At 36.0% G+C, this 57,671-nt stretch carries 55 protein-coding genes (1 of these 55 running past the window's edge); 27 read left to right on the top strand and 28 right to left on the bottom strand.

The window, feature by feature from the left end; translation table 11 throughout:
• The 7 genes from FJ213_03040 to FJ213_03010 form a co-directional block, all read left to right on the top strand.
• On the top strand, positions 1-20 hold the end of the coding sequence (locus FJ213_03040; GenBank protein ID MBM4175137.1) for a hypothetical protein. The gene continues 235 nt to the left of window position 1, outside the view; the window shows 20 of its 255 coding nt (coding positions 236-255); its start codon lies beyond the left edge, outside the window; the stop codon is at positions 18-20.
• A gap of 97 nt (positions 21-117) precedes the next feature.
• On the top strand, positions 118-858 hold the full coding sequence (locus tag FJ213_03035; GenBank protein ID MBM4175136.1) for a glycosyltransferase family 2 protein: 741 nt from the start codon (positions 118-120) through the stop codon (positions 856-858).
• Between the two features lie 8 nt (positions 859-866).
• Complete coding sequence (locus tag FJ213_03030; protein MBM4175135.1) at positions 867-2,642, top strand: tetratricopeptide repeat protein; 1,776 nt, start codon at positions 867-869, stop codon at positions 2,640-2,642.
• 180 nt (positions 2,643-2,822) lie between these two features.
• Entirely contained in the window at positions 2,823-4,850 is a 2,028-nt protein-coding gene (locus FJ213_03025) for a S9 family peptidase (protein ID MBM4175134.1), read from the top strand.
• 196 nt (positions 4,851-5,046) lie between these two features.
• Positions 5,047-5,334 carry a four helix bundle protein gene (locus tag FJ213_03020; protein ID MBM4175133.1) on the top strand — a complete coding sequence of 96 codons (288 nt, stop codon included), beginning with the start codon at positions 5,047-5,049 and terminating at the stop codon, positions 5,332-5,334.
• 50 nt (positions 5,335-5,384) lie between these two features.
• Entirely contained in the window at positions 5,385-5,774 is a 390-nt protein-coding gene (locus FJ213_03015; protein MBM4175132.1) for a DUF1232 domain-containing protein, read from the top strand.
• Positions 5,775-5,878: 104 nt separating this feature from the next.
• Positions 5,879-7,219 (top strand): M20/M25/M40 family metallo-hydrolase, encoded by a 1,341-nt coding sequence (locus FJ213_03010; protein MBM4175131.1) that lies wholly within the window; start codon positions 5,879-5,881, stop codon positions 7,217-7,219.
• Between the two features lie 73 nt (positions 7,220-7,292).
• Here the strand turns inward: FJ213_03010 and FJ213_03005 are convergent, their stop codons facing one another.
• From FJ213_03005 to FJ213_02950, 12 genes are all read right to left on the bottom strand, one after another.
• Positions 7,293-9,653, bottom strand: coding sequence for a glycyl radical protein (locus tag FJ213_03005; protein MBM4175130.1), 2,361 nt, complete (start codon positions 9,651-9,653; stop codon positions 7,293-7,295).
• A 4-nt stretch (positions 9,654-9,657) separates the two neighbouring features.
• Positions 9,658-10,569, bottom strand: coding sequence for a glycyl-radical enzyme activating protein (locus FJ213_03000; GenBank protein MBM4175129.1), 912 nt, complete (start codon positions 10,567-10,569; stop codon positions 9,658-9,660).
• A gap of 98 nt (positions 10,570-10,667) precedes the next feature.
• Positions 10,668-11,651 carry a site-specific DNA-methyltransferase gene (locus FJ213_02995; GenBank protein ID MBM4175128.1) on the bottom strand — a complete coding sequence of 328 codons (984 nt, stop codon included), beginning with the start codon at positions 11,649-11,651 and terminating at the stop codon, positions 10,668-10,670.
• Positions 11,648-12,328, bottom strand: coding sequence for a hypothetical protein (locus FJ213_02990; GenBank protein ID MBM4175127.1), 681 nt, complete (start codon positions 12,326-12,328; stop codon positions 11,648-11,650). The genes FJ213_02995 and FJ213_02990 overlap by 4 nt, the downstream gene beginning before the upstream one ends.
• A gap of 402 nt (positions 12,329-12,730) precedes the next feature.
• Complete coding sequence (locus FJ213_02985) at positions 12,731-14,377, bottom strand: ammonia-forming cytochrome c nitrite reductase subunit c552 (GenBank protein ID MBM4175126.1); 1,647 nt, start codon at positions 14,375-14,377, stop codon at positions 12,731-12,733.
• A gap of 130 nt (positions 14,378-14,507) precedes the next feature.
• On the bottom strand, positions 14,508-15,059 hold the full coding sequence (locus tag FJ213_02980; GenBank protein ID MBM4175125.1) for a hypothetical protein: 552 nt from the start codon (positions 15,057-15,059) through the stop codon (positions 14,508-14,510).
• Positions 15,046-16,593 carry a hypothetical protein gene (locus tag FJ213_02975; GenBank protein MBM4175124.1) on the bottom strand — a complete coding sequence of 516 codons (1,548 nt, stop codon included), beginning with the start codon at positions 16,591-16,593 and terminating at the stop codon, positions 15,046-15,048. Before FJ213_02975 ends, FJ213_02980 begins: the two co-directional genes overlap by 14 nt.
• Before the next feature lie 155 nt (positions 16,594-16,748).
• Positions 16,749-17,204: a hypothetical protein gene (locus FJ213_02970; protein ID MBM4175123.1), complete on the bottom strand. Its 456-nt coding sequence runs from the start codon at positions 17,202-17,204 to the stop codon at positions 16,749-16,751.
• A 2-nt stretch (positions 17,205-17,206) separates the two neighbouring features.
• Entirely contained in the window at positions 17,207-17,605 is a 399-nt protein-coding gene (locus tag FJ213_02965) for a hypothetical protein (protein MBM4175122.1), read from the bottom strand.
• On the bottom strand, positions 17,584-17,838 hold the full coding sequence (locus FJ213_02960; protein MBM4175121.1) for a hypothetical protein: 255 nt from the start codon (positions 17,836-17,838) through the stop codon (positions 17,584-17,586). The genes FJ213_02965 and FJ213_02960 overlap by 22 nt, the downstream gene beginning before the upstream one ends.
• A gap of 153 nt (positions 17,839-17,991) precedes the next feature.
• Positions 17,992-18,843 carry a hypothetical protein gene (locus tag FJ213_02955; protein MBM4175120.1) on the bottom strand — a complete coding sequence of 284 codons (852 nt, stop codon included), beginning with the start codon at positions 18,841-18,843 and terminating at the stop codon, positions 17,992-17,994.
• Between the two features lie 52 nt (positions 18,844-18,895).
• Positions 18,896-19,420 carry a hypothetical protein gene (locus FJ213_02950; protein ID MBM4175119.1) on the bottom strand — a complete coding sequence of 175 codons (525 nt, stop codon included), beginning with the start codon at positions 19,418-19,420 and terminating at the stop codon, positions 18,896-18,898.
• A 202-nt stretch (positions 19,421-19,622) separates the two neighbouring features.
• Between FJ213_02950 and FJ213_02945 the strand changes: the two genes are divergently transcribed.
• The 9 genes from FJ213_02945 (at position 19,623) to panB (ending at position 28,904) form a co-directional block, all read left to right on the top strand.
• Complete coding sequence (locus FJ213_02945) at positions 19,623-20,462, top strand: isoprenyl transferase (GenBank protein MBM4175118.1); 840 nt, start codon at positions 19,623-19,625, stop codon at positions 20,460-20,462.
• Positions 20,431-22,929 (top strand): outer membrane protein assembly factor BamA, encoded by a 2,499-nt coding sequence (gene bamA, locus FJ213_02940; protein MBM4175117.1) that lies wholly within the window; start codon positions 20,431-20,433, stop codon positions 22,927-22,929. The genes FJ213_02945 and bamA overlap by 32 nt, the downstream gene beginning before the upstream one ends.
• Positions 22,930-23,056: 127 nt before the next feature.
• The gene (locus FJ213_02935; protein ID MBM4175116.1) at positions 23,057-23,557 is read left to right on the top strand and encodes an OmpH family outer membrane protein; all 501 of its coding nucleotides are present in this window, start codon (positions 23,057-23,059) and stop codon (positions 23,555-23,557) included.
• A gap of 18 nt (positions 23,558-23,575) precedes the next feature.
• On the top strand, positions 23,576-24,082 hold the full coding sequence (locus FJ213_02930) for an OmpH family outer membrane protein (GenBank protein ID MBM4175115.1): 507 nt from the start codon (positions 23,576-23,578) through the stop codon (positions 24,080-24,082).
• Between the two features lie 6 nt (positions 24,083-24,088).
• Positions 24,089-25,144 (top strand): UDP-3-O-(3-hydroxymyristoyl)glucosamine N-acyltransferase, encoded by a 1,056-nt coding sequence (gene lpxD, locus FJ213_02925; GenBank protein MBM4175114.1) that lies wholly within the window; start codon positions 24,089-24,091, stop codon positions 25,142-25,144.
• A gap of 13 nt (positions 25,145-25,157) precedes the next feature.
• The gene (locus tag FJ213_02920) at positions 25,158-26,564 is read left to right on the top strand and encodes a bifunctional UDP-3-O-[3-hydroxymyristoyl] N-acetylglucosamine deacetylase/3-hydroxyacyl-ACP dehydratase (protein MBM4175113.1); all 1,407 of its coding nucleotides are present in this window, start codon (positions 25,158-25,160) and stop codon (positions 26,562-26,564) included.
• Positions 26,565-26,569: 5 nt separating this feature from the next.
• Positions 26,570-27,343 carry an acyl-ACP--UDP-N-acetylglucosamine O-acyltransferase gene (gene lpxA / locus FJ213_02915; protein ID MBM4175112.1) on the top strand — a complete coding sequence of 258 codons (774 nt, stop codon included), beginning with the start codon at positions 26,570-26,572 and terminating at the stop codon, positions 27,341-27,343.
• Complete coding sequence (locus FJ213_02910) at positions 27,340-28,092, top strand: hypothetical protein (protein MBM4175111.1); 753 nt, start codon at positions 27,340-27,342, stop codon at positions 28,090-28,092. Before lpxA ends, FJ213_02910 begins: the two co-directional genes overlap by 4 nt.
• Positions 28,089-28,904 carry a 3-methyl-2-oxobutanoate hydroxymethyltransferase gene (gene panB, locus FJ213_02905; GenBank protein MBM4175110.1) on the top strand — a complete coding sequence of 272 codons (816 nt, stop codon included), beginning with the start codon at positions 28,089-28,091 and terminating at the stop codon, positions 28,902-28,904. The genes FJ213_02910 and panB overlap by 4 nt, the downstream gene beginning before the upstream one ends.
• A 15-nt stretch (positions 28,905-28,919) precedes the next feature.
• On the opposite strand, the gene lptB is transcribed toward panB, so the two are convergent.
• The 16 genes from lptB to mnmE form a co-directional block, all read right to left on the bottom strand.
• Positions 28,920-29,660 carry an LPS export ABC transporter ATP-binding protein gene (gene lptB, locus FJ213_02900; protein MBM4175109.1) on the bottom strand — a complete coding sequence of 247 codons (741 nt, stop codon included), beginning with the start codon at positions 29,658-29,660 and terminating at the stop codon, positions 28,920-28,922.
• A 78-nt stretch (positions 29,661-29,738) separates the two neighbouring features.
• Positions 29,739-30,107: a four helix bundle protein gene (locus FJ213_02895; protein MBM4175108.1), complete on the bottom strand. Its 369-nt coding sequence runs from the start codon at positions 30,105-30,107 to the stop codon at positions 29,739-29,741.
• Between the two features lie 6 nt (positions 30,108-30,113).
• Positions 30,114-31,508, bottom strand: coding sequence for a hypothetical protein (locus FJ213_02890; GenBank protein MBM4175107.1), 1,395 nt, complete (start codon positions 31,506-31,508; stop codon positions 30,114-30,116).
• Between the two features lie 57 nt (positions 31,509-31,565).
• Positions 31,566-32,213 carry an LPS export ABC transporter periplasmic protein LptC gene (gene lptC, locus FJ213_02885; protein ID MBM4175106.1) on the bottom strand — a complete coding sequence of 216 codons (648 nt, stop codon included), beginning with the start codon at positions 32,211-32,213 and terminating at the stop codon, positions 31,566-31,568.
• Between the two features lie 61 nt (positions 32,214-32,274).
• A complete protein-coding gene (locus FJ213_02880; GenBank protein ID MBM4175105.1) occupies positions 32,275-33,252 on the bottom strand; it encodes a KpsF/GutQ family sugar-phosphate isomerase in 978 nt (325 codons plus the stop codon).
• A gap of 36 nt (positions 33,253-33,288) precedes the next feature.
• Positions 33,289-33,798 (bottom strand): HAD-IIIA family hydrolase, encoded by a 510-nt coding sequence (locus FJ213_02875; GenBank protein MBM4175104.1) that lies wholly within the window; start codon positions 33,796-33,798, stop codon positions 33,289-33,291.
• Positions 33,795-34,613: a 3-deoxy-8-phosphooctulonate synthase gene (locus FJ213_02870; GenBank protein ID MBM4175103.1), complete on the bottom strand. Its 819-nt coding sequence runs from the start codon at positions 34,611-34,613 to the stop codon at positions 33,795-33,797. Before FJ213_02870 ends, FJ213_02875 begins: the two co-directional genes overlap by 4 nt.
• A 33-nt stretch (positions 34,614-34,646) precedes the next feature.
• Entirely contained in the window at positions 34,647-35,666 is a 1,020-nt protein-coding gene (gene ruvB / locus FJ213_02865) for a Holliday junction branch migration DNA helicase RuvB (GenBank protein MBM4175102.1), read from the bottom strand.
• Between the two features lie 7 nt (positions 35,667-35,673).
• Positions 35,674-36,075, bottom strand: a complete 402-nt coding sequence (locus FJ213_02860; protein ID MBM4175101.1) for a HEPN domain-containing protein — start codon at positions 36,073-36,075, stop codon at positions 35,674-35,676.
• Positions 36,068-36,409 (bottom strand): nucleotidyltransferase domain-containing protein, encoded by a 342-nt coding sequence (locus FJ213_02855; GenBank protein ID MBM4175100.1) that lies wholly within the window; start codon positions 36,407-36,409, stop codon positions 36,068-36,070. Before FJ213_02855 ends, FJ213_02860 begins: the two co-directional genes overlap by 8 nt.
• 73 nt (positions 36,410-36,482) lie before the next feature.
• Positions 36,483-38,126 (bottom strand): N-acetylmuramoyl-L-alanine amidase, encoded by a 1,644-nt coding sequence (locus FJ213_02850; protein ID MBM4175099.1) that lies wholly within the window; start codon positions 38,124-38,126, stop codon positions 36,483-36,485.
• A 38-nt stretch (positions 38,127-38,164) separates the two neighbouring features.
• Positions 38,165-41,437 (bottom strand): transcription-repair coupling factor, encoded by a 3,273-nt coding sequence (gene mfd / locus FJ213_02845; protein MBM4175098.1) that lies wholly within the window; start codon positions 41,435-41,437, stop codon positions 38,165-38,167.
• A 3-nt stretch (positions 41,438-41,440) separates the two neighbouring features.
• Positions 41,441-42,364, bottom strand: a complete 924-nt coding sequence (gene murQ, locus FJ213_02840; GenBank protein MBM4175097.1) for an N-acetylmuramic acid 6-phosphate etherase — start codon at positions 42,362-42,364, stop codon at positions 41,441-41,443.
• A complete protein-coding gene (rsmG, locus tag FJ213_02835) occupies positions 42,361-43,041 on the bottom strand; it encodes a 16S rRNA (guanine(527)-N(7))-methyltransferase RsmG (GenBank protein ID MBM4175096.1) in 681 nt (226 codons plus the stop codon). Before rsmG ends, murQ begins: the two co-directional genes overlap by 4 nt.
• Positions 43,038-44,894: a tRNA uridine-5-carboxymethylaminomethyl(34) synthesis enzyme MnmG gene (gene mnmG, locus FJ213_02830; protein MBM4175095.1), complete on the bottom strand. Its 1,857-nt coding sequence runs from the start codon at positions 44,892-44,894 to the stop codon at positions 43,038-43,040. Before mnmG ends, rsmG begins: the two co-directional genes overlap by 4 nt.
• A 28-nt stretch (positions 44,895-44,922) precedes the next feature.
• The gene (gene mnmE / locus FJ213_02825) at positions 44,923-46,272 is read right to left on the bottom strand and encodes a tRNA uridine-5-carboxymethylaminomethyl(34) synthesis GTPase MnmE (GenBank protein ID MBM4175094.1); all 1,350 of its coding nucleotides are present in this window, start codon (positions 46,270-46,272) and stop codon (positions 44,923-44,925) included.
• A 148-nt stretch (positions 46,273-46,420) separates the two neighbouring features.
• Here mnmE and FJ213_02820 point away from each other — a divergent pair, with 148 nt between their 5' ends.
• The 11 genes from FJ213_02820 (at position 46,421) to FJ213_02770 (ending at position 57,454) form a co-directional block, all read left to right on the top strand.
• On the top strand, positions 46,421-47,014 hold the full coding sequence (locus tag FJ213_02820; GenBank protein ID MBM4175093.1) for a DUF3109 family protein: 594 nt from the start codon (positions 46,421-46,423) through the stop codon (positions 47,012-47,014).
• Entirely contained in the window at positions 47,008-48,453 is a 1,446-nt protein-coding gene (gene rpoN / locus FJ213_02815; protein ID MBM4175092.1) for an RNA polymerase factor sigma-54, read from the top strand. The genes FJ213_02820 and rpoN overlap by 7 nt, the downstream gene beginning before the upstream one ends.
• A complete protein-coding gene (locus tag FJ213_02810; GenBank protein MBM4175091.1) occupies positions 48,450-50,930 on the top strand; it encodes a hypothetical protein in 2,481 nt (826 codons plus the stop codon). Before rpoN ends, FJ213_02810 begins: the two co-directional genes overlap by 4 nt.
• 7 nt (positions 50,931-50,937) lie before the next feature.
• The gene (hslV, locus tag FJ213_02805) at positions 50,938-51,474 is read left to right on the top strand and encodes an ATP-dependent protease subunit HslV (protein MBM4175090.1); all 537 of its coding nucleotides are present in this window, start codon (positions 50,938-50,940) and stop codon (positions 51,472-51,474) included.
• An 8-nt stretch (positions 51,475-51,482) separates the two neighbouring features.
• Positions 51,483-52,868: an ATP-dependent protease ATPase subunit HslU gene (gene hslU, locus FJ213_02800; protein ID MBM4175089.1), complete on the top strand. Its 1,386-nt coding sequence runs from the start codon at positions 51,483-51,485 to the stop codon at positions 52,866-52,868.
• A gap of 49 nt (positions 52,869-52,917) precedes the next feature.
• Positions 52,918-53,307: a HEPN domain-containing protein gene (locus tag FJ213_02795; GenBank protein ID MBM4175088.1), complete on the top strand. Its 390-nt coding sequence runs from the start codon at positions 52,918-52,920 to the stop codon at positions 53,305-53,307.
• Positions 53,283-53,600 carry a nucleotidyltransferase domain-containing protein gene (locus tag FJ213_02790; protein MBM4175087.1) on the top strand — a complete coding sequence of 106 codons (318 nt, stop codon included), beginning with the start codon at positions 53,283-53,285 and terminating at the stop codon, positions 53,598-53,600. Before FJ213_02795 ends, FJ213_02790 begins: the two co-directional genes overlap by 25 nt.
• 103 nt (positions 53,601-53,703) lie before the next feature.
• The gene (locus tag FJ213_02785) at positions 53,704-54,120 is read left to right on the top strand and encodes a hypothetical protein (GenBank protein MBM4175086.1); all 417 of its coding nucleotides are present in this window, start codon (positions 53,704-53,706) and stop codon (positions 54,118-54,120) included.
• 130 nt (positions 54,121-54,250) lie between these two features.
• Positions 54,251-56,272: a hypothetical protein gene (locus FJ213_02780; GenBank protein ID MBM4175085.1), complete on the top strand. Its 2,022-nt coding sequence runs from the start codon at positions 54,251-54,253 to the stop codon at positions 56,270-56,272.
• A 24-nt stretch (positions 56,273-56,296) separates the two neighbouring features.
• A complete protein-coding gene (locus tag FJ213_02775; protein MBM4175084.1) occupies positions 56,297-56,827 on the top strand; it encodes an LOG family protein in 531 nt (176 codons plus the stop codon).
• A 9-nt stretch (positions 56,828-56,836) separates the two neighbouring features.
• On the top strand, positions 56,837-57,454 hold the full coding sequence (locus FJ213_02770) for an NUDIX hydrolase (GenBank protein ID MBM4175083.1): 618 nt from the start codon (positions 56,837-56,839) through the stop codon (positions 57,452-57,454).
• Positions 57,455-57,671: the final 217 nt, after the last annotated feature.

Here is a 57,671-nt window from a genome sequence, read left to right as displayed (position 1 = left end):
AGAAGTTTGTTTATAAATAATTCGCGTAATTAGTATGTGGTTTTTTAGACACAAATTATTACAAATTACACGAAAATTAAAAACATGGTAGTTTGAAATGAATAAATTCATTCAAAGATGACAACTCGACAACCGAAAGCAATTATTATTTTTCCCGCATACTTTGCCGAAAAAACCCTTGAACAGACAGTAAACGATATTCCGCGAGAATATATCGATGAAATGATTCTCGTTGACGATGGAAGCAGTGATAGGACCGTTGAAGTAGCCAATCGTTTGGGTTTGATAGTTCACTCGCATGAAAAAAATATCGGCTACGGCGGAACGCAGAAAACTTGTTATCGACTTGCATTGGAACATGGTGCCGATATTATAATCATGCTTCATCCCGATTATCAATACGATCCAAAACTTGTAAAATACTTTATCGAATTTATCCGCGACGGTTATTTCGATGTAATGCTAGGTTCGAGAATTAGAACCCGGCGCGAAGCACTCGAAGGTGGAATGCCTTTATACAAATACATCGGAAATAGAATTTTAACTTTTATTGAAAATTTAGTCTCTGGACAAAACCTCTCCGAATGGCATACAGGTATGCGTGCTTACAAACGTGAAGTGCTAGAAACTATTAACTTTAATAAAAACTCCAATGGATTTGTCTTCGATTCACAAGTTTTATTTCAGATTGTTGAAAATAATTTTAGAATTGGAGAGATACCTGTGCCTGTCCGCTATTTCAAAAACTCATCGAGTATTGATTTTTTTGAAAGCGTTAAATATGGAATCGGTACTTTATTCGAAGCACTTAGTTATCTCATAAGAAACTTCATAAGGCAAATCAAAAAATTTCTTTAGTGATTTAAGTGAACGATTTTTTTCGAAAAATAATTAAGCTTAAATTTTTTCCGTACGTTTTTCTATCAGCATTAATCTTCGGCTTGTATGGACAAACTTTATTCTTCGACTTTTCATCATTCGATGATTACGATTTAATAGTTAAGAAATATTATTTCATAAGCAATCCGCAAAATATTCCGCAGGCATTTCGTCAGGAAGTTTTTATGAGCTCCCATGGTGTATTTTTCAGACCAATTCTAACGCTGACTTTTATGGTCGATGCATTTATCGGAAAATTAAATCCTTTTCAATATCATTTGAGTAATGTTTTGTTTCATGTAATTGCTGTTCTGCTCTTATTTATTTTGTTAATTCAGTTGAAACTTTCGCGCACTGCGGCTTTCATCTCTTCAATGGTTTTCGCGGTTCATCCTATATTGACTCAAGCAGTCGCTTGGATACCGGGCAGAAACGATTCTTTACTTTTTATTTTTATTATGTCGAGTTTTTATTTCATTTTAAGATTACGAAATTCGGAAGTGCCGATATCCATTAAGCGATTACTATTCTATTTCTTTCACCTTTTCTTTTTCTTCCTTGCATTACTTACGAAGGAAACCGCCTTAATCTTTCCTGTGATGCTGGTTTTTTACCTTGTTATAGTTGAACGAAGCAACGCTTTCAATAAAAATAATTTTCTAATGTACTTTTGTTGGGGAGTTCTCATTTTGATTTGGTATGTGATGCGTATGAATGCTATTGCCGCAGATTCAGATATTATTTCAAGACCGGATAGAAATTTTTTTACCAACTCAATCGGATTTCTATCATATCTCGGAAAAGTTTTTTCCCCTATTAATCTTTCGGTTATTCCTATTCCCGAGTCAATTAATATATTCTATGTAATTCCAGGAATTGTTTTAATGCTTGCAATCTTTTTGATTAACGGAATTAGAGATTTGAGGAATGTACTTTTCGGTTTACTTTGGTACATAATTTTTCTTCTGCCCACGTTCGTTAATGTGACGGGTTTCTCAAACTACTTAGAGCATCGAACATACGTACCAATCTTTGGAATTATTATAGCCGTTAGTGAATCAAAAATCTTGCTGAATTTAAAATCGAATCTAAGAGAGTTTATTTTTTCTGTCGTCATTGTAATTTTTATTATAATCACTTTTAAGCATAGTAGAGTATTTTCAAGCAGCGAGTTATTATGGAGCTCGGCTGCTAAGGACTCACCAAATTCTTTTTTTGTCAGAAAAGGATTAGGAAACGCTTTCCATAGATTAGGAATGTATCAAGCAGCAGAAATCGAATATTTAAAAGCCGTTGAACTCGAGCCAAAATCATCTGAGACAATTAATAATCTTGGACTCAATTATAAAAAAATGGGAGTGCTCGATAAAGCGGAAGATTATTTCAAACGAGCGATAAAAATAAATCCTATTTATTCTGAACCTCGCAATAATCTAGGAATTGTTTATTCTGAATTAAATAAAGTTAAAGATGCAGAAAAAGAATTCTTAGAAGCAATAAAAATAAAACCCGACTATTTTGAAGCTTATAACAATCTCGGCACATTATATGCGAGAAACGATCAATTAACGTCGGCGAAATATCATTTTGAAAAAGCTCTTGAGATAAATCCACGTTTTGCAGAGGCACATTATAATCTCATGATTTATCACTACTCTCAAAAAAATTACGAACTATCAATTTATCATTGCGACAAAGCAATTGAGAATGGTTTTAAGATCGACGAATTAATCTTGGACACGCTCGAACCGTATCGAAAGTAATTTCCAAAGTGATAAAATATAATTCTGCAATAGAACCTGTAGGAAACAGAGATAGATTTATCGTTATTTATTAATTTATACAATATCAGGAATTTAGACATTACATTTTCAAAACAATTGCATCTAATAGGGGTTAGCTTTAATTTGAAAAAAAATTAATAAAAAATCTTTGAGCTTATTATGAAAAAAATAATTGTTTTAATTCTAGTTATACCTTCAATTCTATCAGCTCAATCCAAACGAGCAATGACTATTGATGACTTGTGGAAAATGGGAAGAGTTTCGCAGACAGTTCTTTCGCCAAACGACGAGTACGCGGCTTTTGTTATCACTTCTTACAGCATGGAAGAAAATAAAGGCAACAGCGATCTTTGGCTGTTAAAGATTCAAAACGGTGAACTGCTACAGCTAACCGATTGGAAAGGTTCAGAAAACTCGCCTGCTTGGTTTCCTGACTCCAAGACATTAGCATTTGTTTCATCCAAAGATGGAAGTTCTCAGATTTATTCCTTTCCAGTAGATAACACAAGCGAGTTAAAACAATTAACATTTTTATCAACAGGTGCCGCCTCGCCTGTGATTTCGAAAGATGGAAAACAAATTTTATTTATTTCAGAAGTTTATCCCGATTGTGAAACAGATGAATGCAATAAGACTAAGGATGAGGGCAAGGCTGAGAGTAAAGTAAAAGCACGAGTTATTAATGATTTAATGTTTCGGCATTGGAACTCCTGGCGCGACGAAAAACGAAGTCACTTATTTTTATTGGAATTGGATTCCTTAAAATATATCGATCTAACTCTCGGCAGTAAAAATGACTGCCCACCAATTGCACTTGGTGGTAAAACCGATTACGCATTCTCTCCAAATGGGAAGGAAATTTGTTTTGTTACTAATACTGAACACGTGCTTGCAACAAGCACAAATAACGACTTATGGTTAACTTATTTTGACGGCAAGGCAAAAAGGCAGTTAACAAGCAACAAAGGAAATGACAATCAACCAGTCTATTCGCCAGATGGAAAATATATTGCTTACCGTCAAATGGCACGAGCTGGGTTTGAAGCAGATAAACAAACTCTCATGCTTTACAGTAGAGAAGCCGGAAAAATTATCAACTTAACCGAATTACTTGATCGAAGCGTTGATGAAGTCGTTTGGCATCCAAACGGCGAAGAGATAATTTTTACCGCTGATAACATCGGACGAAAAGCTATTTATAAAATCAATATTAGATCAAAAATTTACGAGATCATTTATGATAAGCATTGGAGTACCGATATCAACATTTCAAGCGACGGTAAATTTTTAGTATTTAACCAAAACTCTGTTCAGAGGCCAAATGATATTTGGAAATTTGACTTACAAACCAGGAAGACAACTCAGCTTACGAGAATTAACGATGAAATTCTCTCACAGCTTGAAATGATACCGCTTGAAGAATTTTGGAGCAAAGGTGCGAACAATACTCAAATACACAGCTTAATGGTTAAACCGCCATTCTTTGATCCTAATAAAAAATATCCGATGGTATTTTTAGTTCATGGCGGACCACAGGGAGCTTGGGAAGATTTATGGCACTATAGATGGAATCCGCAACTTTACGCTTCACCCGGTTATGTTGTTGTGATGACAAATCCTCGCGGCAGCACCGGCTACGGGCAAAAATTTACAGATGAGATCAGCGGCGATTGGGGAGGAAAAGTCTACACTGATCTGATGAACGCATACGATTACGCTGTAAAAAACTTCTCCTTCATCGATGCAAAGAAAACGGTTGCGTCCGGTGCGTCGTATGGTGGATACATGATGAACTGGATGGCAACAAAAACAAATCGATTCAAAGCAATCGTTTCGCATGCAGGTGTTTTCAATCTTGAAAGCATGTACGGATCAACAGAAGAACTTTGGTTCCCCGAATGGGAATTCAAAGGAACACCGTGGAAAAACCGAAAACATTATCAAAAGTATTCGCCGCATCAGTTTGTTGACAAAATTACAACACCAATACTTGTAACACACGGTGCTTACGATTTTCGAGTTCCCGAATCACAGGCTTTTGAATTATTCACCTCGCTGCAGAGACTTGGAGTCCCGTCAAAGTTTGTTTACTTCCCGGACGAAACTCACTTCGTCGCGAAGCCGCAAAACTTCAAGCTTTGGATGACGGAAATCTTCAATTGGTTTGATAAGTGGTTAAATAAATAAGTGAAAAGTCAAAGTTCAAAAGTCAAAGGTAAAATTATAAAGTTTAATTATTTGGTATATGTTCGTGAATAAGTATGCCAGATAAGAGTTATAAAGATAATTTAAAGACAAGATGTTATAATTTTTCAATTAGTGTGATTAAAACGCTGGATAAAATTGAAGTTAAAAGAATTCATAATTCAATCATTGACCAGTTATTCGTTCGTCAACATCTATTGGTGCGAATATCGTCGAGGCTAAATCCGCCAGCTCTCGAAAGGATTTCATTAAATATTATGAAATCGCCCTCAAATCCGCTAACGAGACGAAATACTGGCTTTGTATTTTAAGAGATGGATTAAATATCGAAAAGATAATGATTGAACCTTTGTTAAAAGAAGCCGAAGAAATATTAAAAATTATTGCCGCAAGTTTATTAACTTTAAAAGGAAAAAATGATAAGCCTAATACTAACAAATATTACATTTTGAATTTTGACTTGTAGTTTTGACTTTTGATTTTTGACATTTGATTTATTCAATCAAAGGAGGAATAATGAACTCTTTGCCGAAAGAACTGTTAATAACGGAAGAAGATGAAAAGAATTTCGAGAAGAACGTTGAGTATATAGAAGAAAAGTTTTCGGATAAAGTCGAAAAAACTAAAAAACGAATTTCCTTCGCGGAAGATGTAGTAGCTCTATATAGATACATGAAGGATGATTCGGTAAATTGGTACAGGAAACTCATTATCGTTGCGGCTCTCGTTTATTTCATATCCCCCATTGACACAATTCCGGACTTCGTGCCGTTGGTTGGTTATTTAGACGATCTTGGTGTAATAATGGCTGCAATCAAATATATCGGAACGGAAATCAAACCATACTATAGAGCATCCGCACCATTAAAAAATACGGAATCGGAAAACGACGAACTTCTTTTTTAATAAACTAATCTTCATTAAATAATCTTTTAAACTCTGGAGGGATTTTGAAAGTTAAAGATTACTTGCCTATTAATTTAATTGCCTTTATCGCTTTTGGTTTTGTGATGATTAACTCCGCATTCTCACAAAACTTGAACTCTCTGTATCTGGAAACTTCAGAAAAAATTGTAAGGAGAGCTTTAGTCGACCAAATCGGATATCAAATGCTTGGGGAGCTGTGCGAAATTGGACCGCGCCTAAGCGGCTCGGATCAATCCATAAAAGCAATTCATTGGGCAAAGAAAAAAATGGAATATCTGGGTTTCGATAAAGTCTGGCTTCAACCTGCAATGGTTCCGAAGTGGATTAGAGGAGATTTTGAATCTGCCCGAATCGTTAACTCAAAAACATTAAACGGACGAGCATTGGAAATCGCAGCTTTCGGAGGAAGCGTCGGTACAGATAGAGACGGAATCACAGCGGAAGTTGTCTCGGTTAACAACTTTGACGAATTAAATTCAATCGGCAACTCAATCAAAGGTAAGATTGTTTTCTTTAACCGCGCCTTAGATCTCGGTGAGACAAACACTTTCTCCGGGTACGGGAATGCAGTAAATCAGAGAACACAAGGTGCAATTGAAGCCGCGAAGTATGGCGCCGCAGCAGTTCTTGTCCGCTCTGTAACAACTAAACACGACAAAGTTCCTCATGTTGGTGTAATGTATTATGTGGACTCGCTTCCCAAAATTCCTTCTGCTGCAATTGGTTATCAGGATGCGGATTTTTTATACGAAGCCATTAGAAAGGAACCTTCTTTAAAAATCAATGTGCGGCTTTCGTGTAAAACTTTTCCCGACGTGCAATCTTACAATGTTATAGGTGAATTAATCGGAACCGAAAAACCAAATGAAGTAATAGTCGTCGGCGGTCATTTTGATTCTTGGGATAAAGGATGCGGAGCACATGATGATGGTGCAGGATGTATCCAATCGATGGAAGTTTTGGATCTCTTCAATCGGTTAAATATCAAGCCAAAACGCACAGTTCGATGTGTGTTTTTTATTAATGAAGAGAATGGCGTCCGCGGTGCAATTGGATATGCTAATTATGCAGATACATCAAAAGAAATTCACTATGCAGCTATTGAATCAGACCGAGGTGCATTTACGCCAAGAGGTTTTTATGTGGATGCAGATTCTGCCGTAATTCAGAAAATAGAAAGCTGGCTTCCATATCTGCAAAAAGCTCGCATTGAATGGGTAAGAAAGGGTGGAAGCGGAGTAGATATTTCTTTTATAAAAAATATTAAAGCAAAAATCGGTTATGTTCCTGATGATCAACGTTACATGGACGTGCACCACTCGGCGAACGACACATTCGACACAGTTCATCCGAGAGAATTAGAGCTCGGCTCTGCCGCAATGGCAATTCTAACATTTTTGCTGAGTGAAGAAGGGATTGAGTAATGGTAAATGGTAGATGGCAAAATGGAAGAGGGTTGAATCTAAATTGAATATTCAGAAAATTTCGTAAGAATATTTAATAATCCTGATGCTCAGTACGAGTAATTATTTCATCTTGCAATGCTTCGCTTAGATCACAGAAATAATCGCTGTAGCCAGCAACTCGCACAATCAGATTGCGATACAATTCGGGATGAGCTTTTGCTTCGAGAAGTGTCTCTTTATCAACAACATTGAATTGAATGTGATGCCCGCCTAATTTAAAATATGTTCTGATTAACGCAACGAATTTGTTAATTCCGTTTTCTTTCTCGAGTAATTGCGGAGTTAATTTTTGATTAAGCAAAGTCCCGCCGGTTCTACAATGATCCATCTTTGAAACAGATTTTAATACAGCAGTTGGCCCGTGTCTATCTGCACCTTGTGCCGGTGAAACACCTTCTGAAAGTGGCTGGAATGCGAATCGTCCATCCGGTGTTGCTCCAATCACCGAACCAAAATAGACATGGACAGTAGTTGGTAAAAGATTGATGTGATACGTTCCACCTCTAAAATTTTTTCTTCCGTCGATTGCATTGAAATAAGATTCGAATACTTGTTTCATTATATCATCTGCAAAATCATTATCATTTCCATAACGAGGAGTTTTATTCAATAGTAATTGTCTGGTCCGTTCATTCCCCTCAAAATTCTCTTTCAGAATTTGCATTATTTGTTTCATCTGTAAATTATTGTTTTCAAAGACATGATATTTTATCGCGCTTAATGAATCGGTGATTGTCCCAAGTCCAACTCCTTGAATATAGGATGTATTATAACGCGCTCCTCCGCTGTGATAATCTTTTCCGTTAGCAATGCAATCGTCAATCAGAAGTGAAAGGAACGGAGCTGGCATCTTTTCGGCATAGAGCTGTTCGATTACGGAATTTCCCTTGATCTTAACGTTTATGAAATGATTTAATTGCCTATCAAAGGCATAGTAAAGCTCATCAAATGAATTGAATGATTCTGCTTCTCCAGTTTTTATTCCGACTTGTTTTCCTGTTCGCGGATCAATTCCATCATTCAATGTAATTTCAAGAACTTTGGGTAAATTAAAATATCCGGTGAGATTGTAATTTTCTTTTCCAAAAGCTCCAACTTCAACACAGCCGCTTGAACCTCCGCAGCGTGCATCGATTAAAGTTTTACCCTGCCGAACTAATTCTTCTATAATTAAATCTGAATTAAACACTGACGGCTGACCAAATCCGGTTTTTATGATTTCCGCTGCATGCTTTACAAATTCATTTGGATTTTTCTTACTTACTTGAATTGAAGAGCTTGGCTGAATCAATCTCATTTTTTCAATCACATCGAGCAATAAGTAAGTAAGCTCATTCACTCCATCGGAGCCATCTTCTAAATGACCCCCAAGATTTATTTGAGCAAAGTCTGTGTATGTGCCGCTTTCTTCCGCCGTAACTCCAACTTTTGGAGGTGCGGGTTGATTATTAAACTTAATCCAAAAACATTGTAAAAGTTCTTCCGCTTTTTCTTTTGTCAAACTTCCTTCTTCAATTTCTTTTTTATAGAAAGGATAAAGGTGATGATCGATGTGACCGGGACAGAATGCATCCCATGTATTAAGTTCTGTAGTAACTCCAAGGTGTACGAACCAATAATATTGAATTGCTTCCCAAAAGTTTTGAGGCGAATTGGCTGGAACGCGCTTACAGACTTTAGCAATTTTTTCTAGTTCCGATTTTCTTGCTGGATCAATTTCTTTTTTGGATAAACTCAAAGCCTCTTCAGAATGACGCAATGCAAATGTAATGAGCGCATTGGAGCAAATCGACATCGCTTTCAGTTCTTGCTCTTTGTTGTGCGATTTAGGATCGTTGGAGTAGTCCAGCTTTTCTAAACTTTTTTGTATATCATTCTTGAAATCTAAAAATCCTTTTTTATAGATTTTATCGTCAAGTACCGTATGCCCCGGAGCTCGCTGTTCCATAAATTCAGTAAATATTCCGGCTTCGTAAGAGTCTTTCCATTCGAGTGTCATTTCACTAAAAATAAAATCCCGCATGGATTTGTCGTGCCAAAAGGGAATTATTTTTTCTTCATAAATTTTCCTTGAATCCTCGGAAACTGCAAACGGAATTTTTTTTCGATTGTTTAATATTTTTAAATCATGAAGTGAATGGCAGCAAAGTTCAGGATAAGTCGGAGTTGCTTTTGGAACCGGACCTTTTTCTCCAACAATCAATTCTCCATCACCAATATAAATTGGTTTGTTCTCCATTAAATGTTTGAATACAAGTGCGCGCTTAATTGGTTCAGACATTTTTTCGAAATTACTTTTATAGACTTCTGTAACCAGTTCTGCTCTATTAGTTGAAATGAATGGTTTTGCATCAAGACTTTGCTTACGAAGTTTTCTAACTCTTTCGCTGATCATTCTATCCTCCAACCTTTACGTTTAATCCATGTTCGTAAAAGATTTTTTCAACACTGATTATTTTATCTTTTAAGTGCTCTTTCACATTTCGCAAATCATTATTTATATTCAGGCTCTTGTATTTCTCCGCCGCTATTCTATGATAGGGGAGTATATCAATTCCGTTTGAATTTGGGAGTTTCAACATAAAATCGATCATTTCCCGAATACTTTTTTCATCATCATTGAAAAAAGGAATAAGAGGAATTCGGATTGTTACTTTTTTCTCAAGATTTAATAATTTTTTGAGATTGCTGAGAATTAATTTATTTGAAACTCCAGTAAAATGTTTATGCTTTTTATCGTCTATAATTTTTACATCGTAAAGAAAAAGATCGATATATTTGCTTACTTCCTCCAGAGCTTCCCATTTAGCGAATCCACAGGTATCAAGTGCTGTATGTATTTCTCTTTCTTTGCATGCTCGCGCAATCTCAACTAAAAAATCTTTTTGAAGCAGCGGTTCGCCTCCAGAAAATGTTACGCCGCCATTTGATTCTTCATAAAACGGAATATCTTTTTCTATTTCAGTCATCACTTCTTCGACTGTAACTTCTTTTCCAATTATCTCTCGTGCATCTGAAAAACAAAACTCTGTACAAGTTCCACAAACAATGCATTCTTTCGGATTTGTAACTACAAGATTGTCGTTCATTCTAACTGCGTCTTGTGTGCATTCTTCTACACATGCACCGCAGCGTATGCATCTTCCTTCACGATACATTACTTCAAAAACCGGTGACTGCCCTTCCGGATTATGACACCATGCACATATAAGCGGACATCCTTTGAAAAAAACAGTTGTACGAATTCCCGGTCCGTCATGAATTGAATATTTTCTTATGTCAAAAATAAATGCAGTCTTCAATTTTATTAGACTCTTTTAATAAAATGTCGAAATAAAAGCGAGGAAAAGCAAGCTTATTGTGAAAAAAAAGGATGAATTAATTAAACCAGATTCTTTTGCCGATTCTAAACGGCTTTAACAAACCTTAATGATTCCTGCTGTAATGTTTTCTCTTTTTGTACTTTAAGTGGTGGGGGCATCTTAATTTTTGATTTCAGTTGAATTGGAGTATGATCAATCTCTTCAGGTTTTGATGGTATTAAAAAATACTCTTTTAAGTAATCCCAATCTATATTTCGCAGAGTAATTACTTCATCAAGGTAAAAACTAACCCATCTATTACCAAGTTTTGAATTAGCTTCTTCTTGCTTTAGTTTCTTCTGAGTAATCTCAACGTAATATTCGTCTATCTCGAAACCAATAAACTTTCTTCCAAGTCGTTTTGCTGCAATCGCTGTAGTCCCAGTTCCGCTAAAAGGATCAAGTACAAGATCGGATTCATCTGTTGTCATCAATAGAATCCTCTCAAGTAAATGCACTGGTAGTTGACACGGATGTTCGTCTCTATATTTATTATGTTTTATTCTATGAATATCAACCCATACATCTGATACTAAAGGTCCGAATGGGTGCAAACCCGATTTTTTCCCGCCATAATCTTTTGATAAATAATTTGTTTTTCTATCTCTTTTATGCGGGCATCTTATTTCATAAAACTTTAAAAGAGACGAGTTCTTTGCATAAAAGAGAATACCATAATGATTTGGTTGTAATGTTTTACCCATAGGTGCAGTCGGAGCGTCCCAAGAAACCCAGTGTTTGAAGTCAGCTTTCTTATTAAGAAATGTCGCAAAGTAAGTAAGCCATTTAGGAATGTTATGAAGCATAATTGAACCTGTCGGCTTGGTAACTCTGACCATCTCGCCGATCCATCTTTCACACCACTCGAGATATTCGTGAAACTTCAAGCTGTCCTTGTAGTTGTTATAATCTTTCTTCAGGTTAAAAGGCGGATCAGCAAAAGTCAAATCGAAAGTATTATCTGGAATCTCTTTAATTAATTCCAAGCAATCGCCCTGAATAATTCTATCAACAAATTGTTCTATCATATCCTTTTGAATTCTTTCCTAAGGTAGTAGTCAAATCTTTTTAGCTCTGACTTATGAAAAGTGAAAACATCATCATATGCGGAAACCATTCTCATCAAATCCCCTTTTCGAACATACCACCCAATCCCATCAACAAATCCAATGAACTTTGCTTTTGGATAATACTTTTTAATTAGTTTATTGATGTTAGTTTCAGTTTTTGATTTATCGCCCTGTCCAGAGGAAGTAGTCACCAAAAACGAACATTCAATTATTAGCTTTGGTTTTGTCTTATTCGGTAGTATAAAATCCATCGTTCTTTTTACCACTTTTTCTTTTCTAAGAAGTTCTGCAAGATCACCTTTTTCAAAGGGGACTTGTGAGTCTTCTATCAATTGCTGAATCAAGAATTCAGGATTGTTACCACTCTTACCTGAATATGAACCTTTCTCTTTGTATCTAACTAACGTGTCAATAATTGCAGGAACTTCGAACTTTAATTTTGAAATACTTAATTTCTTCAGTTCGAATAATGGCAATGTATTAATTAAGAATGGCACCGTCGATCCTTCAAAGAATAAATTAACCAGTCCTTTTCGAAAATGTTCATTTTCATTAATGAGATTCAAGATTTTTGCATCACCCCACTCTGATATTTCTACTTCTTCTTCATTTGAGCACCATTTATCCTTGTTCATTAGATTAGATAAAATTTTATCATGAGTAACCCTAATGACAGTAATGAGACGTTTTAGATTTTCATTTGAAAAGCCTGTTAGTGCTAATAATGCTCGCAAACCATTCTCGCGATTTAATAGAAGAGAATCAAATAACTCTTTTCTTAAACCCTTCGTTTCAATTTCATTCCTAAGAAATAGAAGTGATTCTGTTAAAGAGTTAATATGGCTTTCATACTTCTCTTGAAACTTTACGTTGTAGAAATAGAAAGTATTTTTTTCGATTACCGTACTAAATTTTGTATCGACTGAGACTTTCACATCTCAAATTTAGTAAATATTAATGTAAAATATTGCCCAAACCTATTTATGGTATTTACCAGAGATTCCACCATTTATATGATGGAATCTCCAAAAAAATATTTACTTTTTCAATTCGGTAATTGCTTTCTCAAGGAATTTTACTCCATCTTGAGAATGAGTTATCGATTGAGTTAGTGACTCTCTTGCTAAGTCAGGATTGTGGAATCCATCTGAATTTTCCGCTGTCCACCACTCCCAAAGTGTGTGTGCATCATCATGAAACTTGCGTGATTCTTTTAAGACTTCTTCGTTAACACCGAGATCTTTTGCACGTGTATACGTATCGATATATTGTGCAAGCCAGAATTCAGCTTTTTTCATTTTCCCGCGGATATAGTTTTGAATTGCATCGATTTGATATTCAGCTTCTTTTTCTGTCCAAGTCTTGTGGCAGCTTATACAAGTTTCTTTTGTCATGTATCTTGCGCTTTTTTGTCCATGCCAAGTGTAAGACTTATTTCCTTTCTTAACTTGAGGCATATGACAATGTTTGCATTCAACTCCAGCCCGTTCGTGCTTGCTCATCCAAAATGTTTCGGTTTCGGGATGCTGAAGTTTCGAAAGAGAGGCGCCGGTAACAGCATGCTTGAAATCTTTAAAAGCAAACACTTCCATTTTTTTGTTATAGTCCAATACGTTAACCCATTGGAAAATATTTGTCCTGGGATCGGCTTTTGAAATAGCTTCGCCAGTAACCGGGTTGTGCCCAGGATTGCAATTATACTCAACATGGCACTGTGCACACATTAAATTTGAGTCTGCTTTGTTAAGTATTCCAATAGCACGAAAATCTCTGAACATAATTTTTTTCATTGTAATCTGTTTGCTCTTCTCTTTATCATAAGGGTAGGTCCCTTCACCTCTGTCAACAACAGCTTCAATGAGAGCATCACGAACGACACGTGGATTCGTTCCATGCGGATCGTGACAGTGAATGCACCCTACAGGATTTTGCAAGTCGCGTGCAAACTCAACTACTTTAGATGTTCTCGACCACTTCGCATCAGGTGATGGCTCGCCTTTATACTTCCATTTGAGAATGTGATCGGTTGTTTTACAGCTTAAGCAGGTTGGATTTGCTGCGGTTGCAGTTTGCGGAAGAAAAACTTTTTGTTCGCTTGTAGTTGGTTCTTTATCAACAATTAAATCCCAAACTTTACCTGTTTTAGTTATGTACTGCCAATCTTTTAATTGAAACCTTCCGCCGTAGGCACGGTCGACTATGTAATGATCAACCATCATGAATGCATGACTGCGCGGTTCGGCGTGTTCTTTTGTAAATCCATGCGGCATCATGAGTTTATCGAAGGTTGGAGATCGGCTAGTAGTTGTTGACTTTTCAACTCTCGCTTTTGATTCAAGATTGACATGGAAGAATGATTCAAATTGATCTTTGTGACACTTTCCGCAAGTTGAAAGCTCAAGATTCGTAACGGGCTTATTACTTGGATCGTCAAGATGTTTTGAAACATCTGAATGGCATGTTGAACAGCTTAGCTTTGCGTGCTTTCCGTTTGTATGAAGCTCTTCAACTTCCGAGTGACAGGTGAAACATGTTTCTTTGTCAATCTTTTGATCACTTGCAAGATTTACAAATTCGGTTGAAGAGTTCGTTTGCTCTGCTGAATCCATTCCGATGAAAGTGAATCCAGCCACAAACAAAAAGAGCAAAAGAATTGAATAAAACGATTTTATTTTTTTGTTCATGACTTCCTCATATTGTTTGGACAAATATAATAAATATTATAATCAGACAAAATACTCTTGTTAATTAATGCATGAATTGGAGGGCGAATAGTAAAATTCTCATTTTTAAATTAATTTTCGCGATGAAAGATTAATCAGTTTTATTAATTTGCTTAGGCTTAAGTGCGTGTAAATCGATGTTTTTGGGAATTCCTCCAGGAAACCTTGAATACCTTTTAACCGCTTCAAACCAATCATCATCAGGGTTTTCTTCAGCAAATCTTCCGCTGTGAGAAGCGATTGCAGAGTTAATAATTCCACTTACAAGCCAAACCGGCATAGAAATAATTAGGAACCATCCATGCGTAACCGAAGCTACACAACCACCGAGAGTCCACCAAGTCAATGAGCTTGTTTCTCTTTTATATAGGTCAATGATCGCTTCTTTAATATCTTCAATTGCAATTTTCGAAAGCCCATTTTCATTCAATAGCAAAACAGTCTTTTGTTCATATCCGATGAACTCACCGCCTAAAAAGTAATAGTCATCTGTATCATCAAGTCTTAGAGTAATCCACGCACCGTAAACGTCTTCAGAAATATTTTCAGGTTCTGGAAGCCAATTATCCGGAGCTTTAACTGACATACAATTAGATATAACGAACATTAAAATAAATACGAGAATAATTTTACTTGTTTTCATATTTACTCTCCCAAAAGATTTTATCCATTGTTGGTTCTATCTTTTTATATTCCGGTGCGAGCTTTTTAAAATGATTTCGTGAATCAAAAAAGAACGCAAACAAATTTTCTTGACTTTCTTCCTTCAGCCAGGCATCTCTCATCCATTCGTAATAATAACCTTTCGATTCAACAAAATATTCGTAGTTAGAATAATCTTCAGGAAGTTGAAAAAATAAAGAATATGAATCGCCAGGAAATGTCACTAAATATTTCGAAGAGTCGTGAAGCCGCTGCAATGCACTCTCATCACATACTTCATCTTTTGAAACTTCGATCGGGAAAATTCGCTGTGGTTCAACTTTGTTAATGACTTGTCCAATTGCTGCGTAATCGATCCGCCACATTCCGCGTGTCATTCTAATTTGAATTTTCAATGGGAGTGAATAAGAATCAATTAGTGAAGCTAATTCAAGATTTCTTGCAATCGGACCGTTTTCACTTATCGATCCGCATTTTTTCCATTTTTGGTTTTCGTCAAGAATATATATTTCCAAATCACCCAAAAGTGAATATGACTTCGAGGTAAAATCTTTAATATTAGAATTGTTAGTTTCAAGTTTCGCGAGCCAATCTCCGTATTTCGAGCCCATATAAGCAAGACTTTGATAGATCAAATAAGTCGTTAATAAAGTTTGCCTGTATCCTAAAACCAATCCGAGCTTGCCATCTGGAATTTGATCAAATGTTAATTCAAGCGTTTCTTTAACAGCAAGATCGGATGAATCGGTTTCAGAATAATATTCTAAATCATTAAAACTTTTAATCCTTTCCAAGCAATCACCATTATCTGAATCACAAATTTTTGGCGGCTGAAGATTCGCCACTTCATAAAATTCATTTGAGTGAGTATGAAAAACTTCGCTGTCGTGATGCCTTCTTGCTGCTAAGATGTTTAAGTATTTTATCGAATGTGTTTCGAGAGCTTCATTTGTAACTTTTATCTCTAAATTTCGATTCTGAGGTTTTAAAGAATGGAGAGCATCGATATCTTCTTCCTCTAATACTCTCGCAATGCTCGATGAGAATCCTTCAGCTTGCAAGGACATATCTTTTCCATCCCAAGCATAAATGGTAGGACAAGACCCAAAACATGCTTTCGGATTTGTTAAGCAATAAACTGTAAGCGCCCCAGAAACAAGTGTTAATCCTCCGAATGCCTCCGTCATAAGCGAAGGATCAAGAACATTCGTCTCTATTAATAAAATTTCATTATAAGGGATTTGTAAATATCCTTCGTCCTGTATTTCTCGGTTGTGATCATACAAAATCCCGGTTCCGGTTATTGTTTTATTTTGTTCGTCTACAATCCATTTTTGGAGAACATAAACTCCGCCATCTGCCTTATGGATTTTGATAAATTCGGATTGATGATCTATGCTCGCCGATTTTTTAACTTCACTAACTTCTCTAGTTAGATTGTAACTCTGACAGCTGAACAAAAAAATCGCTGTCGGCAGTAATAACGCAACAAGAAAAAGTGATCTAATTCTCATGCAACGCCTCCCAAAATTAATTTCTATTAAATTCTACAATGACATGTTACTTCTTGCCACAAGCTTAAGAATAAAACTTGTAATTTTCATCTGCTTTAATGAAATAACAGAACACCAATTTTAGGGCTAAGTAAAGTGCTGGCGATCCTAACGTTTTACACTTTTTGAGAAAGCTTCAACTTAACGTATTCACCTATAAGAATTGATGTTGGATAAAACAGCTCTTCTTCAGTTTTTGCGTGAAGCTTCAGTTTCTCGGCAAAGTTAGCGCACTCCATTTTATTCTCTTTCTTTGCAACCTCGATTAGTTTGTCGAGTGCGGCTACGATTGTTTTATGCTCCTCAAGCATTGTTGGAAGCTCAGATTTTAATTTTTCCGTCATCTCAAGAACTTCCTTCATCTCCGACGTGATTTTTCCGCTTGCTAAATCTTGCAGAAGACCGAGTGGAGGAAGTGCATACGCTTCTTCATTAACAAAGTGAGGATGAAGTATCTTCGCTACATATTTTGCGGCTTCACCGATTTCACCGCCGACCTTCGTTGCGGCAACAAGCATCTCATGAAGTTCATCGTGTTCGATTTTCATCGGTTGAGGAATTTCGAATTTCATTTTTAGTTCCTTTCAAAAATATTTTTATGATGTTCATGACTTTCACTTTCTTGTGAATGTTCTTCAGGTGATTTGATTATAGAAGTAAAAATCCCTTCGACATAATGAATGAAAGTTACGTAGTGTTTAACGAATTCTCTTCCAGCTTCAATATCACTCTCTTTTCCGAAGGATCCTTCGGAATATTTTTTTGTATGGAGGACATGTTTGAATCTCTTCATTAGTTCTTCTTTCGAGAGTGAATTGATCTTATTGATTAATTCTGCTATTGAACCTTTTTCGACTGACAAATCCGCTTCAGCGATTCCCGGCTCAGGAGTTAATCCTGCCGGTTTTAATCCGGTGTAAGGAGCACCTTCACCCGCACGATGAATGCGAACTAACGTTTCGAAGAAATACATGTCTGCAAACTCTTTTGCTTCAGGGCTAAGTTTCCGGACTTTGAGAGTTTTTTCGAATGCCTTTTTAATTCTTCGGCAAGACGTGATGAGAATTTCCCTACAGGATTTGTTTCTTGAGTAAAGATCACATCGGGATCAAGCATTTTAATTTGTTCAAGCAGAGTATGAAATCTACGCTCTCTTCTTTCGTCTGTTTCATATTCTCCGTACGAAAAAGTGCCATTGTAATCCAATCCCGACCAGACGATAATAGTGAGGAATTTTAGTTACTACCTTGTCCAAATAAAACATTTATTGATATGAATACGATTAGAATAAAAGGATTTCTTTTTTTCACTACGAATTCTCCATTAAGTAATTTTAACTCGTTAATAGATTCAATAAAATTAAAAATTATACGCAAATCCTATCCACGGCAGAAATGGGAACGATCCTTCTCCAATAATTTCTGATTGGGTAAAGAAACCAAAATCCGCTGCAAGATTTTCTCCAAAGAATCGAATGCCGAAAGAGATAACAGCTCCATCTACTTCTGGAAACACCCAATTTTCGCTTAAGAGTTTTACATTATTCGATAATTGATATTCAAGTCCGATCATTGCAAATGGTTTTTCAGTGAAATTGCCCTCAGCATATCCAAATCCAAGCCCGGCCGAAAAAGAGAATGGATAATCGCCGTACGTACCGACACCATATACAATCGATGCCGAAACATCTTTAAGCGCCATCCAAAGCAGCCCTGAACTTAATGAAAATTTATCCTCATTAATGATTCTTAATTTTGGCGCAAAATATTTTAACTGATACTCAATTGGAATGCCGGGTAATAAAGTCATTCCCCCGCTGAGCGTAATATAATCAGTTACTCCATATGCGATAAATGGAAGGAATATTTCATATACAGAAAAATATCCCTTACCTTGCCGGAGGGTTCTTGCCGTCGGAGCAAAGAACAAGCGTGTTTTGTTCGGATCGCTTCTTATATATTCTCCCTTATAAAGCATTGCTTGAATTGTTTTTCTTTCGGCGATAAGATTTTTATTTATCTTCATCTCAACTCCGGCAGTTGATAGCACAATTATTTGGTCGGAATCTTCTGATAGAATCGTACCTTCAATTTCAGCTCCGTTTGTGAGTGTGAAGCGGGTAATTGTGGTAGTATCTGTATGAGCTGATGCAGCGACAACCATTACTGTAGAAACTACAATAAGTGCTATTGAGACAAAATTCGACTTCATTTGAATAATTCCTTTCACTTAATATGAATTTGCTTATCTTAAAATACTATGTTTATATAACTTTATGAACTCTTTTAGCATTTGACTCGCTCGAATAATTGCCCCAAGTTGTAAATATCATAACAGTGCACGACATCATAATCCAGTGGAAAACAATTGCTTCAATCTGAAATGACCGCTTGGCAAAAACAAAATCTGCGATCACAAAGAAAAATAATCCAAGTAGAATTTGTGGAATTAAATATCTCAGATTATAAAACGGAATTAAAGTTAACTCGGTAAACCTTATATCACCGTTCTTAACAATTTCAAGATCAACTTTATCGCCTATGTTCAGTCCATCTAAAATAAATTCGAGGTCTTCCTGCGTATCTATTTTATATTCATTAACCGATAAAACTTTTTCTCCATTAAAAACGTCTACATCGAATCGTGCTGAATAAACTTTCTCTATGATCAAACTATTCGGATAAAAAACCATTGGCCGCCCAGCTTTCTGCCAAACATGATAGAAGCCTACAAGACAGATTACTAGGATTAATGCGTCGGCAAGAAATGTTACGCCCTTTTTGCTCATTTTCTTTTTGTGTTCCTCCTGAAGCGAATATAATTATTATTTGGACAAAATAATTTGAAACTTTTTTGGTAGAAATGAACTACAATAAGTGTTTAAAATTCAAGATTTTACGGAAATTGCTCTGCTTGTTTTTTTTACACTAATGGATTAAATTGACTTGCTTTTTTAACAAATTTCAAGGAAAAAATTGCTTAAAGCTTCGATAAGAGCTAAAACTAACGACTTCCCTAAGCCAAAAAGAGAGGATTCTCTTCGTCAAGAAGAGATTAAAGCGCGCGGGAATATTCCCAAACATATAGCAATTATTATGGACGGAAATGGAAGATGGGCAAAATCCCGAAATCTTCCTCGTGTTGAGGGACATCGTCGTGGAGTTGCATCAGTAAGAGATATCGTTGAAGCTTCTGCACAACTTGGCGTTGAGCATTTAACCCTTTTTGCTTTCTCTACTGAAAATTGGAAGCGTCCAAAAGAGGAAGTATCAACCCTAATGCGGCTGTTATTGAAAAGTCTACGTGATGAAACTGACGAACTTCATAAAAATAATATCAAACTCCAAATGATAGGCGATTTTGACACTTTACCTCCTGAAATTGGCAAAGAGCTTTTGGAAGCAAGCAAAAAAACGATAAATAATACTCGCATGACCTTGAATCTTGCATTAAGCTACAGCGGAAGATGGGATATTTTACGAGCTGTTAAAAATATTGCCACACTTATTTCAGAAAAAAAATTATCTCCTGAAGGAATTGACGAACATTTATTTAGCAGTCAATTAACCACGGCAGATATTCCCGATCCAGATTTACTTATCAGAACAAGCGGTGAAATGAGAATCAGTAATTTTCTTCTGTGGGAAATTGCTTACTCAGAAATTTTTATTGCAGATGTTTTTTGGCCCGAATTTAGAAGAAAACATCTTTACCAGGCAATTGATAATTATCAAAACAGAGAGAGACGATTCGGCTTAGTCAGCGAACAGATAAAAACTAACGGAACAATAAAGCGTGATCAAAAAAAGAAATCTCAAGCAGTTGCATAGAATTACATTATTATTCTTAATTTTAATTTCTGCATGTTCATCCTATGCACAGGTAGCTAAAACATCTTATAGAATATTGGGCGTTGATGTAAGCGGTAATGTCACTGCGGATAAATCTGTCATCATTGCCGCAAGCGGTTTAAGAGTTGATGACGAAATAGATATTCCTGGTGATGCAACAATTAATGCGATAAAACGGATAATGGGACTAAATATTTTTGGCCATGTTGAAATCGTTAAAGAGAGACAAGTTGGCTCAGGCATTTTTATATTGATAAAAGTTGAAGAGTTCCCGCGAATAGAAACCTACGTCATAACTGGGAATGATGATATAAACGAAAGTGACCTGAATAAGAAAATCAGCTTAGTAAGGGGACAGATAGTTAAACCGCAGGAAATCAGTAAAATAAAGCGGACTATTCTCAAGACTTATGAAGACGAGGGCTATCTCAACGCAGTTGTTATTCCGAAGATCCTGAAATTTAAATCTGCGGATACTTCAGGAAATATTGTTTATGTAAACTGGTATAATCCCGATGATTTAAGCGAAGAGCACACAACTGAAATCAAACTCGACGATAAGCTTCAAGCGGAATCGCTTAGAAGAATTCATAATCGAGTTCTTCTAAAAGTTGAAATTGAAGAGGGACCCGAAGTTGTCGTTCGTAAAATTCGTTTCTTTGGAAATGAATATTTTGATGACGGCGACCTGAAAAGTGAACTTGACGAAACTTCAGAGAAAAAATGGTGGAAGTTCTGGTCGAGCGCAAACTTCAATCGGCAAAAATTCGACAAGGATAAAGAGCTTCTTGTAAAGTTTTATAAGAAAAAGGGATTCAGAGATGCGGTTGTCCTAAGAGATTCAATTTCTCTCGACGAAAAAAAGAAAGATATGACAATCGATATCTATCTGCACGAAGGCCCGCTGTATAAAATCAGAAATGTTACATGGGTTGGAAATACAATTTATAACAGCGAAGTTTTGAATCGTCGACTTGATTTTCAAACCGGCGATGTGTTTGATTACGAAAAATTTGAAAGAAACTTGCGTCAGAATGAGACTCAATCCGATGTTTCTTCACTCTATTTTGATAACGGATATCTTGGCTTCAGCTTAAGAACCGATGAGGTAAAAGTCGGCGAAGATTCAATCGACCTTGTTATAAAGCTTTCAGAAAAAAATCAATTCAAGATCGGTTATGTTGATATCAAAGGTAATGACAAAACGATGGATAAAGTTGTCCGAAGAGAACTTTTCACTAGACCTGGCGATTTCTTTAACAGAGCTTTATTGATAAGAAGCTTACAGCAGCTCGCAAATCTTCAGTATTTCAACGTCGAAAAGTTATATCAAGAGGGGGTTGATTACTTCCCTTCTTCAGACAGCACTGTGGACATAACGTATAAGGTCGAAGAAAAATCGAGCGATTATTTGAATGCATCTGTCGGCTATAGCGGCAGTTTTGGTTTCAGCGGAGCAGTTGGAATTACATTAACGAATTTTTCAATCACAAATCCGTTTACGATTGGCGGCGGGCAAGTTCTCAATTTTAATTGGCAGTTTGGTTTGGGAAATTTCTATAGAACTTTCTCCACTGGTTTTACAGAGCCGTGGTTCATGGATACTCCAACATTAGTCGGCTTTGATGTTTTCGACACGAGACAGATTTATATTTACGATCTGCGTCAATTCGGTGGAAGTATGCGCCTCGGCAGGCGGCTTACTTGGCCAGATGATTATTTTCAAGTACAAGGAAGTTTGCGTTATCAAATGAATGACGTGCGAAGCGGCGGCGGATTTTATAGAGAAGGGAAAACAAAACAATTTACTCTCGGCGCAACTATTTCCCGCCGTGATCTGGACAATCCAATATTTCCATCAATGGGAAGCAATGTAACCTTAAATGCTGATCTTTCAGGCGGTCCGTTTTTACCAGGCGATGTCGATTATCTTAAAGTCGACTTAGATCTTGAATGGTACAGAAGATTGTTTAATTCAAATAAATTGACTTTACACTTCGCATCATCATTTGGAATGATTTACGAAATCATCGATGGAACACCTATTCAGCCGTTTGAATATTACTTCATGGGTGGTAATGGTTTGGTTATTGCAACTGAACCATTGCGCGGCTATGACGACCGATCAATCGGACCAAAAAATTCCAAAGGACAAATTATCGGCGGAAAAATTTCTGCAAGGAACACTCTGGAATTAAGGTTTGCTGTAACTCTAAATCCAATGCCCTTATATCTTCTCGCTTTTGCAGAAGCAGGAAATGTTTGGCGTAATATGAAAGATGTCAGTCTGTTTGATTTGAGACGTGCAGTTGGCGTTGGTGCAAGAATTTTAATTAATCCAATCGGTTTAATTGGATTTGACCTTGGCTATGGTTTTGATAGAAAAGCTGTCTCAGGACAAGATCCAGCTTGGATATTCCATTTCCAATTTGGAAGAGGATTTTAAATAAATAACGTCGCACAATTTTAGTGCTGAACTAATTTCTATTTTTTATTATTGTTGGTTAGTTTTTATTCATGTATGTAAAAGTGCGGCCAGTATAAAATAAATTTACTATGAGGTAAACGTGAAAATCAAAAATGTATTCTATGTTCTAATTTTATTTTTCTCAGCAAATGTTTTTGCTCAAGTGCAGGTTAAAGTTGGTATAGTTGATTCTGAAGTTATCCTTGCACAGCTTCCTGATTATAAAACTGCACAAGACAAATTAAATGAAATTATTAAGGGATGGCAGGCAGTTCTCGATAGCTTAACTACAGACTTTCAGATGCGTCTTGAAAGCTACCGCAAACAAGAATCTATGATGACAGAAGACAACAAGCTAAAAGCTCAGCAAGATCTCATCAAAATGGAACAGGATATTCGTGATTATCGTCAAAAACGTGATATCGTAACAAAACAAGAAGAACTTCTTGCACCAATTAAAAAGAAAATTATCAACATGATTGAGAAAGTCGCAAAGGAAGAAAAAATTACTTTGGTTTTGGATAAAGCCGGCGACGTGGTTGTGCTTTTCTCTGATCCAAGTTTTGATATTACATTTAAAGTTTTAGACAGACTAAAAAGAGGATAAAACTCAAACGAGGCAGCTATGAAAAAAATAATCGTAATTGCAGCATTAATTTGTTTCGGCTCTATTGGATTTGGCCAAACTAAGGTCGGATTCGTTAATTCCGAAGCGATAATGAAAGAACTTCCCGAAGCTCAAGATGCACAGCAAAAACTTGATAATCTCGTCCGCGATTGGCAGGCTGAGCTCAAAAAGATCGAGGACGATTGGAAGAAAAAGTACGTTGAATACGAGAGAAATAAACTCATCATGAGTGATCAAACGAGATCCGACAAAGAAAAAGAATTGATAGAGCTTGAAAACAAAATTTCGCAGTTCCGGGAACAGAAATTTGGTCAGAATGGGGAACTCTTTCAAAAACAAGAAGAATTCATGAAACCGATACAGAATAAAATCTTTAATGCTATTAAAATTGTTGCTGAGGAAGAAGAATATGATTTTATTTTCGATAAAAGCGGCGAGATCCTTCTTCTTTATACAAATGAGAAACACGATTTAACCAATTTAGTATTAGAGGTGATCAAATAATTTTTAATGCACTTAACGGTTAAAGAAATAGCTGCTTTTGTTGAAGGCAAGATTGTCGGAATTGAAGATAAACTTATTTCTAATGTCGCCAAAATTGAAGAAGCCAAATCCGATGATCTTTCTTTCCTGTATCAGGATAAGTTTGAAAAATATCTAAATGAAAATTCTTCTTTCACTTTATTGGTGAAAAAAGATTTCACAAAATCGTTTCCGAATTTAACTCTCATCAAGGTAGGCGATCCTTATCTTGCCTTTATTAAAATAATTGAAAAATATTTTGTCCCACAAGTCGAGCTGCCTCCTCTTTTTGATTTGCAAAAAAATCAACCTGTGAATTTTTCCTGCGGTAAAAATTTCCGTTGCGGCAGTAATGTATTTATAGGCAAGCATTGTAAAATCGGAAATGATGTTACTATCTTTTCGAATGTAACGATTCTAGACAATGCGGAAGTTGGAGATGATTCAATTATCTATCCAAACGTCACGATACGGGAGAGATGTAAAATTGGGAAACGAAATATTCTCCATCCGGGCGTTGTCATCGGCGGCGATGGATTCGGTTATTATAAGAATCCAGATAAAAGTTATAGAAAAATTCCGCAGATCGGAATAGTTGTCTTAGAAGATGACGTCGAGATAGGATCAAATACAGCAATCGATCGAGCAACTGTCGGTGAAACAAGAATCAAGCGGGGAACTAAATTAGATAATCTTGTTCAGGTCGGGCATAACGTAGTTCTTGGAGAAGACTGTGCTGTCTCGGGGCAAACGGGTTTTGCAGGCAGCACGAAAGTCGGCAATAGATTAATTGCCGGTGGGCAAGTCGGCTTCGCAGATCATCTTAACATTGAAGATGATGTAATAGCAATGGCACAATCGGGAATTGCGAACGATCTAAAAAAAGGAAAAGCATATTTTGGCTCTCCAGCAATAGAAGCTCGCGAATCAATGAAACTCAATGCGATAATCAAAAACCTTCCTGCATTAAGAATTCAAGTCATGGAACTTCAAAAAAAAGTTGATGAGCTTACAAAGAAATTAGATGAGCAGACGGGTAAATAAAGAAAGGTGATCGATGGTAGAACAGCAATGTACAATTAAAAAATCGGTGTCGTTATCAGGTGTAGGAATTCATACTGGAACCGAATGCACAATGACATTCAACCCCGCGCCTGAAAATTATGGAATTCGATTTATTCGAGTTGATCTGGGCGGCTCCCCCGAAATTCCTGCAATCGTTGATAATGTGGTTGATATTTCAAGAGGTACGACACTTGCGATCGGCGAAGCAAAAGTCCATACTGTTGAACACGTTCTCTCTGCGGTTTATGGATTGAAGATTGACAATATCAGAATCGAATTAGACGGCATCGAGCCGCCTATAGGAGATGGCAGCTCGCGAATGTATGTCGATTCCCTGCTTGAAGCCGGCATCGAGAAACAAAATTCTCCAAAAGATTATTTAGTAATTGATCAAACCGTTATGTATCAAGACGAGCAAAGAGGTGTTGATATTGTTGCACTTCCATTGGACGACTTTCGAGTTTCGGTGATGATTGATTATCACAATCCGGCACTTGGCAGCCAGCATTCAAGCTTATTCAGTCTAGAAAAAGAATTCATTGAAGAATATTCAGCATCGAGAACATTTTGCTTTCTAAGTGAAGTCGAGCAGCTTGTTAATCAAAATTTGATTCAAGGGGGAGATATCGACAACGCAATTGTAATCGTTGACAAAGAAATGGAACAGAAAGAGCTTGATAGCTTGCTGCAAAACTTAAAGTTAAGCAAGAATGTTATCCTCGGCGATAATGGAATTCTTAACAACGAAAAACTTAGATTCAAAAACGAACCTGCTCGTCATAAAGTACTGGATTTAATTGGCGATTTAGCTTTAATCGGCGCTCCATTAAAAGCTCAGATATTAGCCGCTAGACCAGGGCACAAAGCAAACGTAGAATTCGCCCGTCAGATAAGAAAACTTTATCAGCAGAAAAAACTCGAGAAGAAATACCAATTCGTTAAGAAAGAAGGGGTTATCTTTGATGCGAATGCTATTCTGCGAATTCTTCCCCATCGATATCCTTTTGTTATGGTTGATAAAATTGTTGAATTGAAAATGGGTGAAAGAGTTGTTGGTGTAAAATCGGTTACAATCAATGAACAGTTTTTTACGGGACATTTTCCAGGCCAAATGGTAATGCCTGGAATTTTAATCCTTGAAGCGCTCGCACAATCTGGTGGAATTCTTCTTCTTAATTCTATAGATGATTTTGAGAATAACCTCGTTTACTTTATGGCAATTAACAATGCAAAGTTTAGAAAGCCCGTTGTTCCCGGTGATCAATTAATTCTTGAAGTCGACTTGGTTAATCAACGAAGCAAAACATTCATGATGAAAGGAAGGGCTTTAGTTGATGGTAATGTCGTTGCCGAAGCGGACTTCATGGCAGCGGTAGTTCCCAAAGAACAGAAAAAATAAAATTTATGTCAAAGATCCATCCAACTTCCATTGTAAGTACAAAAGCTGAGATTGCGGACGACGTTGAAATCGGTCCATTTTGTGTTATCGATGAAGATGTAAAAATTGGAACTGGCACAATACTCTTAAGCCACATTACTATTTACAAACATGCTCGTATTGGTAATAACAACAAAATTTTTCCAGGTAGTGTAATTGCCGCTGTTCCTCAAGATTTAAAATTTAAAGACGAGTTCACAGAAGTATTTATCGGCGATAATAATACAATTCGTGAATGTGTTACTATAAGCCGCGCAACAAGTGCAACAAAGAAAACGATAATTGGAGGCGGATGCCTCTTGATGGCTTACGCACACGTTGCTCACGATTGTATTGTAGAAGACAATTGCATAATCGCTAACGGAACACAATTAGCTGGTCATGTTCATGCAGAAGAGTTTGTGATAATTGGCGGCTTAGTCGGTATTCATCAATTTACTCGTATCGGCAAGCACAGCATGATTGGTGCATGCTCAAAAATTGTTAAAGATGTTCTGCCCTTCGCTCTTTATTCAGGAAATCCCCTTTCATATGAAGGATTGAACAAAATTGGATTACGAAGAAGAGGATTTTCCGAAGAATCAATCGCCGAATTAAAAAAAGCCTTTGGTTTTATTCACAATCCGGCATACAACACAACACAAGCCGTGAATAAAATAAATGCTGATGTTAGTTTAACAAAAGAAGTTGAACACCTGCTTAATTTCATCAAGAACAGCAGGCGCGGTGTTACAAAGTGAAAATCTGGAATTTTGAGAACACTTTTGAGAACGACGGCAAATTCAACATGAATAGAGACGTTGAACTTTGCCAAGCTGTAAGTACAACTGGCGTTCCAACACTTCGACTTTATAGATGGAAGCCCTTCACTATCTCACTCGGATACAATCAAAAAGAAAATGTATTGAATTTAGAGAGATGCAATTCGGATGATATCGGGATAGTTAAGCGTCCAACCGGAGGCAGAGCAATTTTGCATGCTGAAGAATTGACCTATTCAGTAACGATGAGAATAAACGAGAAAAACTCTGCCCAAATTTACAATGAGATTAGTGAAGCTCTAATATTCGGATTAAGATTGTATGACAAAAAACTCGAGAGTGTCGAACTGGAGAAAAATCAAATTGATTTTACTTCTTTCTATAAATCTCATAGTTCAATCCCTTGTTTTTCAAGTTCTGCTAAGTATGAAATAAAACTTGAAGATAAAAAACTTGTTGGGAGCGCTCGGAGAGTATTTGGAAATACAATTCTTCAGCACGGTTCGATCCTTTGCGGTGATTACCACAAAAAACTTGTAGACTATTTAATTCTTTCAGAATCAAACTTGAGTGAATTAAAGAATGATCTCGATTCAAAGACAATCAGCATTGGAGAAATTACTGAAAATGATGTCGATTATTCAAGGCTGGCTTCATGCATAAAATTTGGGTTTCAAAAGAAGTTCAGCATCGCATATTCAAACGAAATAGAAATGATAGAAGTATGAGCAGCACAAGTGAAATTCGCAGAGTAACAACCCGACGTATCATTGAATTGAAAAAGGCAAAAGAAAAAGTCGCGGCTTTGACAGCTTACGATTTTTTAATCGCCCGCCTCTGCGATAGAGCAGGAATTGATATGATCTTAGTGGGTGATTCGGTTGGAAATGTTTTTCAAGGACACGAAACAACTCTTCCTGTAACTCTCGACGATATGATCTATCACACAAAAGCAGTGCAGCATGGTGTAAAACGTGCAATGATAGTTGTCGATATGCCGTTCATGAGCTATCAAACCAATCCAGATGAAGCTTTCAGAAATGCCGGGAGAATAATGAAAGAAACCGACGCCGGTGCCGTTAAGCTTGAAGGTGGGGCAATTATCGCAGAGACGGTTGCAAAACTAACCGCAAACGGAATTCCAGTATTGGCTCACATCGGATTAACCCCGCAATCTATCCATCGTTTCGGTGGTTATCAGCCAAGAGGAAGAGACACAGAAGAAGCCGCACAATTAGTGAAAGACGCAAAAATACTTGAAGACGCCGGCGCTTTCGCAATTGTTATTGAAAAAATCCCAGCTCTGCTTGCAAAAAAAATTACTCAATCAGTAAACGTACCGACAATTGGAATCGGTGCTGGCAGATATGTGGATGGGCAAATTCTTGTTGTGTACGATATGCTTGGACTTCTCGAAGAATTTAACCCCCGTTTTGTAAGACGATATTTAAATCTTTCTCAAACAATCTGCGATGCTTTCGCAAAATATGTTGAAGACACAAAATCAGGCGCATTTCCGAACGAGAAGGAAAGTTATTAGTTAATTGAATTAAATCTATTCATACCTATCCAGCTTAAACTTTTCGCCCAAATAAAGTTTTCGAACGAGTTCATCGTTAGCAAGAAAATCCGAACTCCCGCTTCTGAAAATTTCCCCTTCAATAAGAATGTATGCACGATCGACGATTGATAGCGTTTCGTGAACGTTGTGGTCGGTGATTAACACTCCGATTCCGCGGTTTTTTAGATTTGCTACAAGCTGCATAATATCTTCGACTGCGATTGGATCAATGCCGGCGAAAGGTTCATCAAGCAAAATAAATTTCGGCTCGGTTGCAAGTGCACGTGCAATTTCAGTTCTTCTTCTCTCTCCGCCGGATAGTTGAAAACCTTTCGTCTTACGGATATGCGTAAGTCCAAGATCCTCTATTAATCTATCTCTTCGTTCTTTTCTCTCGGCGGAACTTAATTTCATGAACTCAAGCACTGCCATTATATTATCTTCAACCGAAAGCCTTCTAAAAACAGAAGCTTCTTGGGGCAAATATCCGATTCCAAGGCGGGCACGTTTGTACATTGGAAGCTGGGTGATTTCAAGATCGTTAAAGAAAACTTTTCCGCCGTTTGGCTTGATCATTCCAACAACCATATAAAATGTTGTAGTTTTTCCTGCACCATTCGGTCCAAGCAAGCCAACGATTTCACCCTGAGTTACATCCAAAGAAGCGTTTTGAACAACAGTTCTTTTTCTGTAGCGTTTTATTAAGTTTTCTCCGCGAAGTATATCTTTATGCATAAGTAATTTTTTTAAGGCTTAGACTTAGATTAAGGCTGAGACTAAGGCTAAGACTAAGTATTTGTTTTGAATTGACAATTAAATATTAGAATCAAGTGTTTTCATGATTGAATTAAGTTCTTTAATAATTTCTTTCGACATTTTAATTAAACTTTCACACACTTTTTTATCTGATATATAATCTAATTCTTTTGATACCAAAGCTTGACTTATAAGTTCGTAGCAACTTCCTCGGGAAATTTTATAAAATCTATTTTTATCTTTCGGTTCATATCGTCCGTAACCTTCGGCAATATTATGGGCAATTGAATTCGCTGCTCTCCGCATATCCGAAACAATCCCAAATTTCTCATCAGACGGAAAATCTTTCGTAATCCTATAAATTTCAATTATTAAATCAAAAGCTGACTGCCAAACATGCATTTTCCTAAAATCATCATTTTCCATTCTTAATCACTTAGCCTCAGCCTTAGTCTTAGCCTTAATGTTAATCAGTTTTCGCTCACGCAAAATCATTTCCTTAGTCGGTCTGTCGTCAAGCCAAAAAAATCCTGCGAGTTGAAATTCTTTTTCTTTGTTCAATATTTTTTCTTCTGGGTAATATTCCCCTTCGGGACTACCATAAAGTTTAATTTCTTCAACTTTATTATCAGATAAAAAAATCAATGTGCTGTCGCCGCTTGCTTTGTTGAGTCCGTTCGGCTCATTCTCGTCGTAAAGATAATAAATGCTGAGTGCATTTCCTTTAACGAAAACAGATTTGAGTTTACTGCTGTCGAAATCCATCTTAATGAATGAACCATTCATCTGATTGAATCGCTTTGGATTCAGCGTGTCTTGCGTAATCAGAAATGAGGCACCATGAATATAAACTTGATGAATTTTATTTTCTTTCGTGAATATTTCAACCGAATCTCCGTACGATTGATTTTCGTTGTACCAAAAAATCGGCTGAACTTCGTTCGATTTGACGGTTACAATTTTTCCCTCTTTCTTGAAATATTGAGTAATGTTATTTCGAGATGCAAATCCTCCACGCCAGATATTCACCGAATCGATTGCAGTGTAGCACTCACTTTCTCCACGAAACGATTCCATTCTGCGAGATGAAATGAGAAGCGTATCGATCTTTCCATCATCCGCAGTATCGATCTGGGTAAACAGTGGATCGCCCATAAGCAACGAGTATTTCTTTTCTTCATAATTTTCTAAATGACTGCAGTAAATTTTTACATTATCATTTTTATTTTCGATACGAACATTGCCGTCTGCGAAAGAGTTTTTCTCTTTCCGGAAATAAATCAGCGTATCTGAATATATAAAATTATTTCCCTGAACAATATTTACACCGCCCTTCGCAATTGCTTTCTCTGAATCAGTGAAATAGACTAATTGTTTGGAAGTCAGCGCTGTAGTATCGTCTTGAAGCTTTACATTTCCGCGGAACACTGCCATTTTCTGATCAAAGAAATAGTCTCCGCTGTCGGCACTTAGATTTACTTTTCCATCATTCAAAACTACTCCCTTATTTCCAGATGCTTTTTTGATATTCCCGAAATAAAATCCCTTTGGTGCAGTAACGGTTACATCACCTTGCGTTATTTTTACATTTCCTTCAAGCTCTGCTTTATTGCTTTCGAGATATTGAATACCGCGATCACAAAAAATGTTTATATCATCTTGAATAAGATGAACATTTCCATTGAGAATCCTGACACTTTCGTTGTTGATAATTTTTCCAACGAGACTGTCGGCATTGATCAATTGCACAACTTTAGTTTCTTGGGAATAAACTGACTCAATAAAAAAAATGAGAATGAAAACAAAAAGAAAGTGGACGGATTTCATTTTTTATTAAAACTGTTCATCTGTTTTTCACGATTCTATTTATCATTCTCATATCCTTCATTCTCTCGTTTCTATTCTTCCACTCACACGAAAGATAACATAGTTTTTCATGCTTTGATCAGATTCAAATCCATATCCTTGTATTTGCTCAGTGGGTGATGTTATTGTAACAAATTTTTCAGTTGTAATTTTTTTAGTTGCTTGTTTCCAGATTAATTCTTCGGTCTGAAGTACAACTCCGCTGTCCGAACGTACTACAACATTTCCAAAAGCAAAAAGATCGTTAGTAGCATCGTCGACTCTGCCGCTGTCTGCAGTTAAAATACTTGTATGATTTTGTTCGCGGTCAAAAAAATCTATTTGCAAATTTTTATCTAGTAAGGTTTCGTTTCGAAATTGAAACACTCTGACATGCCCAACGTTCAGAATTGCTCTAGTTGAACCAGAATCAGAAAAAACGACTCGTGAATTCCAACTTTCTTGATCCGGAATTTCTTTTAAATCAATATTGATTGAAGTCGGTTTGACTTTTTCATCACTGCATGAATTAATAAAGAGAAGAAAAAATGAAAAGAAAAATACCGGTAAAATTATTGTGAAAATTAATCTCTTACTGAAGTTACGCAAAACAGTCATTCTGAACGAAGTGAAGAATCTAATGTTGCAGTTTTTAGAGTTTTTTAGATGTTTCGCTTCGCTCAACATGACAAAAAATCCATTCTGCGTAACTTCAGTCTCTTATTAAAAAGGAATATTGCGTTCAACTTCATCTTGGAATGAAACCGAGGTTTACAAGATCATGAAGATGTACCATACCAACTGGTTTTTTAACATCATCAACAATTACAAGCTGCGTGATTTTGTAGGTCTCCATCATTTGAATAGCAACAGAAGCCAGTGCGTCTTTATCAATAATTTTTGGTGAGTCGCCCATCAGATCTATTGCTTTAAGATTTAATAAATTTTCTCTTTTTTCTATTGCGCGTCTTAAATCTCCGTCAGTTATAATTCCAATTAAAACGCCGTTAGCATTAACCACACATGTTGCGCCGAGTCTTTTTGTTGTCATCTCTAAAATTGCGGCGTGGAGAGGAGTATTTTCACTTACAATCGGAACATCATTTCCTTTTGTCATAATTTCATCGACTTTGAGTGTCAATCTCTTACCTAAATTACCTCCTGGATGGTAAAATGCAAATTCTTCAGCTGAGAAATTATTCGCTTTAAGTAGAGAAATTGCAAGAGCATCTCCCATTACAAGCGTTGCGGTTGATGATGAAGTCGGAGCAAGATCAAAAGGACATGCTTCTTCTTTCACGGAAACATCGAGTACAACATCGGATTCTTTCGCAAGAAGAGCTTTAGTATCGCCAACCATTGCAATAATTTTTGTGCCAATTCTTTTTAGTATTGGCAGTATGCGGACAATTTCCTGAGTGCTTCCGCTCTTTGAAATTAGAATAACTACATCTTCCTTTCGTACCATTCCAAGATCGCCATGAATAGCATCGCTCGGATGCATAAATAGTGCAGATGTTCCAGTGGAATTAAATGTTGCAACAATTTTACGCGCAATGATCCCAGATTTCCCAACGCCTGATATTATCACTCTCCCATTTGAATTCAAGATCAACTCAACTGCTTTAGAAAAACTATCATCAATTTTGTTTAATAGATTATGAATTGCATCCGATTCAATTTTAATTACATGTTTTCCGTTGGTGATTATTTCTTTTTTATTCATTCGTATTTTTTTAATTAACCTAAATAATCAATTTATTCAATCTTTTTTTATAGTGAACTGAGCGTCCAGAATCATATCAATTAATTCCCGAACTGCTCCCTTTCCCCCTTCGTGCTTTGTAACAATATGAACAATTCGTTTCACTTCCTTTCTTGCATTCTTAGGTGCGGCGCTCAAGCCAACTTTTTGCAGAAGCGGTATATCAAACAGGTCATCTCCCATAAATGCAATATTGTCTAATGAGAATTTATATTTCTTAGCAAACGACTCGGCTGGTGGAATTTTATCTATAGTTCCTTGAGCTACGTCAGTAATTTTTAAATCCTTCGCCCGCTTTTCCACTATTGCCGAGTTTCGTCCGGTGATTATTCCGACTTTAATTCCTTCGTGATGGAGCTTTTCAATCCCGTATCCATCGTGAACGTTGAAAGTTTTCACTTCCTCTCCGCCGGAAGAATAAACAATACTTCCATCCGTCAGCACACCATCGACGTCAAGAATTAGCATTTTAATTTTTTTTAATTTCTCTTTTACTTCTTTTTTCATTTTTCTTTAATCAATTGATCAATTTTCTGAACTGAAATTAAAAGTTGCTCCAATTCTTTCAGAGGAAGCTGCGATTCAGCATCGCTCAACGCAGTTTTAGGATCGGGATGCGTTTCAAGGAACAGTCCATCTATTCCAACTGCTGCTGCGGCACGCGATAAATATGGAATAAATTGAGAAGCTCCACCAGATTTTCCTCCCAAGCTTGGAATTTGTACCGAATGAGTTGCATCCATTATTACAGGATAACTAAGTTCTCTCATAATTACGAGTGAGCGCATATCAACAACTAAGTTATTATAACCAAACGTCGTTCCTCTTTCGGTGAAGAGAATTTTTTCGTTTTGAGTTGATTCAATTTTATTTGCTGCAAATTTCATATCACTCGGTGCAAGAAATTGTCCTTTTTTTACATTAATAACTTTTCCTGTTTTTCCTGCGGCAATTAGGAGTTCCGTTTGTCTGCAAAGGAATGCTGGAATTTGTAGAACATCTACTATGTCTGCAGCGGCTGATATTTCTTCAACTGTGTGAACATCTGTAAGAATTGGAAGATTAAATTGCTTTTTAACTTCACCTAAAATTTTCAACGCTTCATCGTCGCCAATACCAGTAAACGAATCGACCGAAGTGCGATTTGCTTTTTTATATGAGGATTTAAAGATAAAGGGAATTCCAAGTCTTGTAGTAATTTCTCGTATTTTTTTGGCGGTAGAAAAAATCATTTCTCTCGATTCGACGACACAAGGACCTGCAATTAGAACGAATGGATTGTTATCCCCTATCAGAATGTCTTTACACTGAACTGTTCTCATTTTTTTCCTAATTGATTTCCCAAATTATAAGTTTCAAAACAGACTGCTTTCGGGCTTCGCTTTATTGATATTCAAAATTTTTAATGCGGAGTCTGTTGATTCCCGCCCACGTGGCGTGCGTTTAATAAATCCTTGCTGAATTAAGAAGGGCTCATAAACTTCTTCGATTGTTCCTGGATCTTCATTCACAGAGACTGAGATTGTATTCAATCCCACTGGTCCGCCTTTATATTTTAAAATAATTGTACGAAGAATTTCTTTATCCATTTCATCAAGTCCGAATTCATCTACATCGAGCATCGAGAGTGCTTTCTTAGAAATGTCGATACTGATCACTTTTTTACTCTCTACATCTGCGAAGTCTCTTGTGCGTTTCAAAAGACGATTTGCAATTCTTGGAGTACCGCGGGATCGTTTTGCAATTTCAAATGAAGCGTCTTTATCAATTTCAATATTTAAAATTCCTGCTGAACGATTTATAATGGAGAAAAGATTTTCCGACTCATAATAATCTAATCGAGAATTTATTCCGAATCGATCGCGAAGAGGCGAGGTTAAAAGTCCTGCGCGAGTCGTTGCTCCAATCAGAGTATATTTCGGGAGTTTTATTTGAACAGTTCTTGCATTTGGACCGGAATCAATCATTATATCGATCTTGTAATCTTCCATTGCAGAGTAAAGATATTCTTCAACCACTGGACTTAAGCGATGGATTTCATCTATAAATAAAACAGATTTCTCTTCGAGGTTGGTAAGAATTCCAGCTAGGTCGCCAGGTTTTTCTAATACTGGTCCGGAAGTTACTTTTATTTTCACTCCAAGCTGATTTGCAATAATGTGAGCTAAAGTTGTTTTTCCAAGTCCCGGAGGGCCTGTTAGTAAAACATGGTCTAAAGCTTCTTCTCTAATTAATGCGGCTTGAATAAAAACTTTTAAATTATCGACAATTTTTTTCTGTCCTACGAACTCATCAAAAGTCAGTGGCCTAAGATTTTTTTCTAACTCAGCATCATCCTTGTTTCGCATTGGTGCAGTATTTTCTGATTTACGCATGGTGATATTAATCTCTTAGCTTTTCATTAATTAATTCAGCAAGACTATCTACGAAACGTTTCGCATTTTCGTATTGTTCAATTGATTCACTTTTCGAAACAATAAAAAAATCTAAATGATCACTTTTAATTCTATAATTTTGTGCTCCCATAATTATCTTAGCAAGTTCTTCGTCAATAAGTTTTGACTTTATGTACTTATTTATGAAGAAAGATATTATCCCTGAATGCTTTCTTGAATCAAATTTATCGAAAGCAAGAAGGTCTCTCGTTGCGTGGAAAATTACATAGTAACTACAGTTAAGCGACTTTGAAAAACTCCCCGATTCAATCATCATTGCAGAATTTTTTAATTCTTCAAATGCTTTTTCTAATCGATAATTTGCAAGGTCTCTTATTGCTTCATCCATACAGAGTAATTCCCTTTAAGACGTTTTGATAAAACGGGACAACTTCAAGATACTTTTCAAATTTCTTTGAATTTTCCAAGATTATTGAAGGTAGTATTTCATGTTTAATGCAAATTGTTGTCGCAATTTCCGAAATTCTATTGTTATAATTAGCAAACTGATCTTCTTCAATATCCACTAATGCCAAAATATCAATATCAGAATCATCGTCAGGAGTACCATAAGCATATGAACCATATAGAATAATTTTTTTGAGATTCGACTTCAATAACGATTTTAATTCATTTGATATCTCTTGTGAAATTAATTCTCGTTTTGCATCGCTCTTTTTCATAAAATTTATGCTAATTTAACTATTAATAGAAGGGTTTTCAATTAGCATCGAATCAAAGTTTTGCAATTTCCGATTATTTAGAAGCAACCTCTTCATAATAGTTCTTATAGTCAATAATGGCTTTATATATTGATTCAGCAAACTGCTGTTGTCCTGATGAAGTGTTTAGAAATCTTTCGTCAGTAGGATTGTTAAGGAATGCAGTTTCTATAAGAACGCTTGGCATTGAAGCTCCAACTAATACATAAAACCCTGCCTGCTTAACTCCATTTCTTTTCAGTGGAAGCGTCTTTCGGAATTTGTCGTCTAATATTTCCGCAAATTTTTCACTGTGTTTAACATTTGCTGTTTGATACATTGCCGTAAGAATAAAATTTTCATCTGAAAGATGTTTGTATCTTTCTTCATACCCTTCCTCAAGCTTGATAACACTGTTCTCTCTTTCGGCGATTTTTATAGCATCCTCTGATCTCCCAGGACGAAGAAGATAAATTTCATATCCTTGAGAGTTCCCAGGACGGGCAGGAGTAGAATTGCAGTGAATTGAGATAAATAATTTTCCATTGTTTTCATTTGCAATTTGTCCTCGTCTGTACAACTCGATGAATCTGTCGTCGCTTCTTGTATAAACGAGTTTAATATTTGGATTATTATTTTTAATAATACTTCCAAGTTTTAACGCAATTGCGAGATTAATATCTTTTTCTTTAGTTCCTTTATAACCAACTGCCCCGCCGTCTTTTCCGCCATGCCCCGGATCGATTACAACGATATCGAACGATATATTATTCTTATTTGTTTGCCGAAGATTTCTAGTTTCACGAATTTTTTCAACCACATCCGGCCTAACGTGCAACAGAATCAAAATATCGTTTGTTCCTTTTTCAGAGACAACTTCGTTGCTTTGAAGATCGAAATTAAGGATCAATTTAATGTCTGTTTTATTTTGTTGCTGAACTGAGGTAACTTCAGCAATCAAACCGTTATTAATTTTTGTGTTAAATTTTTCAGGATTAACCGTCAAATTATTTAGTCTTAGATAAAATGTTTTTGAAGCGTAATTTTTTGAAACACTTCTAATTGGTTTTTTAGACTTCAGTCTAAAAATATACCCATTTGATTTTTCCGTTAAGGTGAAATCGTAAATATCATAATTTGATGGCGTGCGTGCTGGCGTTTCAATTTCGCGTTTAATCTCAGAAACTGTATTGGGTTGTTCCACGGTAGACTTTGTTTCTGGCTGAGTCGGGAGCGATGAGACGATTCCGGAAATTCGCCCGCTCTCTAGACGAATTATGTTCGTCCGATGGTCAACAGTTAAAGTCCTTTCGCTAACCCTGTTAAAAAATTCTATGAAATTATTTATAGGAACATATATTGTCCCATATCTATAATCCGATTCTACATCGATCTGGTGAGAAAGTTCAATTCCGGATCTGCTGCGATAAACTAAATACGGATTGAATGCGCTTAGTGTTAACTCCCCATCCTTTAAATTAATCACCTGTTGCAAATTGGTGCGGTCAATCGAGGAGCTAAGTTGAAGCGCTTTAGTGATATCATCAATCGAGCAAAACGTAATGGCTTGATTTTTATATGAAGCAACTAGAAAATTTGTGCTGGTATTCTGATTATAGATAGTAAAATAAAACATCTGCCCAAATGCAGAAGTGTGAATTAATAAAATTAGTATGCTGGTAAAGAGTTTTATTTTCATTTTCGGCTCAAACAGTATCTCAAACAAAATAAGTGAATCTAATTAATTTGTAAAGCTGACTCTTGCATTTGTGACCTCGCTGAATTAGTTCTTTTCTCGATTACGAGTCTAATTTCATCAAACATGATCTTTAAGAAGCTAATTGTCTCCATGTAATTTTCAAAGTTTATTAAAAATTGCAGCTTAAGTGTTTTCGATTTTTCTTCAATTTTTACTTCTTTGTAATAATTTTGATTCAAAAAACTTAAGATGTGGGTAAAATATTTTTCATAATACCAGGAATGCTCTTTGTTTGGAAAGTTTAGCGAAACACTTTTGGGCGCAATTTCAATTCTTTCAAAACATGCCTTTGAACCGAGAAATCTTAGTTTAGCAAGCTCAATCAAATTCTGCACGTTCTCTGGAATTTCTCCATATTTATCTTGAATCTCGAAGTAAATATTGTCCAATTCAGATAAGTCTTTTATAGTAAAAAGCTTAGTGTAATAATATAATCGTTCATCTTGAAGTTCAATATATTCTGATGGGATGTTATAGTCAAAATAAACGTCCAATGTTGTTTCAATTCTTTCGGACAAATCTTGTTCAGAAATTTTGAACAGTTCGCTAAACTCCTTTTCCTTTAATTCTGTAACTGCTTCCTCAAGGATATTCATGTACATTTCAAATCCGACAGATTGAATAAACCCGCTTTGTTCTGTTCCTAATAAATTTCCGGCACCTCGAATCTCCAAGTCTCTCATAGATAAGTTAAATCCGCTACCAATTTCGCTAAATTCTTCAATTGCCTGAATCCTTTGGACAGCATCTTTTGTAATTGAAATAAGAGATGGGACAAATAAATAAGCATAAGCTTGTTTATTTGTTCGCCCTACTCTTCCACGGAGTTGATAAAGTTCAGCTAAGCCGAATTTATCCGCGCGATTAACTATAATCGTATTTGCATTTGGAATGTCCAATCCAGATTCAATAATTTTCGTACAGACTAAAACATCGAATTTTTTACTTAAAAAATCATGTAGAACTGTTTCCAGCTTGGACGATTTTAATTGACCATGAGCTGTGCAGAATTTTGCCTGTGGAACATTTTTTTGGAGATATAAAGTCATTTTATCGATTGAAGCAACGCGGTCGTGAACAAAAAATATCTGACCGCCGCGTCCAATCTCAAACATAATTACTTCGCGAATCTTTTGAATGTCAAACTTCGAGATTTCAGTTATGATCGGCAGCCTATTCGGAGGAGGTGTTGCGATAATTGATATATCCTTTGAGCCTGCAAGTGCCATATTTAATGTTCGCGGAATTGGTGTAGCTGTTAAATAAATAGTATCCACGTTTGCTCTCGCTTGTCTGATTTTTTCTTTCGCTACAACTCCAAACCGGTGTTCTTCATCGATTATTAGCAATCCAAGATCTTTAAATTTTACATCTTGAGAAAGCAGTCTGTGCGTTCCAATTACAACATCAATTTCTCCCCGTTCTAATTTTGCCAGAATCTCTTTCTGCTCAGATTTTTTAATAAATCTTGAAAGTGCTTTTATTTGAATCGGATATTTTGAAATTCTATCTAAAAATGTGTTGTAGTGCTGTTCAGCAAGAATTGTTGTTGGAACAAGAATCGCAACTTGTTTGCTGTCCATCACTGCTTTGAAGGCGGCTCGAACTGCCACTTCCGTTTTTCCAAATCCAACATCACCACAAACTAATCGATCCATCGGCGAAGAAGATTGCATGTCGTTTTTGATCTCATTTGTAACTTTTATTTGATCAGGGGTATCTTCGTAGTAGAAGCTTGCTTCTAGTTCTCTCTGCCAGACAGTATCCTCCGAAAAGTTAAATCCTTGTGATGATTTTCTTTGAGCATATAATTTTATTAAATCTCTAACAGCATCTTGAATTTTCGATTTTATTCTTTTTTTTGTTGTTTTCCACTCATTTCCTCCAAGTTTCGATAGGTTCGGCTCAACGGACTCTTTAGACGAATATTTTTTTACTTTACTCAGATAGTTGATATTTACATAAACAGCATCTTTCTCAGCATAAGCAATTTTCATTACTTCGTGCGGAAGGTTTTGCACTTTAATTTTTTCCAATCCTAAAAACTTACCGATTCCAAAATCCGAGTGAACAACATAATCCCCTTTTTTAATCGTATTTAGAAAATGTTTTGGTGCACCTTTCAGCTTTTTTGTATACTTAGTCGTGATATAAAATGGTCTATTGAAGATTTGATGCTCAGTAAAATATGCGATACAAGATTTTTCATCAATGAAACCTTCGCGAAGAGGCAAAACATTTATTTTAACTTTTCCTTCATCAAGCAGAAGTTGAAAATTTTCTGAATACTCGTAAACTAATTCTATGAGTCGCTCAGCATGACTCTGCTGCTCGGCTAATATTATAGTTGTAAATCCAGATTCTGCAAGTTTTTTTATTTCAGTCTCTAAAATTTCAAGATTCGAATTTATTGATGGAAGATGCCTTGCTTCCAATTTAATTACTTCGTCAGTATAGAACTCTTTTTCAATAATTAACTTTGTTGATTTGAAATCATTTCTGTTACCATACTCGGTTTGTTCGTACTCATTCAAAATTGTGAAGCTCTTTTCGGCAAAATCCAGTAGTGTAGTCTTTCCAGATGGACTTATTGAATTATCCGTTGAATAAATCGAATAATTTTCAATAAAAGAAAATGATCGTTGGCTTTCGGCATCAAAAAGTCTCATTGAGTGAATTTGTTCTCCGTCAAATTCAATTCTTACCGGACTCGAATGACTGAATGAAAATATGTCTATCAACGATCCCCTAACAGAATATTCTCCCCTAGCTTCTACAAAATTTTGTCTCTGATAATTCAGTGCTTCCAATATATCTATTAAATCGTCGTAACTTGTTGAAATATAAGGAGTTAGAGCGATGTTATTTTTCTCAAATTCTTCTTTTGTCAGAATTGACTTAAACAGCGTTTCATATGACGTTATAACTATTTTATTTTCTTGTGATATTTCCTGAAGTACTTCTTCTATAGATGGAGTGTGAAGGTCTATGTTCTCAAAAGAAAACAGTATGGAAGATTTATCATAGCCCCATAATTCTAGCTCAGCTTTAAGTCGTTTTCCGGTTGTAAAATCTTTAAAGGGAACAAATACTGTTTGACCTTTTTCAAAAAGTTTTATTACTAAAATTGTTTTTAGACTGCCAATTAGATTTTTTACATAAAGAGGCTGGTGTTCATCGAATGCTTTAAGAATAGAATCGATTAATTCAAAATTACCAAAAAATGAATATAAGTTTTTCTTGAAGTCCACTTATCAAAAATTACCTTCAATCGCTTTTCGAACAAATCCATCGGATTGCTCTAATCTTTTTTGAGCTTCTGCGTATGATACTTTTGCTCGAATCATAACCAGTGCGGTTTTCACATGCCCCTTGGCTTCTGCTAAATACTTTTCAGCTTCTTCATAGGACACACCTGTGATTGTCATTACGATTCTTTTTGACCGCTCAACTAATTTGAGATTCGTCATTTGCAAATCGATCATCATATTTTCATAGACTTTACCAATTCTTATCATTGAAGCTGTAGTAATCATGTTTAGGACTAACTTCTGTGCTGTTCCACTCTTCATTCTTGTTGAACCCATAACGACCTCAGGTCCAACTTCTGGACAAATGGCTACATCAACATCGAGATTGAACTCGTTTCTTGGATTACAAGTCACATAGATCGTTTTGGCTCCAATCTCGCGAGCTTTTTTTACTGCACCTATTACGTATGGAGTTCTTCGACTCGCAGCGATTCCGCAAACTGTATCATTGGAATTTACTTTTGCTTTGATAACATCTTTAGCCCCATTTTCTTCTTTATCTTCAGCTCCCTCTTGAGCAACAAACATTGCAGCATTTCCTCCTGCAATAAATCCTTGCACCATCGCTGGAGGAGTCCCAAAAGTTGGCGGACATTCTGCTGCGTCAACAACTCCGATTCTGCCGCTTGTTCCAGCGCCGAAATATAAAAGACGTCCCCCATTTTTGAAGGAAGCAACTACTAATTCCACCGCTTCGACAATGTAAGGAATTTCTTTCTCCACAGCATATGCTACGAGCTTATCATCTTCATTTATTATTTTCAGGATATCTTCTGTCTCCATCGAATCAATATCCATACTTCTTTGATTTCGTTGTTCGGTAATAAGATTCTTTATTTCTTCAAATATTATTTTAGACTCTTTCATCGAAAATTCTCCACAGTGACAATATATTTTTTGTTTAGGTTATTTTCGTTTCCTGGTATATAAATTAATGGACTTGCTGAAAATTCCAAACTCGGATACATTTTTTGTGCTTTTCTTATTTCATTATTAAGTTCGCCGCCTTTCATGGCAGAAATTTTCCCTCTGTTCAAATTTTTAAACAGTGGAATAGAGTAGTTTATTAGTGCTAAAAGATCTGATGTGGCTCGGCTAATAATTAGGTCAAAGCTTTTTTTATAACTTTGCCGGAACGAACTAGATTCAACTCTTGTCCAAAGTGTCTCAACATTTGAGAGATTCAATGTTTGGACAATTTCGGACACGGCATCAATCTTTTTTTTGGTGGAATCCACCAGTAGAATCTGGCTTTTTTCGTATTTGATAGAATAAGGAATTCCTGGCAATCCGCCTCCTGTCCCAATGTCCAATACACTTGAATGGTTCCCAACAATGTTCGAAAAAACATAACATGGTAAAATGTGCCTGATCAGTACATCATCAACATCTTTCCGTGAAATCAGATTTAGTCTCTGATTATGAACTTTCAGCAAATCAGCATAATTCATCAATAAATTCGCTTCTTTTTCTGAGAGTTTAATACCGTTATTTAAAAAAACTTGAAAAATCTCCATTAATTTATGTTTCACGTGAAAAATCATTTAAGATAGACTAATAAAATAGACAAATCTGAATGCCTGATGCCCGAAATTCTACTCGCTTGTCCAATAGATCTTGGCCGAATTCTTTCAAGCTTTTCCCTGCTCTCTGATGAAAGCGATTTTATTTTTGAGTAATCAAAGTTTTTTGGAATAATTGTTTCCTCACTCTGATGAAATTTCTCAATTTCCTCGTTTTGGCGTTTTATGTAGCCTTCATACTTAATCTCAATTTCCGCCTGTTTGAGAGCTGACTTATAGATATCGTCCTTTTTAATCATTCTGTAATCTCCAAATTCTAGTAATTTAGACAAGCCTATTCCAGATCTTTTAACCAATTTAGATATTGATTCATGTTGATCAATTGGTTCGTTATTTGTTTCTCTTAGATAAGGATTCACAATCTCTGGAGAAATGAATTTTGTATCGGAATATGAAATAACTTTTTCAATCTCTTTTTCTTTTTGGATAAGAGAATCATAAGTCTCTTTATCGATCAACCCCATCTCATATCCGTATTTCATCAATCTTCTATCGGCGTTATCTTGTCGTAGATTCAATCTGTATTCTGCCCGAGAAGTAAACATTCGATACGGTTCTTCAGTACCCTTATTTACAAGATCATCGATTAAAACTCCGATGTAAGCTTCTGATCTTTTAAGAATCAGAGGATTTCTCTTTTGAACTTTTAGGGCAGAATTAATTCCAGCTATAATTCCTTGAGCGGCAGCTTCTTCATATCCTGACGTCCCATTTATCTGACCGGCAAAAAATAATCCATTAATAAGTTTTGTCTCTAGCGTCAACTCAATTTGATGCGGTGGAAAATAATCATATTCAACTGCATAACCGGCTCTGATCATCTCAGAGTTTTCTAATCCCGGGATAGTCCTCAATGCTCGCAATTGTATATCAGCTGGGAGGCTGGAAGAAAATCCATTTACATATATTAAATCCGACTTCAATCCGTCCGGTTCAAGAAAAAGTTGGTGACGGGATTTATCTCTAAATCTATTTATTTTGTCTTCAATAGAAGGGCAATATCTGGGCCCAACTCCTTTTATTCTGCCTGTAAAAAGCGGCGAATCAGCAAAACCTTCTTGGAGAACTTCATGAGTTTTTTCATTTGTGTAGGTTATGTAACACGAAATTTGTGGTAAACAAAGCCCTTTAGTAACATGAGAGAAGAATTCTGGTTCGGTATCACCAGATTGCTCTTCTAACTTTGAATAATCTATTGAATTCTTATGAAGTCTTGGCGGAGTGCCTGTTTTTAATCTTCCGCTAATAAAACCGAGTGATATTAACATTTCAGTTAATCCCTTTACTCGAGCTTCCCCAGCTCTTCCTCCCTCTTCTTGATCTTTTCCAATGTGCATAACAGCATTTAAGAATGTTCCGGCAGCAATAACAACACAATCACAATTGATTTTTTTATTTCCAAGTTTCAAACCACGAATAGAAGCATCAGAAATTAATATTGATTCAATAGTCCCCTCGATTATATCGAGGGCTTCGATTTTCTTAAGCACTCGCAATGCTTCAATCGAGTATAATTCTCGGTCTGACTGACATCGCGGGGACCAAACTGCAGGGCCTTTTGATTTATTTAGCATTCTAAATTGGATTGCGGTTCGATCGGCGAGTCTTCCCATTAAGCCCCCCAAGGTATCAATCTCTTTTACTAAATGTCCCTTTGCCGTACCGCCAATGGCTGGATTACATGACATCCGTCCAATTGCGTTTTTATCCATAGTAATTAGTGCAACCGAACAGCCCATTTGTGATGCAGCGGCTGCAGCTTCGATCCCCGCATGTCCACCACCGATTACAATTATGTCATACCTATCCTTCACAAAATACTCGATGTTTCACATGAAACGTTTATTTTCCTATACAGAATTTTGAAAAAATTGAATTCAAAATATCCTCTGAAGTTATTTCCCCTGTTAGTTCTTTAATATAGTTTATTGCTTTTCGAAGATCGATTGCTACAAATTCACCTGATTGATTAGATCTCATACTTTCTAGTGATTTTTTCAGAGCATCAACTGCTAAACTAAGGGAATTATTTTGCCTAATATTGGAAACCATTGAGGAGTCTTCTGAATAAATTTTATTTGTTTCGATGAATTCATTAAATACTTTAAACAATTCATTAAATCTCTCTCCGGTTTTGGCAGATATTAGAATAGTTTTATTATGATCTGCGATTTTAACATCAGGATTCAAATCGCACTTGTTTACGATTCGAATGATCTCTTGATTCGATTGCAATGCTTGGTAATAATTTTCTAATTCATCGTTTGGAAATTCACTATCGGTTACAAAAAAAATTAAATCTGCCTGACTTATAATTCTTCTTGCTCTTTTTATTCCTTCTTCTTCAATAACATCGCCTGGACTTCTCAGCCCGGCCGTGTCATAAATTCTAAACAATGTGCCATTAATAACAATTTCTTCTTTTATTAAATCTCTTGTAGTGCCTGGGGTTTCGCTAACGATTGCTCTCTCATCGCTCAAAATTCTGTTTAAAATACTTGATTTACCGACATTTGGCCTGCCAGCAATTACTGTATTTACACCATCAAAGATATATCTTCCGGTTTTATAGGTTGCAATTAAGTCCTCGATATGTCCAATTATTGTCTCAATCTTTTGAACAAGTTCGGACTTGTCCAAGAACTCTAAATCCTCATCCGCAAAATCAAGTTCGAGTTCAATTAAACCTATTGCCTCAACTAAATAATTCTTTATTAGATGGATTTTGTTCGACAAAAAACCGTCCAATTGATTTTTCGAACGAATCAGTGCCGTGTCCGAACGCGATTGGATAATTTCTGCGACGGCTTCAGCTTGCAGTAAATCAATTTTTCCATTCATAAACGCTCTTTTTGAAAATTCTCCGGGTTCGGCAAGTCTTGCACCATGAAGAATAAGCAGCTCCAAAATCTTTTTACCGATCAAACCACTTCCGTGGTAGGAGATTTCAACTGAATCTTCGCCCGTATATGAATGAGGCGCTCTGAAGATTGAAACGAGCACATTATCAATGTTAGATTCTAATTTTCCATAATGGATTGTATGACTATTAACCTCTTGCAGATCAACTCTTCCGCTAAAAACTTTCTTCCCTATCTCAATTGCATTGGGGCCGCTCAATCTAATTACTGAAACTGCTCCAATGCCAGCTGGAGTGATTACAGCACAAATTGTGTTTTCGTTCTTATTCATAAATTGATTCAAATTTAAGAAAATTAAACTCATATATATATCCTGAATTTGATACTCTCCTTACATTAGTTTTTGATTAAATTATATCTGATGATTACGCTGACCGATTTATTTTTGATTTCCTGAATTTGTACCTTATCTTTAATTAATGAAATATGAGAATACTTACTTCATTCAAATAGACGACGTAACTATTGGTAATTCTGTTACTGACGAGTATTTTTTTTGCGATCTAGAAAAATGTAAGGGTGCTTGCTGCACGCTTGAAGATGCGTATGGCGCTCCTTTAACAATCGAAGAAGCAAATATTCTCGCAAAAGTTGCTGAGGAAATTAAACATTATCTTCCAACAAAGAGTCAAGCCGCGCTGAAGAAATTTGGGCCTATAGAGAAACACAAGGGCGGCTATCACACTCGTACAGTTGAAGAGAGAGAATGTATCTTCGTTTATTGGGAAAATGATGTCGCAAAATGTGCTGTTGAAAAATCATTCTTTAAAAGTGAGATAGATTTTAGAAAACCGATTTCATGTCACTTATTCCCGATTCGAAAAAACTATTTCGGTCATGATGTGCTACGAGCTGAGTTCCTAAAAATATGCGACGTGGCAATGACGAAAGGGCTTGATTCAAAAACTTTTGTTTATGAATTTTGTAAAGATTCTCTTGTGCGGCTTTACGGCACAAAGTGGTATGATAAATTGCGAAAACTTGTTAACGATCACGAACAGTCAAAATGTTAAATCTTAGTCAAAAATTAGCTCAGCAGCTCAAAATGCTGCCCCAGCAGATACAGTACCAAAAATTATTGCAGCTGAACAATCTTTCACTGGAATTACGGATTAAAAACGAACTCGATATTAATCCACTTCTTGAGGAAATTCCTATTGAGGAAATTTCACTTGATCAAACAAGAGAAGAGGAGTCTGATTCAGGAGAAGAAAGTTTCGAATTCGATTCTAATGACGAATATACATTTGAAGATTTTTTAAATGACAATCTCGATGGCTATAAATCAACCTCCCAAACAGATACCGAAGAACAAGCCGATATCCCAGCACCTGATAGACCCTCATTAAAAGAGCATCTGATTTCTCAATTGCGATTACTAAATCTTGATGAAGATCAGTACAGACTGGGAGAGGAGATTATCGGATACATTGATGAAGATGGATATTTAACCTCCGATTTGCATGATATCGTAAAAGACTTGGAGCTTTTCGATCATATCAAAATTTCTCACGAAACGGCTGAACGGATCCTCCGTCAAATTCAACATTTCGATCCGATAGGAATTGGTTCTCGCACTTTACAAGAGTGTTTATTGATACAAATGGAGGAAAAGGAGCTTCATGACGATCTGAAAAATCTCGTAATCAAAATATTGAAAGACGCTTACGAAGATTTTACTCAAAAGCGTTATGAAGCGCTTCAGGAAAAATTCAAGATTACGCGCGAGGAATTAAAAGATGCATTAAACATTATTCAGCATTTAAATCCAAAACCTGGGGAAGGGGATTCTCTTCTTGCAAGCTTAAATCAAATTACTCCAGACTTAATTGTCGAAAAAGTTGAGGGAAGATTCGTTGTATTTTTAAATGAAAGGAATCTACCTCAATTGCGGATTAATAATTCATACGAAGCATATTTATCGCAAAGAGGGAAGAGGGCAAAAAATAAATCTGAAAAAGATGTAAAAAAATTTTTACGTGAAAAACTCGACTCGGCAAAGTGGTTCATCGAATCTATCAACCAAAGAAAGATTACGATGCTTCGAATTATGAATATGATCGTTGAAAAACAACACGACTTCTTCGAACTTGGAGAAAAGCACTTGAAACCGATGATCTATAAAGACGTTGCCGAGCCGCTGCAACTCGATATTTCAACAATCAGCAGAGTCGTGAATGGGAAATACGTTCAATCTTCTGTTGGAATTCATGAATTGAAATATTTTTTCAGTGAGGGACTTGAAACCGATTCCGGCGAAGAAATCTCAAATAAGAATGTTAAAATTCGAATCGAAGAAATCATTTCTTCGGAGGATAAAGAGAAACCTTTTACCGATGAAGAGCTGGGTGAAATTCTGAATAAAGAGGGGATAAAAATTGCACGAAGAACTGTTGCAAAATACCGTGAGCAGCTTGGACTTCCTGTAGCAAAACTTCGAAGGGAATTATGACCCATGCCATCGATGTATTAATTATTCTTTTTCTTTTTACGATTTTCGCCTCCATTCACTCTATTACTGCCTCGCTAAAGATTAAAGATTATTTTAAAAGTCGTTTCGGAGAAAAAATTGCATTTTATCGATTGGGGTATAATCTAATCAGTATTCTTACACTTATAATTTTTTGGGAATTCTCTCCAAAGCCTGAAGTATATATTTACGACCTTACTCCTCCATGGGATATTATTATAGTAATTTTTCAAATTTTATCTCTAATTGGATTCCTTTGGACTTTCAAATATTTCGATACGATGGAGTTCCTTGGTGTTAATCAATTAAAAAGATTTTATAAAGGCAATCCGGTCACTCTATACGATGAAAATCCAACTTTGAATATGACCGGACCAAACAGATTTTCTAGACATCCATTATATCTATTCGCGATTTTATTTTTAGCTTTTCGTCCTTATATGTCGCTGTTTTATTTTGTATTTTTGATTTCAGCTTCGGTCTACTTTTGGATCGGCTCGTATTTCGAAGAAAAAAGATTATTAAAATATTTTCCTGATGAATATCCAGAATACATGAAAAACGTCTCAAGAATATTTCCGATCAAACATATAAAAAAGTTGTTTTCAACCGCAACTAAGACATTTTTAACTCTTACAGTTTTAATCTCTATTTTTAATCTCGAAAGTGCCAATGCAAAGCAACAACATGATTCAGTCTTAGTTGATTTTGGGATGAAAGTTATTACTGTAAATGAATTTCAAAAACGATTTGAATTGACCCCTTGGCCGCGGCGAAATGTTAGAGAAATAGATGAGGAAATTAAAACCGAATTTCTCAATACACTAATTGCAGAAAAATTAATGGCAATTGAAGCGGAAAGCATTACTATTGACACATCAATTGCACTTTCGAGTGCATATTTGCAGCTTGAGAAAATGTTTGTTCGTGATGCTCTTTATAAACGCGAAATAAGAGATAAAGTTGTTATTTCTAAAGAAGAATCTGATAATGCATTTGCGAAAAGTTTAGTAAAAATATACTGCCATTATATATTTGCAAATGACTCTGCACACGTCTACGACATTTACAAGAAACTGATCGGCGGAGAAGATTTCGATTCCATTCTTTCAGAACGTCCAGAATTTGAAAATCAAAAATCTCCGTTTGAAGTCACTTACGGAACTCTTCCAGAAGAAGTTGAAAATATTATTTACAGAACCGAACCAAAAACATTTACCGCTCCAGTCCAAGCTGATCATGGTTATTATATTTTCAAAGTCGATAGCGCACATTTTGGAATCGTAATGGGCTCAACGGAATCGAATGATGCTCATAGAAAAGCGCAAAAAATTCTTAACGAGCGATTAGAAAGCAAAAGATATAGCGAGTATTTTATAACTTTTTTTTCGTCGAAAAGGGGAGAAGCGGACGGAACAGCGTTTTGGACTCTTGCCGATCCTTTAATCCAAATCTTGCAGTCAAAATTTACAATTAAAGAAAAGCTCGTAAAAAATAAATCGATGCTCGATCCAAACGATGTGGAACAAATTGAGAATCAACTCGGTGAACAGATAAAAACTACATTAATAAAAATTGATAATCGAAAAATCTCGATCGGAGAATTTTTACGTGCAATTTTATTCAAGACCTTCGCAGTTGAAGATTCATCACGCGAATTTATTGCTAGAAAAATCAGCCAGTCGATAAAAAGTTATATGGAGGATGAATTTCTTGCTGCCGAAGGGTATAGACAAGGTCTTCAACATCAGCCGGAGGTAAAATCTGACTTAGAGATGTGGAAAAATTTTTATTACAGCGTTTGGATAAATCGTGCGTGGCGCGAACAAAATAAAGTTCTCGATCATGAAATCGAAGAATATTTAAAATCACGATCTTCTGTAATTAAAAATATTGTTTTAGTAAATGTTCAAGAAGTTCTTGTAGATAGTTTAGATCAGATCGAATTTTTACTGCAACAATTAGAAAAAGGGGACGACTTCGGCGAACTTGCGAGAAAATATTCCAAAAGGAAGTGGGCTGCCGAAAAAAATGGTGAGCTTGGATTTTTTCCAAGTACTATGTATGGAGAGATAAGAAAGAATGCTGCTAATTTAGAAGTCGGTGAAATATTTGCTCCCGTCGAATCTGCGGATGGTTATTCGATAATAAAATTGTTGGATAAAAGAACAGAATCACCGAATGAAATAACCGATTTTGAAAACGTGAAAGAAAAATATCGCTCTGACTTATTTGAAAAGAAATTCAACAAATTTAAAGACAAGCATGTTGCGGAGCTGGCTCAAAAATATGTTAAAAAAATAAATTACGAATTGTTGAACAAAGTGAAAGTTAGTTCGTTAAATATTTTTTCTTATCGGTTCATGGGATTCGGGGGAAGAATTTCTGCCGTGCCTCTCATTAACCGATATACAAGCTGGTACGATGAATGGTTAAAATTACAAAAGAAAATTCCATAGGTTTTTTATGACAGAAAAAATTCGAGCAACCACAATTGTAGGATTAATTCACAAAGGGAAAGCTGCGCTTGGTGGAGACGGACAAGTCACTCTCGGTCAAACCGTAATGAAACACAATGCAAAAAAAATTCGAACACTTTCAAACGGAAATGTTGTTGCCGGATTTGCTGGTGCTTCTGCTGACGCATTTACTTTACTTGAAAGATTTGAGGATAAACTGGAACAATATCGCGGCAACTTAAATCGTGCCGCCGTCGAACTCGCAAAGGAATGGCGTACTGATAAATATTTAAGACGCCTTGAAGCGTTACTTGCAGTTGTATCAAAAGACAAAGCATTAATCATTTCCGGAACTGGTGATGTAATTGAACCGGACGATAACATTGTTGCAATCGGTTCTGGAGGAAGCTATGCTCTTGCCGCGGCAAAGATGCTAACAAAACACAGTAAGCTTTCCGCAAAAGAAATTGTAGAAGAAGCTCTTAAAACTGCTTCAGAAATTTGTATCTACACAAACAGTAATATTGTAATTGAGGAGTTATAAACGATAATATGCCTAAGAAAAACGAAAACGGATTTCAAATTAAAAGTTTAACGCCATCGCAAATTGTACAGGAATTGAATAAATATATAATTGGGCAAGATGCCGCAAAACGAGCGGTTGCAATTGCGTTGAGAAACAGATGGAGGCGTCAACAAGTTCAGCACGGACTGCGAGAAGAGATTCTACCAAACAATATTATCCTTATTGGTCCGACTGGAGTTGGAAAAACCGAAATCGCAAGAAGATTGGCAAAACTTGCAAACGCACCCTTTCTAAAAGTTGAAGCTTCAAAGTATACTGAAGTCGGTTATGTTGGCAGAGATGTTGAATCAATGATTCGTGAAATCACAGACATTTCTGTTAATATGGTTAAATCTGAAAAAATGGAATTAGTTCAAGACAAAGCAATAAACCTTGCGGAAGAAAAAATTCTCGATATGCTAATTCCGCCGATTAAAAAATCGGTTAAAACTGAAAATGCAGAAAATGGTGAACATCCATCAGAAACAAATGAAAGCACGCGAGAAAAATTCCGGTTAAAACTAAAAAGCGGTGAACTTGATGAAAAGATGGTTGAATTTGATGTTACTGCTGAATCCTCAGCGATGATGCAAGTGTTTGGTCCGTTCGGCCCTGATGATTTAGGAATAAACGTCCAAGAGCTCTTCAGCAATGTTCTTCCTAAGAAGAAGAAAAAAAGAAAAATGCCTATCAAAGAAGCAAGAAAAGTAGTAGCTCATGAAGAATCACAAAAATTGATCGACATGGATGCGATAATCAAAGAGGCAATTTTTAAAGCTGAAAACTCTGGAATAATTTTTATTGATGAAATTGATAAAATTGCAGGACAAAGCTCAAAGCAAGGTCCAGATGTTTCACGTGAGGGCGTTCAGAGAGATTTGCTTCCAATTGTTGAAGGTTCAACTGTCAATACAAAATACGGCGCGGTAAAATCGGATCATATCTTATTTATTGCATCAGGCGCTTTCCATGTTGCAAAACCATCTGATTTAATTCCCGAATTACAGGGAAGATTTCCAATCCGAGTAGAACTTCAAAGTCTTACAGAAGAAGATTTCATAAAAATTCTCACTCTCCCTGAAAACGCTTTGCTTAAACAATATGCAGCATTACTCCATAGCGACAAGGTAGAAATCGAGTTTGACGAATCGAGCATTAATGAAATTGCTAAAGTGGCAACCGAGGTGAACGAACAAGTAGAAAATATCGGCGCAAGAAGACTTCATACAATTTTAACAACTTTGCTAGAAGATATTCTCTTCGGAGTTCCAGATCAAATCAAAGTGAAGAAGATCGTAATTGATAAAAAATTGGTAGAGGAAAAATTAACTTCAATTGTAAAGAATCGGGATTTGAGTAAGTATATACTGTAATTTTGAATAAAGTTTGATTTTAATTAGTTTATTTTGGACAAAAGGTTTTATGACAGTAGATGAACAAGTAAAATATTGGATCAAAGCTGCCGAAAATGATCTTCCCGTACTAGAAAATCTTTTTCAAGGGAAGCATTATCTTTGGTGTATGTTCGTCGGTCATTTAATTTTAGAAAAAATCATAAAAGCACATTTTGTCAAAGATAATAAACAAAATCCTCCAAGAACTCATGATCTATTAAGGCTTATTGAAAAGACTAATCTATCCATTAATGAGGACCAAAAATTATTCTTGGATGAAATTAATGATTATCAACTCGAAGCAAGGTATCCAGATTATAAATTTTCAATACAAACATCTCTGAACTTTGAAAAGACAAAACAAAAATTAGAGAATATTAAGGCAATATTTGAATGGCTGAAGTCCCAGCTAACATAATTAATGTCGTTAAAAAGTTTATTAATGAACTAGAATTGAATAACTTCAGAATTCAAAAAGCTGTACTTTTTGGATCATATGCTAACAGTTCATATAATGAATGGAGCGATATTGATTTAGCTTTAGTCTCAGAAGATTTTGAAGGCAATAGATTTAACGACAGACAAAAGATTCGGAAAATAAAAGCAAAGATCGACTTTTCGATTTCCCCCTTTCCTTTTCGTCCTGAGGATTTTGACTTGAGCGATTTTTTTGTTCAAGAAATCGTTCGAACGGGAATTGAGATAAATTAGATTTTATTACAATCCAACTAACTAAGCTCGATAATAAATTCGATTCATTAATTTTTTTTTACTTCATTATTGGTTATTTTGAGACCAAAATTGATAGGAGCTGATGCAAAGCGAACAATTAAATATAAAAAATCTGGTCGAAGAAGCCTGCGAAATTTTAAATACAAAATACTCTGTCGAGGAGGACGTTTACCTAATTGAAGTTACAACCGAAGAAGATAATTCGGTTGAAGTTTCAATTTATCAAAGCATCGACTCGTTCGATGTTGAAAAGATAGACTGTACTGTGACAATAGGCCCGATTGTGAAAAACTTGGACCTGCTTTACACTTTCCTAAAAAATAATTTTGAACTTGATTATGGCTCTTTTGCTATAATTAACGAGGATGGCGTTGATCTTTTAATAATGGTAGATAGTCTTTTGCTTGAATCCTGCTCTGCCGAAGATTTAGCTTCTGTAGTGCTTTATATGGCTGAAGTCTCACACGATACTGAAGCACTTTTAATGAAATATTCATAATTAATTTTGAAAATTGCTTACTCGTTTAACTAGCCTGTTTTTAACATTTTTTTTCATCTACAATTCGACTTTCCCTTCCCAAACTGATTCATGGAGCAGTTATAGTAGCGAGGTTGGGGAGATAGTCCTAATGGACATAGCGGACTCAACAGAAATAAAAGCAGACTCAATCACGATTCCGATAACTTCAATAGATACTGCAGCCGTTCTCGATTCGCTTCGGAAAGTTCTTGCCGCTGATTCTGTAATCCCGATAAAATTATCTCGTGTCAAAAATCCTTTTTCGGAAATCTTCATTTCACAGAATGATTTACTGCAGGATAATTTTATTAACTTATACTCTCGACTCGGTTTTCTTCCAAACAGTTTTTATAGAAATCTCGGCACGCCTGGAGGGATCAATGAATTGATAATTCACGGAAACGGATTCAGAAATGTCTCTCTTCTATTAGACGAAAAAAATATCAATGATCCTTTCACAAATACTTATGATCTATTGGATTTTCGCTCCGAAGAAATTGAATCGATTGAAATTATCCCTAATCCGCGTGCATTTCTATTGGGAAACTCGAACGAGAGTCTTTCAATTATTTTGAACTCAAAAGAGTTGTATTCGCAGCTTCCTTATTCACGAATTAAATATATTGAAGCTCCCTACGATAACTTGTTCATTGACGGAATGTTCAATGCGAATTTTCACCGAAGACTAAATTTTGATTTTGGGCTAACAAAGCACTCTCAGCCAGGCAGATTTAAAAACAGTGAAAGAGATTTGTGGGCGGGCAAGGTTAAACTGTCACATTTCTTTTCAAATTACATCAATTGGAATTTTGCATATCGATATTCAAAATCTCTTGTGAGATTCAATGAAGGAATTTCAACTAATAAAATAAACCTGCGTCCAAATGAAACAATTGAAGATGTGCTATATGATGAGTTGAGAGCTCCGGTCGTAAATGAAGATTCGTACCACAAATGGACAAAACATAATTTGGATTTAGAAGTTAGAGGAAATTTCTTTGAAAATAACAGAAGCATCTCTTCATTGAATTTATATTTCGCTCAATCACAAAGAGAATTTAGAGATGGAGAGAAGGAATCAGTTGGATGGAAAATTCACAACGATCATTGGTCAAAAGTCTGGGGCGCTAAGTTTAAGCAAAATTATACTCTCGGCTTTACTGAAATTGAAACCGCTGTACTCCTCGAAAGAAAAATCTTGGAATCATCATTTATCCCTGGGAAAAAACTATATAATGAATTTCAATCGTATTTTCTTACTGAGTTTAATCTTTCAAATTTCATTAAACCTGCTTTTTATATAAAGTATTACAAACAGAAGCGAATTAACGCTTCCCACCTTAGTTTTGGTGGTGATTTAACTATTGCTCTATTTAATAATTTACATTTTTACACTGGAGCATCACGCGTTTATTACAATCCGTCCCCTGACGAAATTGCTTACGACATTTATAACAATCTTTATGAACTTGGGAGAAGAACAAGTCTTTACTCAAGCGCTGCATATTTTACTGATATTATATCGCTAACATTCGATGTATTTTACCATCAAAACGAAATTGTTAGAAAGAACTACAATGCCGGTGGATATCCTTCAATTGCATATTTACAAAGTCAGGAACTTCAAAATGGAATAGACAAATCCTTCCCTAAAAAATCTGTTAGAATGGGAGGAAGTTTTTCTGGACGAGTAAATCTATGGAAACTAAGTCTGCAGTTTAATTCCTCGTTGAATAAGTTTACTGAAGAAAATATTTTAAGCATTTTTCAACCTCGCATTACTGCAAATGTCGGATTATTCCTTAAGGATAAATTTTTTCACGAAAGCTTAGATTTGAACGCTGGAATCCGTGCCAGCTTTTTCACTTCATACAATGGACTCGGATTTTCTCCTGAAAAAATTTATTACACTAATATACGAACCGTTGATTCTCTCGACTTCAATTATTCAAATATAAAAATTCCATCAAACTACAAAATAGATTTAGTCGTATCCGGAAAAATAAAAGAATCGGCAATAGTTTACCTATCAATTGAAAATGTTACTAACAGAAAATTTTATCTCGAGCCGTTTTATCCAATAAATGATATCGGATTCCGATTTGGAATAGCTTGGGAATTTCTCGATTAATCACTGTAATCTGTGGCAAAAACAATAAACAAAATCATCACAATCTTCGGTTCATCCTTTCCAAAACCCGGAAAAGATGAATACGAATTCGCTTGCAACCTAGGTAAAAAGCTGGGGAAGAGCGGTTTCGATATTTGTAATGGCGGATTTTACGGTACGATGGAAGCTTCCGCGAAAGGTGCGGCTGAAGCCGGAATCAGTACTATCGGCGTGACGATCGATTCATTTGGATTAAAGGCAAATAAATTTATTCAGACTGAAATAAAGTGTAAAAATCTTTTTGAAAGAATCTCGAAACTTATCGAGCTTGGGGATGGATATATTATTCTGAAAGGAGGAACAGGTACATTACTTGAATTTTCCGCTGTATGGGAATTAGCAAATAAAAAAATGATTAAGAAAAAACCTCTGGTCGCTTACAAAGATTACTGGAATGATCTGGTTAAATTAATTGATCAAAGAATGATTTTAGAAAAGAGGGATAAGGGAATTGTCTTCTTAAGTGATAATATAGAAGAAATTGTTTCATACTTAAAATTCTGTTTAGAAAAATAATTAATTGTTATGACACCTAAATGGCTTGAATGGTCTCAAAAACTTCAATCGCTTGCACAATGCGGATTGAATTACACAGACAACGAATTCGAAATCGAACGATATAATCTGATTCAAGAAATTGCATCCGAAATGATCTCGTATCAATCAGGGGCGGACAAATCCGAAATCAATAAGTTCTTTGCAAGTGAAATGGGACATTCTACGCCCAAAGTCGATGTCCGCGGAATCGTCTTCAAAGGGGACGAAATTCTGTTAGTGAAAGAAAAAGCCGATGGGAAATGGACCGTACCCGGCGGGTGGGCAGATGTCGGCTCAACTCCAAGCGAAAATGTTGAACGAGAGATTTTCGAAGAATCAGGTTATCGAGTTAAAACAAAAAAAGTCCTGGCTGTTTACGATCGGAATAAACAAGGGCACACACCATTCATTTATCATCTCTACAAAATTTTCTTCCTCTGCGAAATCATCGGAGGTGATGCGAAAAGAGGAATTGAAACAGATGAAGTGGAATTCTTCGCAGAAGATCAATTGCCCGAACTTTCTACTGGTAGAATTACCGAAAAGCAAATCTCAAGATTCTTTGAACACTTGCGATACCCGGATTTGTCAACAGATTTTGATTGATCAAACAACTCTGTTTATTCTTCATATCTGAACGCATTATAATATCTAATAAGTAGTTCATTATTTGATATATTTAGTTCATCATCATTTACTATAACTCGCGATTACTATTTTTCAGCAACTTTTGTTAACTTAAAACGTCAGACAGTTGAAAATGCTTAAATCTTTCCATAACATTTCCACAAAAACATAAAGGATTCATTTATGCCAAAAACCA

The organism is Ignavibacteria bacterium (assembly GCA_016873845.1).
Taxonomy (GTDB): Bacteria; Bacteroidota; Ignavibacteria; order Ch128b; family Ch128b; genus JAHJVF01.
This window is presented reverse-complemented; position numbering and strand designations above follow the sequence as displayed.

Coding starts and splice junctions, on each gene's coding strand:
- mnmE (MBM4175094.1), bottom strand. CDS start 46,272: ATGAATAAGAACGAAAACACAATTTGTGCTGTAATCACTCCAGCTGGC.
- FJ213_02850 (MBM4175099.1), bottom strand. CDS start 38,126: ATGAAAATAAAACTCTTTACCAGCATACTAATTTTATTAATTCACACT.
- FJ213_02875 (MBM4175104.1), bottom strand. CDS start 33,798: ATGAAAAAAGAAGTAAAAGAGAAATTAAAAAAAATTAAAATGCTAATT.
- FJ213_03015 (MBM4175132.1), top strand. CDS start 5,385: ATGAACTCTTTGCCGAAAGAACTGTTAATAACGGAAGAAGATGAAAAG.
- FJ213_02880 (MBM4175105.1), bottom strand. CDS start 33,252: ATGAATAAAAAAGAAATAATCACCAACGGAAAACATGTAATTAAAATT.
- FJ213_02965 (MBM4175122.1), bottom strand. CDS start 17,605: ATGTATTTCTTCGAAACGTTAGTTCGCATTCATCGTGCGGGTGAAGGT.
- FJ213_02785 (MBM4175086.1), top strand. CDS start 53,704: ATGCAAAGCGAACAATTAAATATAAAAAATCTGGTCGAAGAAGCCTGC.
- hslV (MBM4175090.1), top strand. CDS start 50,938: ATGACAGAAAAAATTCGAGCAACCACAATTGTAGGATTAATTCACAAA.
- FJ213_03035 (MBM4175136.1), top strand. CDS start 118: ATGACAACTCGACAACCGAAAGCAATTATTATTTTTCCCGCATACTTT.
- rsmG (MBM4175096.1), bottom strand. CDS start 43,041: ATGATTTTTCACGTGAAACATAAATTAATGGAGATTTTTCAAGTTTTT.
- panB (MBM4175110.1), top strand. CDS start 28,089: ATGAGCAGCACAAGTGAAATTCGCAGAGTAACAACCCGACGTATCATT.
- lpxA (MBM4175112.1), top strand. CDS start 26,570: ATGTCAAAGATCCATCCAACTTCCATTGTAAGTACAAAAGCTGAGATT.
- hslU (MBM4175089.1), top strand. CDS start 51,483: ATGCCTAAGAAAAACGAAAACGGATTTCAAATTAAAAGTTTAACGCCA.
- FJ213_02895 (MBM4175108.1), bottom strand. CDS start 30,107: ATGGAAAATGATGATTTTAGGAAAATGCATGTTTGGCAGTCAGCTTTT.
- FJ213_02955 (MBM4175120.1), bottom strand. CDS start 18,843: ATGAAGTCGAATTTTGTCTCAATAGCACTTATTGTAGTTTCTACAGTA.
- ruvB (MBM4175102.1), bottom strand. CDS start 35,666: ATGCGTAAATCAGAAAATACTGCACCAATGCGAAACAAGGATGATGCT.
- FJ213_02860 (MBM4175101.1), bottom strand. CDS start 36,075: ATGGATGAAGCAATAAGAGACCTTGCAAATTATCGATTAGAAAAAGCA.
- FJ213_02795 (MBM4175088.1), top strand. CDS start 52,918: ATGACAGTAGATGAACAAGTAAAATATTGGATCAAAGCTGCCGAAAAT.
- FJ213_02930 (MBM4175115.1), top strand. CDS start 23,576: ATGAAAAAAATAATCGTAATTGCAGCATTAATTTGTTTCGGCTCTATT.
- FJ213_02855 (MBM4175100.1), bottom strand. CDS start 36,409: ATGAAAAAGAGCGATGCAAAACGAGAATTAATTTCACAAGAGATATCA.
- rpoN (MBM4175092.1), top strand. CDS start 47,008: ATGTTAAATCTTAGTCAAAAATTAGCTCAGCAGCTCAAAATGCTGCCC.
- FJ213_03010 (MBM4175131.1), top strand. CDS start 5,879: ATGATTAACTCCGCATTCTCACAAAACTTGAACTCTCTGTATCTGGAA.
- murQ (MBM4175097.1), bottom strand. CDS start 42,364: ATGAAAGAGTCTAAAATAATATTTGAAGAAATAAAGAATCTTATTACC.
- FJ213_02995 (MBM4175128.1), bottom strand. CDS start 11,651: ATGATAGAACAATTTGTTGATAGAATTATTCAGGGCGATTGCTTGGAA.
- FJ213_02870 (MBM4175103.1), bottom strand. CDS start 34,613: ATGAGAACAGTTCAGTGTAAAGACATTCTGATAGGGGATAACAATCCA.
- FJ213_02890 (MBM4175107.1), bottom strand. CDS start 31,508: ATGAAATCCGTCCACTTTCTTTTTGTTTTCATTCTCATTTTTTTTATT.
- FJ213_02810 (MBM4175091.1), top strand. CDS start 48,450: ATGACCCATGCCATCGATGTATTAATTATTCTTTTTCTTTTTACGATT.
- FJ213_02820 (MBM4175093.1), top strand. CDS start 46,421: ATGAAATATGAGAATACTTACTTCATTCAAATAGACGACGTAACTATT.
- lptC (MBM4175106.1), bottom strand. CDS start 32,213: ATGTTGAGCGAAGCGAAACATCTAAAAAACTCTAAAAACTGCAACATT.
- lptB (MBM4175109.1), bottom strand. CDS start 29,660: ATGCATAAAGATATACTTCGCGGAGAAAACTTAATAAAACGCTACAGA.
- FJ213_03025 (MBM4175134.1), top strand. CDS start 2,823: ATGAAAAAAATAATTGTTTTAATTCTAGTTATACCTTCAATTCTATCA.
- FJ213_02975 (MBM4175124.1), bottom strand. CDS start 16,593: ATGAGAATTAGATCACTTTTTCTTGTTGCGTTATTACTGCCGACAGCG.
- FJ213_02970 (MBM4175123.1), bottom strand. CDS start 17,204: ATGAAATTCGAAATTCCTCAACCGATGAAAATCGAACACGATGAACTT.
- FJ213_02770 (MBM4175083.1), top strand. CDS start 56,837: ATGACACCTAAATGGCTTGAATGGTCTCAAAAACTTCAATCGCTTGCA.
- lpxD (MBM4175114.1), top strand. CDS start 24,089: ATGCACTTAACGGTTAAAGAAATAGCTGCTTTTGTTGAAGGCAAGATT.
- FJ213_02980 (MBM4175125.1), bottom strand. CDS start 15,059: ATGAAAACAAGTAAAATTATTCTCGTATTTATTTTAATGTTCGTTATA.
- FJ213_02950 (MBM4175119.1), bottom strand. CDS start 19,420: ATGAGCAAAAAGGGCGTAACATTTCTTGCCGACGCATTAATCCTAGTA.
- FJ213_02780 (MBM4175085.1), top strand. CDS start 54,251: ATGGACATAGCGGACTCAACAGAAATAAAAGCAGACTCAATCACGATT.
- FJ213_02790 (MBM4175087.1), top strand. CDS start 53,283: ATGGCTGAAGTCCCAGCTAACATAATTAATGTCGTTAAAAAGTTTATT.
- FJ213_02985 (MBM4175126.1), bottom strand. CDS start 14,377: ATGAACAAAAAAATAAAATCGTTTTATTCAATTCTTTTGCTCTTTTTG.
- FJ213_02990 (MBM4175127.1), bottom strand. CDS start 12,328: ATGAACAAGGATAAATGGTGCTCAAATGAAGAAGAAGTAGAAATATCA.
- FJ213_02920 (MBM4175113.1), top strand. CDS start 25,158: ATGGTAGAACAGCAATGTACAATTAAAAAATCGGTGTCGTTATCAGGT.